Below are 43,766 nucleotides of genomic sequence, written 5' to 3' on the forward strand. Positions count from 1 at the left end.
GTCACCCTCGAACCCCTCCTCGACCGGCCCGACGACCAACTAGCATCCATCCCCGCAGTGACCAACTGAATCAAGCGCACGGGCTTCTACACCACCCGATGGGACTCCATCTCCGTGATCGCGCCTTGGAGGTCGTGGAGTTTGATGATCGACTCTGCGGAGGCGGTTCCGAAGCGACCTCTGAGCGTGACACCGAGGCTCAAGAGCGAGGTCAGCCCAGCATCTGCCGTCGAGATCACGTCGGAGGGGAGTGCAGCCGCCAGTTCATCCCACCGCCCCCCTGCATAGCAGCCGGAGAAGTAGTGCCGGATGTGACGGCCCGCCGCGTCGGATCGAAGGTAGCGAAGCAGGGTGTCGGTGATCATGACGTGAGTTTGTAGACGAGGTGCTGCCGGTCAGCTGCGATGACGGAGTCCGAGTGCTCAATGAGCTTGCCGTGGAACAGGAGCGTTCGCGAGAGAACAAGAACGGGTGCGCCATCGTTGAGCTGCAGCAAGCGGCGCTCATCGCGTCTGGGCATGCGAGCCGTAACGCCTTCCTCAAGATCTGGGTCGGAGGCATCAACGCCCGCCTTCGGCCACCAAAGCACGGACAACGCCAGCGGTCGCCCGTCGGCGAAGCAAAGCACAGTCTCCGTTTCGAGCGCTCCGGACACGTTGAGGCCAGGATTCGAGGGAGTTTGAGGCCGGTTATCGCTGGCCACGTCCCTAATGCTGGGGGTCTGGCCAGCGCGGCGGACCGAGTGCCTAAACGCCTCTCGCAGTCCTAGATGGGGCCCTGTGGGCGTGACGAGGCGGGGGATGGGGGCTTGCTCGACTGAACGAACAAAGGCGCCACGTCCGTGTTCCACCACAACCGACCCCTCGTTGCGGAGGACTCCTATGGCTTCGCGGGCTGTACCGCGTGAGACGCCATGCGTCTCGATGAGCTCGGCCTCGGAGGGAAGCCGCGCTCCAGGGCTCAACCGGCCTTCAGCAATGTCGTCGCGGAGGACGTCAGCGAGCTGCAGGTACAGCGCCCTGTCGGCATGACGGTCGACCTCCATGCCGGTTAGCGTAGCGACGTCCGGTCGTATGGACGAGTAGTCGCGTTACGGCAGTGGAGCGAGATGTCCGGGGCAGGCCATCGCTGCCCGACGACTTGCCGGCCGAGGCGCCGTTGGACGAACCGGGTGAGGGGAACCCCGACGACGTGGTCGAGGGTCCATCCGATTCGGAGACGCCACCCCAGTCGGACGGTCCGCCGGACGCGGTGCCAGGAGAGGCTGAGCCCAAGGATCCGGCGCCAGCGGGTGAGGGTGGGTCGTCCCTGCCGGAGGAGGCCCCGGACGACGAGGGCACCCCTACGGACGACGTCGTTGGTCCTGACACGGTCGCTGGTGAGGAGGAGGTCGCGCCGCCGCTGAATGGCGAGGACGGATCCGGTCCGGCCGTGGAGGGGGGAGCGGTCGGGGATCCTGCCCCGCTCCCCGCCGATCTGGGTGAGGTTGTCGACGCGATCGCGGACCCTGTTGAGGAGGCGGTCGGGGGCCCAACGGTGGTGATCGCCGACATCGTGGCGATGCCTGATGAGGAGCCAGAGGCCGAGGACGTCGTCCCGGAGGATGTTGAGGCAGTGGTGGACGACGTGGTCGGGCCCGTCATCGACGTGGTCGCGCCGCCAACGGACGGCGGGGCACCGCCAGCACCCCAGCCACCCGTTCCTGCTCCACCGCCTGCGGCCCCGGCGCCGACCGCACCCATCCCCACTGCCCCGACACCGCCACGGCCGAGTCCGGCGCCGCTGCCCGTGACGACGGCGCCCTCAGCCCCGCCAGCCGTGGCCGAGGCGGATCCCTGGCCAATCGAGTCCACGGCGACCCCGATCGACCCGGTTCCCGAGCTCGTCACGGTGCTGGACTCGTTGGATCCTTGTGCGCCAAGTTGCGAACATGTTCGAAATTCACGCGCCAAAGCGCTAGTCGGCGGGCCGAGCACCCGGGCGTGGATACCCTCGTTTATTGCCCTACTGCTCAGGCCCCCTAGGCGAAGTCCAGTACGGAACCCAAGTTCATGCCGGTTACCCGCCCGTGCAACAGCAACGCATCCCGCTCGGTCAGGCGAGATACAGCATCACAGGCTATGCGCGCGGCAGACGCTAGTGTGATCTGCTGTTGTCCCAATAGTTCCTCTGCCTCCTCGCGGGCGCCCATAGGCAGAAGTGAGCGACGTTTGTCGTCCATGACGGCATCACGCAACTCCTTGTACAGAGTCGCCACTACTCGCCTCTGTCCAGCCTGTTGACTGCCAAGCCCTGGTCTGTCGATGACGTACCGCCACGTCAACTCCTTCAACACGTCGAGCTCAAACGTGGTCTCCGGTGGCTCGCTAAGGAGGCCGTCCTCCTCCAACTGAGCCGTCTCTACGTACTTGCCAACAAGAGTGCTCGTGAAGTAGCGGAGCGCGGCGCGAGCCAATCGACTGCCATCATAGGGACGGTCCGACCCGTAGTAGATGAGTGTCGCGTCGAACACGTCGTTGATCTGCTGTTCCGTCGCACCAGGGTGTGGCCGGCCGTTACGGACCCACTTATCTCGGATCCAGGTGACCAAGTCCTGACGCTCCTGACCGTCATCCGGATCACGGAGGCGGTGAAGAGGGACCAACCCCGCCCGTACGAAGTCCTCGATGTCATGGACCGCGTATGTGATGTCGTCGGCCAGATCCATCACTTGTGCCTCGACACTTCGCAGAGCTCCGTCCGGCCCTGGAATATGGTGCGTCGGATCCAGTGAGCGGGCGAACCGAAAGTCGGTTTCCTCGGAGGCATAGGCGCCCCACTTTCTGGAAGCCTTGGGGCTGTCAGGGTCGTGAAGCCACGGGTATTTGAGGACGCCATCGAGCACCAGGCGAGAGAGGTTCAGGCCCGCGTATTTACTGCTGTGCACGCTCAGCTTCGTGAGGATGCGGAAGCTCTGAGCGTTGCCCTCAAAGCCTTCTGCCCCATCCTCTGCTGCAAGGTGGTTCAGTACCTCTTCCCCCACATGTCCGAACGGTGGGTGCCCGAGGTCGTGTGCCAATGCAGCAGCCTCGACGGCCTCTGGGTTCGGACGTGGTAGGCCGTCGGCAGCCCCCGCCTGTAGGCGCTCCGCCAAGCGTCGGGCGACTTGACCGACCTTCAGCGAGTGGGTGAGGCGGTTGTGATAGACCTCGCCTTCATCCGCGGAGACGACCTGAGAAACCCCACCGAGTCTGCGAAACGCTGATGAGTACAGGATGCGGTCGCGGTCCCGTGCCGCTACTAGACGAGAGTCCACGTCTGGCGTGGGCCCATGCCTGCGCTCATGGACCGTCAAGCCGGCGAATTCTCAGCACTGCGGAGGTACAACCGATTCTTGCGGGTAACGCGAAGCGGGCCATGACTCGCCAGATATGAGACGGCAAGAGAGGCTTCGGCGCTGCGGCGACCACCGCGGGTGAGCGTACGGACGGCCTCCACGGGCGATAGGCCATCCGGTGCGCCCTCGAGTGCCTCCCTGAGTTCCTCCAGGGCACCCTCAAATTCGTCAGCCATGCAGCACGCTCCTTCAACTGGTCCCAGCACGTCTACAGGGTGGTTATACCGCCGCGGTGCGACAACGGTCGGGAGTCGACCCGGCCGCATGGCCGCAAGTTCCGCGAGGGGCACTACGACAGTGAAGCCTTGGCCGCGGGGCGTTGCCGATGCCGGAACGCAAGAAGCCGGGCCACGCTCGGGTCCTTCCGGTGGCGGCCTACGGCAGGCCCGGGGTGCCGGGTGCTCGTCGGGCAAAGCGCCCCCACGATGACAGCCGTCCAACCTTGTTGCACGCTGCAGCGGACGCCCCGATGTAAGGGCTGTCCGCACTTGGGTGGTCGGCCCGGCCGAGAGGTCCCCCGGGGGCCGCAGTCGGGAATGCAAGTCTGTGTGCTGTCGTTGTGGATCGAGTCGCTGCTGCTTGAGCTTCGGCTGGACGGGACGAGGCAGGCCAACTGAACCGAGGCAGGTTCACCGAGGACGTCGGTGTGTGTGCCGGCTCCTGTCCGGGAGTCGGTGCCTACAGCGTAGGGATCGTCACCGTACTCCGCGGGTGGGATGTCGCCGATGAGCCCGGATCCGGCCAACGTGCCGCACTGTGGTCAGGCCGGGTCGTGGCTGTCCATACTTGCCCGCGGACCGCGCCGGCTAAGCCCACCCGGCGCACCAGCCGCTGGACGCGGGCAGTGTCTGATTGGAGGATCCCCTCCACGATGCAGCTGCTTCCAAACCTTCGGGGCGCCGTGACGCCGCGGCGGCCTGCCAAGAACGCCGGACATGGCCGCGCATAACCACGCCGGTGTGCTCCCGGAGAGGTCGCGGCGCCGCCCGGCTCGGGCCTCGGATTCCCCCGGCTCGCTTCAAGGACGATGAGCCGGACATGCCGAGCATCACGACGCCGGCGCCACTACGCTGCGACACGGGTCCTCTTTGATGGTCTTGGCTCGTCCTTGATGCCGCAAACATCAGGGGCTATCCCCATTCATCTTGGACCATCCGCCGGACCCCTCCATGAAGGAGACGCAGCAAATGGGACGGAATAGCGCCAGCGTCGATCAAACTGCCTCAGGAGGGGCGAGCCTGGCATGGCTTCTTCACCCGGTCGATACGGGGATCTTTCTGCGTGAGTACTGGGATCAGAGGCCCCTGTTCATTGATAGGGGCAATTCGCGGTACCACGACTCGTTGCCAGGATTGGCAGAAGTGGATGGACTGCTAAGCACCGGCGTGTATAGCGCAGATCGGCTGGATGGTCGTCTGATGCAGACCGGCCCGGACGGCGCTGTTTCGCGGCGCGCCTTTAGTATCACTGCTGAGGGGCGTCTGGATCTTCACGATGTCTACGAGGCCTACGACAGCGGCTACACCGTCATCCTAAACCGAATCGAGTCGCGGTCCGCGGTCCTCGGCGCACTCTGCCGTAGGTTGGAGGAGGACCTTAACCACAGAGTGGGTGCGAACCTCTATTTGACCCCCGCGGGTACCCAAGGTGCTAACCCCCACATAGACAGTCACGACGTCCTCTTGGTTCAGATTCACGGTTCTAAGACATGGAGGGTGTCTGCGGAGAGCATCAAGCGGAATCGAGCGGGCGCCGATCCTGGTCAGCGGATCGAACTCGGCGAACATGACGAGTGGACCCTCGTCGAAGGTGATGCCCTCTACATCCCGCACGGCTTCGTCCATGCGGGAGTCACGCACGATACGTCATCGTTGCACATCACCTTTGGTTTCAACGTATTGACGTGGGCGGACCTGCTAACCGAGACGCTGGACCGGATCGCTTCTTCCAGCGAAGAACTGCAGCGACCGTTGCCGCTAGGTCACCTCGGTAAGCCGATAGATGAGAACACCGTCACCATGTTGCAGAACCAACTCATCAGCGCACTCACAAAGGAGGAGTTGCGTGCAGCGCAGCTCTCCCTCGGTTCAAAGTTGCTGGCTCGACACACGTCCTCAACAGGGCACTTTCCTTCGCTGGACGCCGTCGCCGCGTTGGACTTGGAGACACGGGTTGGCCGGGGGTTTGAAGGTCCCCATCGCTTCAGAGTCGCGGAAGAGCGTCTGACTTGCGAGTTTCCTGGGAACTTCGTGACCGTCCCCGCTTCCCTAGCGCCAGCGCTCCGGTATGCTCTCTCACGACCGACCTTCCGGGTAGGTGAGCTGCCAGGCGGCCTCTCTGAACGGCAAAGGATCGACTTCATCGCCAGGCTGATTCGTGACGGCCTGCTGGCGGTATTCGAGAGCGAAAGGGGTTAGTGATATGAGTATCGAAACCAAGACAGAGGCCGAATTCGACGACGCGATCGCAGCGATCGAATCGCGGGTTGACCGGGCGCAGTCCGATCGTGTTGACTTCCCCCGTGCTGGGCTGGAACCATCGTTCGTACTGCAGCGTTCCAAGAACGTTGAGGATTGGGACGGCGACAACAGCGTTACCAAGGTTTAGGCGGAAGTGCCCAACATGCCCTGGTCATTCCGGCCGGAACATGGCAGGGCCGTGCAACTGAGAAGCGGACTGGAACAGGAGTTGTACTCCAGTTTCATCAACCTCCTGGAGCGAGTTGAACTAGCTTTCCAGTTGCCGAGACATTCGTTGGCGCAGGTGGCTCCACTATCTTGTCGCGATTCTGCCATCCGACCGAGCTTATTTACGAGCCATTGGATAATTGGAACCGCAGTCGAGTGTAATAGAACTGATGATTTGCTCCCAGCACTAAGAGAACTTCGGGGCGAGTCTTGCGTACCACTCGAGTTGGTGGTTTCAACGCGCTCAGACGACATGATTGATGCTGCAGCCCAAGAGTACATCGCGAGCGATGAGGGTCAGCGCAAGGCGCACTACGACAGCACTGGACTCCAACCTCTACCTGTGCATAGAGGCCTGACTGATTCCAACTTGACTGCTCTGCCACGGTTGGAGATCGATAACCTACGGGAACGGACTGCGGAGGCTCTCCACATCCTATCAGGTCTAGACCCTTCCCTGGTAGATGAAGTCCATCAGTACGTTCGACAGATCCGCTTCATCGGCAGTGACCGAATCGGTGGAATGAGCAGCGTCCGATTCTTCGGCGTCGTTTATCTGCGTAGACCCAGTGCGATGCCGGGGACCTTCGAGGAACTCGTGGAGATCGTCAACGGCATCGTTCACGAGACTTCTCATCTACATCTGCACGCTTTGATGGCGGCTGATCCACTCGTCCTCAACGTCAGCGACCGCTTCCCGTCGCCGCTAAGGAGAGATCACCGCCCGATGCTGGGCATCTTCCACGCGACATTTGTGCTGGCGAGGCTGATGCATATTCTTGGCCTTTGGGTGGCGGCAGAACCAAACCGAGAAGACTTGGTTGCGGCTAGGTTGGATGCCGAAACACGGCTGAGGAACGGGTTGACGACCGTCAGCGAGAACGGGGTCCTAACGCCACGGGGCGAGGAGGTCTTAGCAAGCATGGAGCAAGCGCTCCTTGCCTAGTATCTCGCAAGGCGTGGGCGCAGCTAGACAGGGCACGGGACCGCTAGAGTGCGAGCGGAAACGGGGACTGCCGCACGTTGTGGTACCGCGAGAGCGCTCGGCCTAGGCACCCGCCGCCGGTTCGCTTCGGCTATAGATGAGGACGGGAGCGCCTGCCCGTAACCCCCACCGCCAAGGGGATGACGACTGTTGCTGGGTGGGCTTCATCCGGCCGCCCGTAGTCTGTCGATCTCCCCGGATAATCACAGAGAGTTCTCGGCGCGGCCGCCCCCTTCTGGCAGAGACCTCCCCTCCCTGCTTGTGGCTGAGTACCCCGCATGTACGTCGCGCGTTCCTAGCTAGCGAGAAGGAAAGTATGTGCCCGCGAGCGCGAGATTCTGGGATCGGTCTCGCGCCAGTGCCGCCGCGATGTCGATGACCCTGTCCGTTGACCGAGCCCCCGGGTGGTTGGCGTCTGGATCATATGGCTCAGCGTGTGCTGTCCGATGCACGCGAACTGCTCGGTGATGCCGGGAGAGCATGACGTAGACGAACTGGCGGTAGGCCGTGTCGTCGACGAGCACGTGGGAGGTGTCGACGGTCCTGCCCTGGGCCTTTGGACGGTCGTGGCGTAGGCGTGGGCAAGGCCCCCGTTCTCCATGTAGTCGACCGGTAGCACGATGGCCTGGCCGTGGGCGTCGGTGGCGTGCACCTCGTCCGGGGTGATGGCGTCGATGGTGGCGATGGTGCCGTTGAGTACCCCAAGCAGGCGGTTGTTGCGCAGGCACAGGATCTGGTCGCCGACGCGGTACCCGGTGCCGCCGATGATCGTTTCTGGGCCGTACAGCGCTCCGGCCTCGTCCAGTCGTTCACGGGCGTGGGCGTTGAGGCGGTCGACTTGGTCTTGGCGGCCGGCGAGCATGGTTGTGGATAGGCCGACCCTGCGGTCATTCCACCAGCCTTGGACGACTGCGGCGACGGCCTGATCCGACGTGTCGTGGACGGTGTACCGCTCTGGCTGGGTGAAGTGGGCGAGGGCGACCGCGTCGTTGTGGTCGCGGATGGCGTTGACGGCGGCTCGTTCGGCGGGGTCCTGCTGCCGCCGGTTCGTGACGAGCTCCACGGTGTGGGAGTGGCGAGTGAGTGCGCGGAAAAAGCCGCCGGCGTCGATTTCGGGGAGCTGATGGTGGTCGCCGACCAGGATCAGGCGGGCGCCGACGGCGGCGGTGTGATCGATGAGGCGGGCGAGCTTGCGGGTTCCGATCATGGCGGCTTCGTCGATGACGATGACGTCGTTGTGCCGCAGAGGGTTGGTGTCAAGCTCGGCGAGGAGCCCGTCGACCGAGGCTGCGGCCATCCCCGTTTCCTCACCCAACTGCTGGGCCGTTCGTGCGGCCAAGGCGGCTCCCATGACAGTGCACCCTGCGGCTCGCCAGAGCGGGACTGCGGCGGCGAGGGCGGTGGTCTTGCCGGCGCCGGCGCGACCGACCACGACCTGCACACCCTCAGTGCCCGTGGTGATCTGGCGCACCATCCGGGCCTGTTCCTCAGCGAGGAACTGCTGGGCTGTGAGGACGCGATCGACGTGGGTGGGCTCGCAGCTCACCGTGGCCACGGCGGTCGACGCCTGCTCCAGGGCCCGTCGTTCGGTCTCCAGCAGATCGTGGGTCGAGTAGACGGTCTCGGTGCTCCCTGCCTCTCGGTGAGGACGGAGACCGGCCGGGGCGCCCGCCACGGTGAGGTCGGATCGGACCTCCAACTGTCGGGCCCGTCGGCGGGCCCTCCAGGTCAGCACGCCGACGGGGTCGCGGACTCCGTCCAAGGACTCGGCCAGCAGCTCGTTGGCGAGCTCGTCGGGGCGCGTCTCCGTGTTGGTGAGGATGCGCGACACGATGCCCCGCAGGGGCTGGCTCTCGTCGGCCGGGACTCCGGCCGCTGCCGCCAGGCGGGCCAGGGCCCGGTCGACGTCGGAGGAGACCGGGGAGGTGGGGGCGGGTTGGGAGAGCATGACGGCGACCCCCGCTTCGCTGTCGAGCGTTGCGTCGGTGAGACGCTCCAGCGTCTCAAGCGGGGCGCCTCGGGGCAGCCGGTCGCACCAGGCGCGGACGACGTCACGGCGGCGGAAGGTCGAGGTGCGTTCCGTCAATCCGTTGGGACCGCCCAGCGCCAGCATGACTTGGTCGGCGTCGATGTCATCGAGCTCCCGGCGATGGTCTTGGAACAGCAGCCGCCCCACGCGATCAGGACCGAAGTCGATGGCTTCCGCGCGGCTGGTCCAGCGATCGTTCAGCGTCGCGGCGCTGACGCCGTACTCCTTGCGTTGCCGCGTTGCCGCGTGGCCAGGGTGGCGACCTGGGCGGCCTTCGCGGAGGAGTGCCCGGTCGCGTCGAGTGCGGCGAGGATGTCGGCGCGACGGCGGGAGAAGTGCTCAATGACCTCTCGCGGAACGCCCTGTAGGTCGGCGGCGCCGTTGACCACTGGCTGCCATGCCACCCCGAGGGCGGACGTGAGCTCGTGGCGGAGCACCGCTTGGTAGACGAAGCCGGCGGTCTTGGAGTGGGTGTAGAGCAGCCGGCCGTTGAGGGTGCGCCAGCGGTCGTCGTCGGGGGTGTGGGCGAGGTTGGCGACCAGCACGTGGCTGTGCAGCAGCGGGTCGCCGGCGCGGGAGGTGCGGTGGCGGAACACCGCGGCGACGGCGCCGTCGGCCTCGACGTGATCGACCCCGTTGGTGCCGCGGCGGGTGCCGATCGCGTGTCGCTCGAGGAACTCCAACGCGGTGGCGACCGCCCGGTCGTGACACGCCCGCACCTCCTCGGCCACGTCGGGCGTGCTCAGCGCCCACAGCAGCGACACCGACTTGGGGGCTCGGAAGGTCAGGTCGAAGCCTGGGAGCCGCGGCCCCCCGAACCCGCGGAGGAGCTTGTCGCCAGTTCGGGGATGGACGCCGGCCAGGACGGCCTCCAGGTCCGACGCGGTGACCCGACCCGACACGCCGAGCCGCGACGCGGCGTTGCCCGTCCACCAGCCGGGCGCCTCGCCCGCGCCGAGGTAGTAGTCCTCGACCCCGGAGGCGACGACCTCGAGGTAGTACTCCCCGCCGTTGACGGCGAGCTTGCCGATGTTCAGCACCGCGCACCCCTCCCCTGCTCACGAAGGCTCGCGAGCCCGGTCACCGGGTCGCCTCCAGCCCCGCACCCCTCGACCGTTCATCGCGGTCGAGCTCGACCTCGACGGGCCCTGCATCGGCGATCCGGACCGCGTCGGCGAGGCGCGACTTCCAGTCCGATGAGACCTCGACCGCGGGCAGCTCGATCATGGACAGCGACGGGTCGTACGGGACCGGCCCGGCGTCGGGCAGCGCGTCGGCGAGCGCGTCGCGCAGCGACCCGCCTCGGGAGGCCCCGAACGCCTTCGCGGCCCACCCGCCCAGCTCCCCGATCACCGCCGGCGCCGAGCGGCGACCCAGGCCAGCGACCGGCGTGGTCACCTTGCCGACGGCATCGGCCAGGGCGCCGTCGTCCAGCACCGTGACGGCAAACGCGGCCCACGCCTGGTGCGCCAGCCCGTCCGGCTCCACCGACGGCGGCTGGTAGTCGGGCACTCGCGGGGTGGGTTCCTGCTCGCGCTGGCGGCGCTGCTGGGCCTCGACCGCCCATCCGTCGCGCACCGCTTTGACGAGCCAGCCTGCGGGGTTGCGGACCCGTTCCCACGGCAGCGCGTCCAGGGCCGCCTCGATGAGGTCCTCACCGTGGTCGTCGATCAGCGCCTCCGCCGCCGACTGGTCCAGACCGTACCGGATCAGCTGCGAGACCAGCACGCCCGACGGCGGCTCGTGCGCGTGTTGTTGTTCTTCTTTAGCAACAGCAGGTCTTGTGTTTTGTCCCACGTCACGGTGTCCCGTGACATGGGACACGGGGCCTGATTCGGCCGTGTCCCAGGACATGGGACGCGGGTCCTCCGCCTCCGCGTCCCCATTCGTGGGACACGGGTCAGTCTCGACCCTCGGGGTCGTGGTGAACCGCTCGATGCAGGCCGACGGGTCCAGCACGTACCAGGACGCCGCGTAGCGTCCCGAGTCGGTCTGCCGCTGCTCCTCGTGCAGCACGAACCCGAAGACCCGCAGCCGGCCCAGGTGCTTGGCGACGGCGTTCTTGGACAGGCCGAGGTTGTCGGCGATCCGGCGGACGTTGGTGTGGGCGACCAGCCGTCCGCGGTCGTCCAGTCGGGCGTCCAGGGCGATGTCCTCGAGCACCGCCCACGCGGTCACCCCGACGGCCCGCTTCACCTCACGGGAGGACGGGAAGACCTTGGCGTACGGCTCGGCCCGACCGATGATCCGACCGTCGGACAGCACCCGGCCGATCTCTTGGCCGAACGCGACGACGTCCCTCGCGACACGCGCACCCGTTGGGACCCCTCCACCGGGCCCGCTCAGGACGGGAACCTCGCGGCCCCGCACGACGCCTCGTCGGCGGCGAGCGCCAGGTTCGCGGCCAGCGCCAACGCCTCGGACGGCAGCAGCGACACGACACCGTCGCGACGGGTGTCGAGGACCACCTCGCCGCGCTCTCCGACGACCACCGACGGCACCTCACGGGCACCCCCGAGGGCAGCGCCGACGAACCCCTCCATGCCCCTCATGAGACACCCCCGAAAGAGGGCCATTCGCTCCCAGCTCGCTCCCAGAAAACCTGGCAGCGACCGTCAGAGGGGGTCAGCGGCCGACACGCCGAAACCGCGAAACCGCAGGTCAGGTGGCATTTGGTGGCACCACGGGCAGGGCGCGTCAGGGGCCGAAAAGGCCTCCAACGCCTTCCCAAGCTGAATACGGGGGTTCGATTCCCCTCACCCGCTCCATCCATCCATCCATGCAGCTGGCCCCTCGGTGGAGGCCGTCGACCCACGTGACTGCGAGGCGGTGGCAGCGGTTCCCCTGGCCACGAGGTGCCCCGGGCCCGGTCAGGGCAGGATGAGCGCATGACCGCCCAACGCCCCTCCATCCCCCGCTTCCACCTCGCCGTCCCCGTGGACGACCTCGACGCCGCCCGGACGTTCTACGCCGACCTGCTGGGGCTGGAGCAGGGTCGCAGCGACGACCGCTGGATCGACTGGAACATGTTCGGCCACCAGTTCGTCACCCACCTCGTCGACGCTGACGACGACCCACGGGGAGAGCGGGCCCACAACCCGGTGGACGGTCACGACGTCCCGGTCCCACACTTCGGTGTCCTGCTGGACCCGGACACGTTCACGGCGCTGGCCGAGCGCCTGCGCGCCGCCGAGGTCCGCTGGGTCATCGAGCCGTACCTGCGCTTCGAGGGCCTGCCCGGTGAGCAGTGGACGATGTTCCTGCTGGACCCCGCCGGCAACGCCCTGGAGTTCAAGGCCTTCGCCGACGACGCGCAGGTCTTCGCCATCTGACGTCGCGTGCACCGTCGACGATGCCGCCGACCTGCCCGCACTGCGGGGGGCCCGAGTGCGAGACGCGGTTCCACGCCTGCCTGGAACAGGACTACAGCGACCCTGGCTACGGGGCGGTCCACCACTTGGTCGTCGGCGCCTACATGCTGCAGCACGACGCCTACGCCGACGACGTGCGCGCGGCGATGGCCGAGTTCGTGCTCGCCCACCTCGACCGACCACCGACCGCATACACCATGCGCCGCATCCGCGCCCACACCGATGGGCCCGCCCGGGTCCGTCGACGTCCCGACGACCCCCCTCCTGCACGGGCGCCCGCCGATGAGGCGCACGGTCCGCGGGTGACGGTCGCCGACGTCGACACGACGTCCGCCGCGGCCTACCGCCGTACCGTCCGGCGCTGGGCCGAGGCGGTCGCCCGCGACGTTGCGCAGGACCGCTGACTCACCTCGCGCGCCAGGTTCGCGGCCAGCGCCAACGCCTCGGACGGCAGCAGCGCGACGACGCCCTCGCGGCGGGTGTCGAGGACCACCTCGCCACGCGGTTCGCCCGGGCGCCCCGTCGGCGGGCGTCCTACTCCGGTATCCGGTCGATGACGGTCACGGTACGGGCGAACCAGACGGCGCCTTCGGCTCCGGGGGCGCAGTGTGAGTGGTCCACCTGGTAGTGGCCCCCGCCCATCTTCAGGATGTCGCCTTCACGGGCGACGACCTCGCCATCGGGCCCCAGCAGCTCGAGCCCGGACTCCGCGCTCCGGGCGGAGAACCCGTGCGGCCACACGACGCTCCGCCCCCTTGCCGGGTCGCCGCCCGAGATCCACACACAACCTTGTCCATCGAAGGTCAGGACCCCGTACACGAGTGCCTCCTCACCGCAGAACTCGTCTTCCTCACACGTCGGGATCGCCAGCACCGAGCCGGAGGCCGCCTCAGGGGAGGACGTTCCCGCGGCGCCCTGTGTCGCAGGGGCCGAACCTCCGCCGGTGCAGCCCGGGAGCGCAACCGAGAGCGCGACGAGCAACAGCAGGAGGCGGAGGGGCATGCCGCGTTGGACGTCCTGCGATGGTCCCGGGTTGCGTCGATGGGACGCTCCTCGCCGAAGCAGGATCCGGGGTTGCCGGGCCCCCTGCGATCCACACAGACCTCCCCACAGGGCAAGTCGGGGGCCGTCCACGATCCAGCTGATGGGTCTGGTGTTTGGACCGCCCGGGAGTGGTGTCCGCGTGCAGTCATTGGGACGTCACGGCGGGCCGGATCGGCTCCTTCGTCGGGTACCCGGTCCTGCTCACCCCGACCGACCACCTCAACGCCGAGACGGAGCAGGCACTGCTCGACCCGGCACCCAGCCGGGTCCTCGTCCCGGGAGGAACGGCGTCGGTGGACGACGCGACCTTCGCCACGATCGAGGCGGTCCTTCCCGAGGCGGAGGTACGCCGTGTCGCCGGCCCCACCCGGATCGAAACCGGCGCCGAGCTGACGCGACTCGCGCTGGACGAGCTCTACCCCGAATCGGAGGAGTCCCCGCAGTACGCCGTCGTCGTCGGCCTCCTCCCGTGCGGTCGTGGCAGCCGTGGCCGGCGAGGGCTGCGGGGCGTAGCGGCTCGTGGACCCGGCGACCGGTCGTGGATGACCGGTCGCCGTACTGGGGCGCTACCCGACGCTCGTCAGCGCGTCAGAAGCTGAAGTCGATGCTGACGGTGTCCCCTTCGCTGATGGTCTCGCCGCCCGACTCGACCAGCGAACCGTCGACGAAGATGTCGTAGCCGAAGCTCGATGCCACCAGGTTGCAGGCGGAGAACAGCGTCACCTCGAGGGTGTAGACCCCGTCGCTGCCGATCGTGCCGACCGACTCCTCCGCAGGGAAGAAGTTGACGCAGTCCCCCGTCGTGTCGTTGTCCGCGCCGATCACGTCGCCGTTCGGCGTGATCAGGCGAGCATCGAAGTCGGACCCGTCATCCCAGAAGACCTGGGCTCGCACGTCGTAGTCCTCCTGTCCCGCCTCCACCTGCGGGGGTGCTGCCGGAGCCGGCGGGGGTGGCGGTGCCGGGGCCGGAGCAGGCGCTGGTGGGGGAGGTGGTGCGGGCGCGGGTGCCGGTGCCGGTGCTGGCGCTGGCGCAGGAGCCGCTGGGGGCGTGGTGGCCGCAGGCGGCTGCGTGGGGGCCGCGGCGGGCGTCGACGCCGACGCCGGCTGGGTGGGCGTCTCGAGCGCGACGTCTCCGTCGCCGTCATCGCCCTGGGACGTGAACAGCACGAAGCCGCCGACCGCCAGCGCGATGACCAACGCGGCGATACCGAAGTACAAGGGCTTGCGGTCGGGAGGGGGTGGTGGCCCGTAGCCCCCGCCCGGTGGGCCGTACCCCTGCCCCGGTGGGCCGTAGCCCCCGCCGGGCGGGCCGTAACCCCCGCCGGGCGGGCCGTAGCCCTGACCACCCTGTGGCGGATGAGGTGCGGACATGGGTTCCTCCTTGCGCATGGCGCGGTCAGGCGTCGAGAGGCGTTCTGCACCCTCCCCCCGTCTGGGCGTGGCTGGTCGAAAAGCGGAGCGGCTCCGCTGCGGACGCTACTGCACGGGCCGTGGACGAGTGGGTCGAGGAACGACAAATGCCTCGAAGTGACTACGTCTCGTCCCGGGAAGACGAAACTCGCTGCCCGGGGGCCCGACCTCCCTCGGGCGCGCAGTGCCCAGTTCCGCGGGCGACCGGCCCAGTACCGTCGGGGTGATGGACGGGACGACCCTGATCGACGACGCCGCCGACCCGCGGGTCGAGGACTTCCGGCAGATCAACGACCAGCCGGCGCGTCGCCGGATGGAGCGTGACGAGTTCTTCCTGTCGGAGGGATGGATGTCGATCGAGCGGCTGATCGACTCCGGGCACGGGTTCCGGTCGGTGCTGCTCTCCCCCTCTCGCGTGAGGCGGTTCCTGCCGTACATGGAGCGCCCGGAGCTCGAGGGGGTGCCGGTGTACGTGGCCGAGCGAGAGGTGATGCGCGACCTCGTCGGGTTCGACATGCCGCGAGCCGTCCTGGTCTCGGCGTGTCGCCAACCGCTGGCCTCCGTCGACCACCTCGCCGCGACATCCCGCCGGCTCGTCGTGCTCGAGGCCCTGAACGACGACGAGAACGTCGGCGCCATCGCCCGGGCGGCACGGGCGTTCGGCATCGACGGCATGCTGCTGAACCCCACGTGCAACGACCCCTACCACCGGCGCACCGTGCGGGTGAGCATGGGTGAGATCCTCCACATGCGGGTGGCTCGCGCGACCCGCGACACCTGGCCGGGCGCCCTCGACACCCTGCACGCTGCGGGGTTCGAGACGTGGGCGATGACCCCCGACGCCGCCGCGGTCGACCTGTGGCACGCGTCGGTCCCCGATCGGCTGGCGATCCTGCTGGGCGCGGAGGGGCCCGGGCTGACGCCGGAGGTGCTCGACCGTGCGACGACGCGGGTGCGGATCCCGATCAGTCCGGCGGTCGACTCGCTGAACGTCGGACACGCCGCCGCGATCACGTTCGCTGCCGTCAGCAGATCGACCCCCGACACCCGGCCAACCGACCCCACCCGGGCGCGCGGCGGCGTCTGAGGCGACCACTACCCTCGTCGTCATGGCGCCCGTGGACCCCACCCCTCGCGACGACGTCCGTCAGCATCTCCTCGACGCGACGGCGGTGCTGCGAGAGGTCGTCGCTGCCCCCGACATGCTCGACGCGCTCGACGCCGACGAGCGGGCCGCGTTCCGCAACGCCGCGGGCGACGTGTTCTGCCCCGACCCGGAGATCCGCCGGCGCCGCACCAAGGTGCTCCAGCTGCAGCGCCGCCGTGCGCGCACCTCCCACGACGAGGACATCCTGAACGAGACCGGCATCCGCACCCTGCGCAGCCGGCCGGTCTTCGCCACCCCCGACGTCTTCCCGCCGACGGCGTTCGAGCAGCACGACGTCGCCGACGATCCCGACGCCCCCCCGTTCCGCGAGACCCTCGAGCCGCAGCACTGCTACATCTGCAAGGCCAGCTACCACGACGTCCACCACTTCTACGACCAGCTCTGCGGCCCCTGCGCGACGCTCAACTTCGCCAAGCGGGGCGAGCTCGCCGACATGCGCGGCATGGTCGTGCTCCTCACCGGCGGCCGCGTGAAGATCGGCTACCAGGCGGGCATCAAGCTGCTGCGCAGCGGCGCCGAGCTCATCGTGGCGACCCGGTTCCCCCGCGACGCCGCCAAGCGCTACGCCGCCGAGGCCGACTTCGACGACTGGGGTGACCGGCTGGAGGTGTTCGGCCTGGACCTCCGCCACACGCCGAGCGTCGAGGCGTTCTGCGCCCACGTCCTCGCCACCCGCACCCGCCTGGACGCCATCATCAACAACGCCTGCCAGACCGTTCGTCGCCCACCGGGCTTCTACGAGCACATGCTCGAGGACGAACGCGCGTCGCTGGCCACCCTCCCACCGGAGGTCCTGCGGCTCGTCGGGTCCTACGAGGCGCAGTGGCGCAGCGCCACCGCCATCGGCGACGGGACCGATCAGGCGGCGCTGGCCCCCACCAACGGGGTCGACCCCGGCGAGCTGCCCGGGCTGTCGCATGCCGCGGAGCTGTCGCAGGCGGTGCTGATCCCCGAGGACCTGCCGACGACCGACACGATGTTCCCCGAGGGGCAGCTCGACCAGGACCTGCAGCAGGTGGACCTGCGCGGACGCAACTCCTGGCGCCTGCAGCTGCACGAGGTCTCCACGGTCGAGCTGCTGGAGACCCACCTGGTCAACGCCGTCGCCCCGTTCGTGCTGAACGCCCGGCTCAAGCCCCTCATGGAGGCCACCCCGGGCGACCACAAGCACATCGTCAACGTGTCGGCGGTCGAGGGGCAGTTCTACCGGCCACGCAAGACCACCAAGCACCCGCACACCAACATGGCCAAGGCGGCGCTGAACATGATGACCCGGACCTCGGCGACGGACTACCACCAGTCGGGGATCAACATGAACAGCGTCGACACCGGCTGGGTCAGCGACGAGGATCCTGTGGCGATCGCCGAGGCCAAGACGGCCGAGCACCGGTTCCATCCGCCGCTGGACATCGTGGACGGTGCCGCGCGGATCGTCGACCCGATCATCGACGGCCTGAACACGGGGACCCACGTGTGGGGACAGTTCCTCAAGGACTACGTGCCCACCGACTGGTGAGCACGTGTGCGCCCTCGACGCCCGTCAGCAACGCCGGCTGATCAGCCGACGTTGAAGGGGGTCTCGTTGAGCGTGATCACCGGCGCGGGGACGGTGAACGTCGAGCTGTTGTGCTGGCGCAAGCGGTTGGTCTGGAAGCCGCCGGCGTCGAACTCGGTACGGGGGCTGTCCAGCAGCGGCAGCTCGGCGAACGCCTCGATGACTGCGACGGGCGACTGGGTCGGCTGGTGGACCCACCACTCGGCGTTGGATCCGCTGATCAGCACGCCGATCCGGTGGCCCTCGGCGAACACCCAGTCCTGTCCGTACATCTGCAGGCGATGGCGCATCAGGCCGGGCAGGCGGATCATGTCCGCGCCGCGGCTGACAAGGGTGGCGGTGCCGTCGGGGGCGATGTCGTAGACGTTGCCGACCACGTTGGTGCGGGGGGCGGTGACCGCCAGGTCCAGGTCGAGGACCGGCTCGCCTGCCAGGTGCCGGTCGCCGGGCAGCGGCTGGGAGAACGACCAGATCCCGTCACCGGTCACCGGCGCGGTGCCGAGCGAGACGAGCGCCCCCGTCGGCGATCCGAAGTTCAACCCGTTGTCGGTGTAGACCCCGCCGTTGATGGTGCTGGTCCGCACGACCGCGTCGGCAGGCGGCCACGAGTCCTCGCCCCGGTAGCGTCCCAGGTTGTCCTGCACCTCGACCTGCGGGAGGTCCAGCCAGGCCTGCTCGGCCGCCGCGTCATCCTTCAGGTACGCGTCGAGGAAGATCATCATCTGCTCGGCCCAGTCGGCACGGCCGACGGCGTGACCCGACTCGGAGTTCTCGGCGTCGGTGCCCCGGACGTGGTCGAACTGGCCGAACCACGCGCGCTTGGGTCCCCCGATGCCCTCCCAGTACGCGAAGGCGCCGTCGGGCTTGGTGTTGCGCTCGAGGAAACCCTGCATCAGGAACAGCGGGACGTCGCTGCCCCTGGAGGCGTTGATGAGCTCGCGCTGCTGCCAGAAGGCCGAGTCGGCCCGGTCGTCCTGCTGCGCGGTGTAGTACTCCACGGCGCACGTCGGCGGGCTGAGGGTCATGAAGCTGGTCGGGGTGACCAGGGAGTTGGCGAAGCGGATGCCGTCGTCGTACAGGTAGCGGTAGCCGTCGAAGACGGGTTCCTGGCTGATGACCGCGGCGAGCCCGTCGGGCTGGTTGGCCATGCCCATCAGGCCGGTCCAGCCGTCGTAGGACTTGCCCAGCAGCGCGACGTTGCCGTTGGACCACTCCTGGCTGGCAGCCCACTCGACGGCGGCGACGACGTCCATCTGCTCGCCCGGGCCGCCCCAGTCGCTGCAGCCCTCGGACTGACCGAAGCCGCGCATCGTGGCGATGGCGTAGGTGTAGCCCTGCTCCAGCGCGCCGGTGGCCTCGAAGAAGTCGTCGAAGCGCGTGGACGGGCCACCGTTCTCCGGCAGCGTGTAGGGGCTGACGACCAGGATGACCGGCTGGGGCTCGTCCTCGGGTGTGCCGTCGGCGCGGATCACGTCGATGTCGAGGATGGTGCCGTCCAGCGACGGCACGTCGAACTCCCAGTGGGTGGTGTCCTCGGGCTGGGCGCCGGCGGGCGTCGCCACTGGCAGCAGGACGGCGACCATCGCGACCAGCGCGAGGGCCATGGCCACGAACGAGGGACGGGTGGCGTTGCGGTGCATCGGGTTCTCCACGAGAGGGGGCTCACATCCTGTTCGCCGTGAGCGCGCCGATCTCCTCCCCGTCCTCGATCCATCGGGCCTCGTGCGCCGCAGTCGCTAGCGTGTGACTGGCTTCTCCCCCGTCCCCCTGTCTGCCGTCGAGTCGACCCTCATGACTACCGCGTACCTTGCCGCCCCCAACCACGAAGACGAGCTCGACGAGGAGCTCGCGCGCGGTGGCGTCGCCGTGACCGCCACCCACGGGCGCCTCCGGATCGCCGAGGGCGCCCGTGTCCATGCAGCCTGGGCGGCCAACACCTGGTGGGATGCCGAGCGGATCCCGGTCACCTCGATCGGGCACGCCGCCAAGGAGCTGAAGGCTCGTCAGCGGAACTGGGCGCTCTACGCGCCCGAGCACCGGGGACGGGCCGAGCTGATCGCCGAGAAGCTGCCGCACGTGTCGTCCAGGCCGCTGGAGATCGGCGAGGTCGCACCCGACGCGCCGCTGGGCTCGTGGACCCTGCTGGACCGCAACACGGTGCTGGCCGCGACGACGTGCGACAGCCCGTTCCCCAACGGGGAGCCCAGCTTCGTGGAGGACCGCGAGGGCCCCCCGAGCCGGGCCTACCTCAAGCTGTGGGAGGTGTTCGCCCGCTTCCGTCGCCAGCCCGGACCGGGAGACCGGTGCCTGGACCTCGGGGCCGCACCCGGCGGGTGGACATGGCTGCTCGCGCGGAGCGGCGCGCATGTGACGGCTGTCGACAAGGCGCCGCTGGCCGAGGACGTCGCCCGGATGCCGAACGTGACCTGGCGGGAGGGCTCGGCGTTCGCGATGGATCCGGCTGACCACGAGCCGGTCGACTGGTGGTGCAGCGACATCATCGCCTACCCCGATCGGCTGCGGGGGCTGGCCGAGCGATGGCTGGCCGCCGGGAAGGTCCGCAACCTCGTCTGCACGGTGAAGCTTCAGGGCGCCACCGACCACGAGGCCGTCGCGAGGTGGCGCGCCCTCCCCGGAGCCCAGGTCGTCCACCTCGACCACAACAAGCACGAGCTCACCTGCGTGGTCCTCGACGCGGACCCGCGGGGACGAGCAACGGCGCCGTAGGCGCCAGCTGGATCGGCGGCAGAACCCCCGGGTGCCGCCTCAGGCGCGCAGGGCCCGGCGCGCCCGCACGACCGTCACCATCGGGACCCGGAGGCGCCGCCGACGTTGCGGACGAGGACGAGGGGTGGCCAGGCGGCTCGGCATCTGCCGGGCCATGCGGTGGGACGCGATCGTGGGGTACGGACCTTCGGCTGAGTGGCGCATGGGGTTCTCCCTCGGAGTGGTGATCGGACGCGCACCCCATGGGCGCGAGAACCGCCATCCGGCTCGTGAGATCGCCTCTCTCGTGCGACGTCTGCGTTGCTCAGCTGGTCGACACGTCCCACTCCACGTGGTCGCCCGGGTCGTAGACACACCGGACGCCGAGCCTGACGTGGTCACGAAGGTGCGCGCCGAGCGCCGGGTGGCACTCCTCCAGTCGCGCCAGCGTGTAGCGGATCCGTGCGCCCACGGCCTGACGGGCCCGCTCCTCCCCGTCGGCGCTCCTCCGTGTCCTCCCGGCCAACCCGGCGGCCGCGCGCAGCTGGTCCACGATCCATTCCCGCCGCTCGGAGGCCTCGGCCGCCCGGCCATCGTCACCCGCCGCCTCGGCGTCGGCGATCTCCTCCTCCAGGGCCACGGCCTCGTGGGCGTAGCGCCGCTTCGCGACCTCGTCGAGGACGGGGAGCTGCTGCGCGATCACCCCTCCCCCGGTCAGGTCGAACACGTGGACCTCCCGTCCGGCGTTGGCCAGCAGCGTGGCCAGGTCCCGGACCCCCTTGGCGTCCGCCAGCACCGTCTCGTGTCCCTCGAAGGCCACCGTCCAGCCCGCACCCGTTCGGCGCCAGACCCCCGCCCCGGCCACGTCCCGCCGATCCTCCTCGGGCGGACCCTCGTGGACCGGTGCGACAGGTGACGAGGCGACCGGTCCGCCCCCGATGGCCGCAACGCCCCACCGGGTGGCCAGGTTGCCGGCGCGTTCGGCGAGCAGGCCGGCGCCGATCGACTCGGCCCGCCGAGCCGCCTCGGCCAGCAGCTCCTGACCCCGCCTGCGGTCCCCGCCCTCGACGGCCAGCTGCGCCAGGGCCAGCTGGCAGCGGATGATCCGCTCGGGCATCGGCAGGGACTCGTAGACCTCGAGGGCACGTCGCCACGCTGCCTCGACCTCCTCCGGCGGACGCCCCCGCAGCTGGGCGTCGATCGCCTCCAGCCGCAGCCGCTCACCAGCGTGGATCCGGGTCTCACCGTCGGCCGCCGCGCGGCGAACCAACGCGATCACCTCCCCCAGGTCCTCCCCACCCCCCGCGGCGCGTACCACGTCGGCGACCAACGCCCCGACCTCCCCCGCCCAGAACCGCGAGCCGTCCGGGTTGGTCACGGCCTCCAACGCCTCCCCCACCCTGACCCGCGCCGTCTCCACGTCACCCTCGGCCAGCGCCAGCTCGGCGGCCAGCTGTCCCCAGAAGGCCACGAACCATGTCTGCTGCGACCCGCCCATGGCGGCCTTGGCGTCCTCCATCAGCCGACGGGCGAGGGGGAGGTCGCCGGACCGCACCGCGGCCATGCCCGTCTGGGTCATCAGGCCGGCACGCGTCGAGCCCGCCGGAGCGACGGGGATCGCCTGCATCCCGATCGCCAGCGCCTCGGCGAACCGGCCGCTGTCGACCAGCGGGCCCAGCAGGTTGACGCGCAGGTCCATGCCCCAGGTCCGGTCGAGGCCGTGGTCCACGGCGATGGCGATCGCCCGGTTGCACTCTTCGATGGCATCGTCGAACGCCCCCTGGTTGGCGAGGATCCCCGAACGGTTCACGGCGCCGCGCATCTGCTGGTGGACCGACCCGCATGCAGCAGCCACGGCCTGGCCGTCGGCGAACAAGGCGGCGGCCTCCTCGGCCATGCCCTGCTGTCCTCGCACCGTGGCCAGGGAGATGATGGCTTCGGCCTCCGCTGCGCACGGGCCGACCCGACGTGCGACCTCGATGGCCTCCTCGGCCATCGCCACGGCCTCACCGAACCGACCCTCCATCGTCAGGCGGCTGCAGAAGGCCGCGGTGATCGTCGCCCGGGCCGGGCTGTCCCCGTCCGGCAGGGCGGCCAGCGCCTGCTGGAAGGCCGCGAGGGCACGTGGCCAGTCCAGCTCCAGTCCCCGGGCGATCGTCTTGTGGGCCAGCGCCACCCGCGTCGGGTCCACGTCGGGCGGGAAGCTGGCGAGCGCCAGCTCGGCGTACCTCACGGCGTTGGTGGGGTCGATGTCGGCCTCGGCGCACGCGGCGGCGAGCTCGTACACACCGGCCAGGTCGGTACCGGTCCGGGCGCTGCTGTCGGCCACCGTGGGCCAGAGCTCCGCGACCCGTTCCAGGCCGGCGACGGCGTCGCGATAGCCGAACGCGTCACGCGCACGCAGGGCTGCGGCGTGGGCGGCGGACAGCTCCTCCGCCCGTCGTCCGGTGATCCGCAGGTGGCGGGCCAGGCGGGTTGCGTACGGGCCCTCCGGGCCACCCTCGGACAGCAGCAGGTCGGCGATGGCCCCGTGCAGGCGCTGCCGCTCGTGGGGGAGGGTGGCCTCGTCGACCGCGTCGGCGATGAGCGCGTGGCGGAAGCGGTACCCGTCGTCGGTGGCGACGAGCAGGCCCGCGGAGACGGCGTCGCGGAGCGCCAGGTCCAGGGCCGGTCCGTCCAGGCCGGCCATCGCCTCGACCAGGCGATGGGTCACCTGCTCCCCTCCTGCGGCAGCCACGATCTCCAGCACACGCCGGGTGGACGATGGGCAGCGGTCGACCCGGTCGAGCAGCAGGTCCGCCAGCGTGTCGGTGACCTCACCGTGACCGGCGGCCAGCTGCAGCGCGTGCAGCGGGTTGCCGCCGCAACGGTCGAGGACCCTCGGCAGGTCGTCGCGGTCCAGCAGTGCGTCGGCGACCAGCTCGGCCACCGACGCGTCGTCCAGCGGCCCGAGCTCGACGAGCCGGGCGCGGCCGGAGCGACGGACGCCCGTGAGCAGTGGGTGCACCGGGTGGGTCCGGTCGATCTCGTCCGCGCGGCCGGTGAGCACGGTGAGGACAGGGCTGTCGGTGAGGTTCCCGACCAGGAACGTCAGCAGGTCGGCCGTCGCCGGATCGCACCAGTGCACGTCCTCGACGAGGAGGAGCAGCAGGCCACTGTGGGCGGCGGCCTGCTCGACCACGCGGAGGAGGTGCTCGTACAGCTGGGTGTGGCCGAGGTCGGCGTCCCCTGCGTCGGACGCCTCGAGCGGGGCGGCGACCTCCGGCACCAGTCGGCCCAGCACCCGCCTCGCCGGGGTGCCGAGCGTCAGCCCCCACGCGTCCGGGTGCCGGAGGCTCGCGCGCACGGCCTGGACGATCGGGGCGTAGGGCAGGCGGGCCGACGCGATGTCCAGGCACTCCCCGCGCATGACCGCGGCGTCCGGCAGGGCCGAGGCCAGCGCATCCAGCATCGTGGTCTTGCCCATGCCGGCGTCGCCGGTCACGACGGCCACACGTGCCTCGGCAGTCCGCTGGGCCTGCTCGGCGAGGGTCAGCACCATCTCGAGCTCGGCGCGCCGGCCCGCAGGATGGCGCGCAGGGGCCCGGGCCGTCGATCTCGCCGGCCCGTCCACCGTCCCCCCGCCCGACATCCAAGGCTGGGTCGTGCTGCTCCTCCCCAACGTCGAGAAAACTAGTCTTCGAACCGCGACCGGGAAAGTGCCGGATGACTGTCGAGACTGTCGTCCGTGGTTCACTCGCCGGGCTGGTTGGGTCGAGCCGACGGCGGGAGGATGCGGCATGCACATGCGCGCCGTCCATGTCGACCCCGTCGGGCGGTTCTCCCTCGAGGTCGACGACGACACCGGTCTGACCTACCTCGGCATCCCCGTGCGCAACAGCATGGTCGAGTACACCGAGTGGTACCGGGTCGACCGCGAGCTGTTCACGGCGTTCGTCGTGGATCCGTCCTCGGCGCGACCGATGGTCGAACGAGCCCGGCGGCGGGAGATCGACCACCTCCTCCTGTTGCCGCCGGGGCGGGACCGAGGCGTGGCCGACCCCAATTGATGAGAGGTGAATCACCTGTCATCTATGAGGTAGCGTGGCGCCACCCGCCGGAGGAAGGACGTCACCGTGTACAGCCAGCCAGACCTGACGGGCCGCACGGCCCTCGTGACCGGAGGTGCGAGCGGCATCGGGGAGGCGTGTGCCCGGCGCCTGGCCGCCGCTGGTGCCCGGGTCGTCGTGCTGGACCGATCCGCCGATGACGCCGCCGCGGTCGCCGCCGATGTCGGCGGCCACTCCCTCGTGGTCGACCTGTCCGACCCCGACGCGATCGACACGGCGCTGGACGGCCTCGACATGCCCATCGACATCCTCGTCAACAACGCCGGCCTGCAGCACGTCGCGCCGATCGGGGAGTTCCCGACCGAACGCTGGGACACCATCATCGCGGTCATGCTCACCGCCCCCTTCCGGCTGGCCCGCCGGCTGGTCCCGGGCATGGCCGACCGCGGCTGGGGACGGATCATCAACATCTCCAGCGCCCACGGCCACCGGGCCTCGCCGTTCAAGTCCGCGTACGTGTCTGCCAAGCACGGTCTGGAGGGGTTGAGCAAGGTCATCGCACTCGAGGGCGGCGCCCGCGGCGTCACCTCCAACTGCATCGCCCCGGCGTACGTGCGGACAGCCCTGGTCGAGGCGCAGATCGCCGACCAGGCCCGCGTCCACGGGATCAGCGAGGACGAGGTGGTCGAGACGATCATGCTGGCCGGGACCGCCGTCAAGCGGCTCATCGAACCCGCCGAGGTCGCCGACCTGGCCGCCTTCCTCTGCAGCGACGCCGCCGGCACGGTCACCGGATCGTCCTGGACGATGGACGCCGGTTGGACCGCCCGCTGACGGAGACGATTCCGACCGTGGGTGGAGGCGATTCCATCCGTGGGCGGGGGTGTTGCCCCCAGGACGACGGGCGGACGTACCGTTGACGGTCCTGCCGCGCCGTCGTCCCGGAGTGACCCGTGCCCCGCCTGTCCACCCCAGACCTGCAGCATCGACTCGACCGGATGGTCGCGGAGGGGGACATGCCTGGGGCGCAGCTCGCCGTGCTGGACGGGGGCGAGGTCACGACGGTCGCCAGCGGGGTCCTCAACGCCAACACCGGGCAGCCGGCAACCACCACGTCGCTGTTCCAGATCGGCTCGATCGGCAAGCTGTGGACCGCCACCGCCGCCATGCAGCTGGTGCGGGACGGCGTGCTCGACCTCGACGAGCCGATCGGCACCCACCTGCCGGGCCTGTCGGTCGGTGACGAGGACACCTCGGCGAAGGTGACGATGCGCCACCTGCTGACGCACACGTCGGGGATCGAGGGCGACGTCTTCGACGACACCGGCAGCAACGACGACGCCCTCGAGCGCTACGTCGACCTGCTGGGCACCCTCCGCCCGGTCCACGCGCTCGGCGAGACCTGGTCGTACTGCAACGCCGGCTTTGGCATCGCGGGGCTGCTGATCGCTCGGCATGCGGGGACGACGTTCGAGCAGGCGATCCGTGACCGGGTCGTGGCGCCGCTCGGCATCGAGCGGTTCGCGTGGAACGCCGACGAGGCGATCCTCCTGGGGGCGGCGGTCGGCCACGTCCCCGGACCCGAGGGCACCCCCGTGGTCACCCCCACCTACAGCTTCCCGCGCAACGCCGCGCCCGCGGGACTCGTCACGACGACCGCCGCCGACCTGCTGGCGTTCGCCGCCGCACACCTCGACGACGGCGGCCCGCTGCTGTCCCGCGAGCTGGCCGTCGAGATGCGCACCCCGCAGGTCGACTGCCCGTCCCACATCGCCGACCGGTGGGGCCTCGGATGGATGATCCACGACTGGGACGGCACCACCGTGGTCGGCCACAGCGGTGCAACGATCGGCCAGGCCGCGGAGCTCCTCGTGGTCCCCGAGCAGGGGACCGCCGTCGCGCTGCTCGTCAACGGCCCGCGCGGACGGTCCGATCACGAGCTGCTGTCCGGCGTGCTGGCCGACCTGTCCGGCGTCGAGCTGCCGCCAATCCCGACCCCGACGACCGGCCCGGTGACGGACCCCGAGCGGTACGTCGGCCACTACGCACGGCTGGGCGTCGACCTCGTCGTGGCCCGCGACGGCGACGACCTGACCCTCACCACCGACCTCAGCGGACCGCTCGCCGACATCCCCGGTGAGCAGTCCACCACGACACGGCTGTACCCCACCGACGTCGCCGGACGGCTGCTCGCGCGGCTGCCCGGTCGAGACGACCTCTACACCCCGGTGATCCTCCACGGCGAGGACCCCGAGCGGCCGTCCTTCCTCCACATGGGGGCCCGGGCCCACGTGCGAGCGGACCCCGGGGCCTAGCCCGCCCGGACGGGCCGCCCGGGCCGCGCGTCGAGGTCGAGCACACCGTCGCGGATCACGGCCCGGCCGTTGACGAGCAGGTGGCGCACGCCCTCGCTGGGACGGGTGCCGTCGAGGTAGGTCGCCCGGTCCCGCAGCGCGGTCGGATCGAACACGACGATGTCGGCATCGGCCCCCGGACGCACACGGCCCTTGTCGGCCATCGCCGGCACGGCTGACTCCAGGGTCCGGGCCGGCAGCAACGAACACCGCGCGAGGGCGTCGGCCCACGACTCCCGGACCTCGTCGACGAGCAGGCGCAACGACCGGGTGAACGTGCCTGCGGTGCGTGGGTGGGTGGTCCATCCCGGTGGGATCGGCCACTCCTCCGGGGCGTGGCCGGCCACCTCGTCGGGGCCGACGAGCGGCATGGCGTCGGACGCCACGACGGTGCCGGGAAACGACAGGGCGCGCCGCAGGATCGCCCGGTGGGCGTCGTTGCCGTCGTCGAGGAACTCCACCAGCACCGCCGCGCCGGGGTCGGCGGCCCGCAGCTCGACCAGCCGCTCGACGCTGTCGATGCGTTCGCCGCTGCCGACCATCACCAGCGACTGGGGCCGCAACCCCCGCAGCCCGAGCTGGTCGGGCGCCAGGAACCGGGCGTTGATCGCCGTCGAGCCGGCCCCGTACGGGTAGGCCTCGACCGTCACCGTGCCGCCCTCGGCCGTCGCGTCCGCGATCAGCCCGAGCACCCGGTCGACGTGGTGCGTCGAGGTCGACGTGACGTGGCAGTAGTGCATGTGGGCGCCGGTCTCGGCGGCGGTCCGGACGATCTCCTCCGCCCCGTCGCGCAGCACATCGGGACGCACCTCGACCAGGTCGCGGGCGTGGGTCCAGGTCGGTCGGCCCGCGGTCGCCGCGAGGCGGGCGACCTCGGTGTACTCCTCCGGGTCGGTCTCCTGGGCGTATCCCATCAGGATGCCGACCCCCAGGCCGCCCGCGGCGAGGTCCTCCTCGAGCAGCGCACGCAGCCGCACGCGTTCGGCGGCCGAGGCGGACCGCTGCCAGGCGGGGAGGCCGAGGCCGGCGAACGTCCCGTGCAGCCCGTTGCGTGGGTGGCCGGCCAGGACCTCCATGCGGATCGCCGCCCACGAGGCGGAGAAGCCGTAGTTGAGCGGACGTCCCTCGGCCGCCACCCGGGCGTAGGCCGACGCGATCGGAGACTCGCCGCTCTCCAGCTCCAGCGTCGTCGTCACGCCGTCGAAGGCCTGCAGCCGGTGGCCGGGCACCGTCTGGGCGTGGCTGTGGAGGTCGATGAAGCCGGCCGTGACGATGCAGCCGGCGGCGTCGATCACCGCAGCCGCCTCGGTGGGAGCATCGCCGACGGCGACGACGCGCCCGCCGGCGACGGCGACGTCGGTGACCTCGTCCAGGCCGGACTCGGGGTCGATGACGCGGCCGCCGCGGATGATCAGGTCGGCGCTCGTGGGCAGGTGCTCGGTCACACCGCGCGCTCCCCGCGAGCGGCCTTCTCCACGATGGTGCCGATCCGCTTGTCTCGGGTGGCGTCCCTGACGGCGCTGATCACCCACCAGAGCATCTGCTTGCGGGCGCTCGGCGGGAAGTCGTCCCAGGCCGAGCGGGCTGCCGGGTCGGCGTCCAGCGCCCGGGCGAGCGCCTCGGGTTCGATCAGGTCCTCCACCGGGTCCAGGATCGTCCAGTACCCGTTGGCCTTCGCCACCTCGACCGCACGGCGTCCCGCATCGGTCATCAGTCCCGCCGCCTCCATGTCGGCGACCCGCTGCCGGTTGAGGCGGGTCCACGTGCTCTTCGGCCGGCGGGGCGTGAAGAGCTGCAGGTTGCGGTCCTCGTCGAGGATGGTGATCGTCGAGTCGATCCAGCCGACGCAGATCGCCTCCTCGACGGCGTCCGGATACGGACACCGCGGCCGGCCCGTGGGCGTGCGCCACGAACACAGCCAGAGGCCCCGCGACGTCTCGTGGTTCACCGACAACCACGCACGGAGCTGGGCGCGGGTCTCGGCGTGGAAGACGGGGTAGTCGAACGTCCACGTCTCCGGATGGGACGATGCCGACGGCGGGACGGACGTCATGCGCTCGGGCGACCGCCCGACATCACGACAGCACCTCGATGTCGCGATGCTCGGCCTCGGCCTGCAGCACCTCCGACAGCGCGGTGGAGAGGAACGTCAGCAGCCCGAGCGCGCCCCGCATCTCCACGTCGACCCCACGACGGTCGATCCGGACCAGGGCACGGCCACCTGCGTCGCGGAGGTGCTCCATCTCCTCGTCGGGGACCAGGTGCTCCAGCGCGCCGACGACCTTCCGGACCAGCCACCGCAACCCGGGAACGGGGACGCGGACCGCCCGGACGACGTCGTCGGCGAACCCCTCCAGCACGTGGTCGCGGAGCATCCGGTACCGCTCGGCGAACTCCAACGCGTGCACTCGCTCCCACGGGACACGACGACGGCGCAGCAGGCCGCGGACCGTGATCCCGTCGGGATCGACCACGATCGCCACCCGACCACCGATGAGCCGAAGGACCCGGCCGACACGGGGATCACCGAAGAAGCCATCCTGATCGGCGACGTCGGCCCAGGCCAGGAGCAGCTCGGCGATGGACACGGTGAAGGGTTCGGTGAGGGGCAACTCCGGCGCCCGCTGCAGGCCGAGGAGGACGTCGGTCAGCCGGTCGAGCTGCAGGCCCTGCGCGTCCTCCACGACGTCGGCGTCGTCGAGCGCCTCGAGCTCGGGGTCCACGACCTCCGGCGGGCCGGCCCCCTCCGCTGGGGGTCGCGACGACTTCAGCCGGGCGGCGACCGACGCGGGCCCCCACCGCCGTGTCGGGCTGGGCTGACCGTCGTGCTCCATCCCACGTCCTGACGTCCGACTGCTCGTGGCCGACGGCGGTCGCCGCGGTCGGACATGTCATAGCACCATTCGACCGCGGGCACGCCTGCTCGGTTCGTCGACCGACCGCCCTCCCGGGCAGGGTTGGGACATGACCACGGCCTACCCCAACCTGCTGCAGCCCCTCGACCTGGGCGTCACGATCCTCCGCAACCGGGTGCTGATGGGGTCGATGCACGTGGGGCTGGAGGACGACCGGCACGACCTCGGCAAGCTCGCGGCCTTCTACGCCGAACGGGCAGAGGGTGGTGTCGGGCTGATCGTCACGGGCGGCTTCGGCATCAACCGGACCGGCTGGCTGCTGCCGCTGGCCGGCAAGATGACCTCCGCCGCAGAGGTCCGCCGGCACGAACCCGTCACGAGGGCCGCCCACGACGGCGGCGCGAGGATCGCCCTCCAGCTGCTGCACGCCGGCCGCTACAGCTACCACCCGCTGGCCGTCAGCGCCTCCTGGGGCAAGTCGCCGATCTCACCGTTCCCCGCCCGCGCGATGACCGGACGGGAGATCCGCGGGACCATCGACGACTACGCCCGATCGGCGTCGCTGGCCCGCGAGGCCGGCTACGACGGGGTGGAGGTCATGGGCTCCGAGGGCTACCTGATCAACCAGTTCCTGGCCCCCCGCACCAACCGGCGCACCGACCGCTGGGGCGGCAGCCCCGAGAACCGCCGGCGCCTCGCGACGGAGGTCGTCGCCGCCGTCCGCGACGCCATGGGCCCCGACGGCATCCTGATCTACCGCCTGTCGATGCTGGACCTCGTCCGCGGCGGGCAGAGCTGGGAGGAGGTCGTCGCCCTCGCCGAGGAGGTCGAGCAGGCCGGCGCCACGATCATCAACACCGGCATCGGCTGGCACGAGGCCCGCATCCCCACGATCGTGACGTCGGTGCCGCGTGGGGCGTTCAGCTGGGTGACGGCCAAGCTGCGGCCCCACGTCGGGGTGCCGGTCGTGGCCAGCAACCGCATCAACATGCCCGCGGTCGCCGAGGAGATCCTGGCGCGGGGCGACGCCGACCTGGTGTCGATGGCCCGGCCGTTCCTGGCCGACGCCGACTGGGTCCGCAAGGCCGAGGCAGGCGCACCCGAGGACATCAACACCTGCATCGCCTGCAACCAGGCGTGCCTCGACCACGTCTTCCAGCGCACGCGGGCGACCTGCCTGGTCAACCCGCGGGCCGGCCACGAGACCGAGCTGGTCATCGAGCCGGCCGGGACCGGTCGCCGGGTCGCCGTCGTCGGCGCCGGTCCCGCCGGACTGTCCGCCGCCATCACCGCCGCCGACCGGGGCCACGACGTCGTGCTGTTCGAGGCCGGGGACGACATCGGCGGGCAGTTCCGGCTGGCCCAGCGCATCCCCGGCAAGGAGGAGTTCGCCGAGACGCTGCGCTACTACCGGCGGCAGGTCGAACGCACCGGCGTGGACCTGCGGCTGGACACCCCCGTGACCGCCGAGGAGCTGATCGCGGAGGGCTTCGACGAGGTCGTCGTCGCGACGGGCGTCCGGCCACGGATCCCCGACATCCCCGGCATCGACCGGCCCGAGGTGGTGCGCTACGACCAGGTCGTCAGCGGCGAGGTCGAGGTCGGCGACCACGTCGCCGTGATCGGTGCCGGCGGGATCGGCTTCGACGTCTGCGATTTGCTGACCCACCCCGGCATCCCCGGCGAACCCCCGGACCTGGATGAGTGGATGGCCGAGTGGGGCGTGACCGATCCCGACCGGGCCCGCGGCGGCGTCGCCGACCCGCAGCCCGTGGCGTCCGTGCGGACGGTCCACCTGCTGCAGCGCCGCACGACACGCCACGGCACGGACCTGGGCAAGACCACCGGGTGGGTGCACCGGGCCACCCTCAGGGCACGTGGCGTGACCATGCTCGGCGGGGTCCGGTACGACCGCATCGACGACGAGGGGCTCCACGTCTCCCTCGGCAAGGACCACGACGAGCAGCGTGTCCTCCCCGTGGACCACGTCGTCATCTGCGCCGGACAGGAGTCGGTGTCGGGCCTGCACGAGGCGCTGCGTGCCGCCGGTGTGGCCTCCCACCTGATCGGCGGGGCCGAGCAGGCACGGGAGGTGGACGCCAAGCGGGCGATCGAGCAGGGCGTACGCGTCGCGGCGGCGCTCTGACCGCCCGGACGTGTCGCGGGCTCCCCGGCAGCCCTCGGGCCATCGGGTGACGGGCGTATGCTCCCGACGTGCACAGGATCTTCACGACCAGCTTCGCGTCGGTCTATCCCCACTACGTCAACAAGGTCGAGCGGAAAGGCCGGACGAAGGCCGAGCTGGACCGGGTGATCGAGTGGCTGACCGGCTACGACGATGCGGCGCTGCAGCATCACCTCGACGCCGGGACCACGTTCGAGGGGTTCTTCGCCGACGCCGAGCTGAACCCCAACGTCGCGCTCGTCACCGGGGTGGTGTGCGGGGTCAGGGTCGAGGACATCGAGGACCCCCTGATGCAGAAGATCCGGTACCTGGACAAGCTCGTCGACGAGCTGGCCCGGGGCAAGGCGATGGAGAAGGTCCTCCGGGCCTGATGCTGCGCTCATCGGGGCTCGCACTGGATCCGCCACCGAGGAGGGGATGAGCCGTGGCCTACGACATCGCGCTGGTGGCAGCGGCGCTGACCTGCAGCCTCGTCACCGGCTTGCTGCTCGGATTCGCGGTCGTCGCCATGCCGGGAATCGGCACCCTCGACGACCGCACGTTCGTGCGGACGTTCCAGGCCATGGACCGGGTGATCCAGGACCGGCAGCCGGTCTTCGTGCTGCTCTGGGTGGGATCGGTCATCGCCGTCCTGGTCGTGCTGGCGCTCGGGTGGTCGCAGGAAACCGGTGGTGAGCGCCTGCTGCTCGTCGGGGCGACGGCGCTGTGGATCGGCGGCCTCCAGGTGCCCACGGCAGCGATCAACATCCCGCTCAACAACACGCTTCAGGCGGTCGATGTCGCCGCGGAGGACGACGACTCGGTCAGCCGTGCCCGCAGCGCCTTCGAGCGACGATGGAACACCTGGAACCGGGTCCGCACCGTCGCCGGGGTCCTGGCATCGACGGGGTTGGTGGTGCTTCTCGCCGCTCGGTGACGCCTTCAGGCGAGGCGCTTGATCAGGCCGTTGACCTCGTCGGCGAGCAGGTCGCACACGCCCGGCGGGAGGTCGTGGCCCATGCCGCGGACCAGCCGGAAGTGGGCACCGGGGATCGCGTCGGCGATGGAGCGGCCGGCACGATGGTTGACCAGCGGGTCGTCGGCGCCGTGCACGACCAGGGTCGGGACCTCGACCCGCTGCAGCTCGGGCACCCGGCTGCCGTCGGCGGCGATGGCGTGCAGGTGGCGGACGAACCCTGCGGGGTTGAGGCCCCGATCGAACGCGCGGCCGATCGCCGTACGCAGGTGGTCGGGGTCCGGCTCGAAGCCGGGGCTGGCGATGGCGCCCCGCATCCCTGCGATCGCGTCGATGTAGGCGTCACGGTCATGGGTGGGGATGGTCATGAAGAATGTCCTGGCCGCACGGGGCTTGGCGGGCGGCACCAGCCGTGTCCCGCTGGAGGACATCACCGGGACCAGCGATGCCAGGCGCTGCGGGTGGTGGATCGCCATGCGCTGGGCGATCATCCCGCCCATCGACACGCCGACGACGTGGGCGCGTGCCAGGCCGAGGTGGTCCATCAGGCCGACGGCGTCGTCGGCCATGTCCCGCAGGGTGTAGGGCGGAGGCGGAACCGGGACCCCGAACGTGCCGGCCAGCACACGCAGCATTGGCGAGGTGGGCGCGTCGACCTTGGTGGACAGCCCGACGTCCCGGTTGTCGAACCAGACGACACGATGGTCCTTCGACAGGTCGTCGATCAACCGCTGCGGCCAGTACACCATCTGCGTGCCCAGGCCCATGACCAGCAGGATGGTCTCCCCGTCGGTCGGTCCCGTCGCCTCGTAGTGGAGGCTGATCTGGCCGAGGTCGGCGGTGGGCATGGGTGCTCCTCTGTGGGGGATGGGTCAGCGTCTGCCGTGGCGTCCGACGATAGTCGCCCTGCCCGGACCCGGACCGGTCAGCCGTTGCCGTCGGTGCGCGTGCGCACGAACCGCAGCGGCGCCTGCACGAGCCCACGGAGCAGCGCGACGGCGAGATCGACGTGGTCGAACCGGTCGCGCCACACGGTGATCAGGCCGTCGCGCACCTCGAAGGTGCCGCAGACCCAGAAGGCAACGCGGACGGGGCCGTTGGTCAGCGCGTCGACCCGCTCGGTGAGTACGACGTCCCCATCGCTGGCGATGTGATGCATCTCCACCTCGAACCCGGTGGCCGCAACCAGGAAGAGCCTGAGCACCCGGATGGTGGCCTCGGGGCCGCGGACAGGCGGGTAGGGCACGTTCTGGTAGACGATGTCGGGCGCCATCAGCGCCCGGGCGGCCTCGACGTCGAGGGCCCGAAGGGCGTCGAGGAACGCCTCGACGGTCGCGGTGGCCGTGCGCGGTGGGGCCGTGCGGGTGTCGGGCCTCGAAGTGGGGTCAGGCGTTGCGATCGTGGAAGCTCCTCGTGGGATCTCCACGGTACGCCCGGTGGGGGCGGTCGGACTGGTGCCACCTCAGCGGGTGGGGTCCTCTCGGGTCCCGGAAGCCCGGCGAGTCGAACGGTTGGCGCCCCACACGACGATCCCGAGCGTCATCAACGCGCCGGCCCGCAGCCAGGTGGCGCCCTCGTTCTGGGTGACGAGCGCCAGGCACACCACCGCGCCGAGGACCGGCGCCAGCGTCGGCGCCCGGAAGTGGTCGTGGTCCACCTCGTCGCGCCGCAGCACCAGCACCGAGACGTTGACGACGACGAAGACGATCAGCAGCAGCAGGACGGTGGTGTCGGCGAGGCCGCCGAGGTCGCCGGTCGCCGCCAGCACGAGGGCCAGCGCGGTGGTGAAGGCGATGGCGGTGGCTGGCGTGCCCCGTCCCGGGACGACCCTCCCCAGCGAGGACGGCACGATCCCCTCCCGGGCCATCCCGTAGACCAGCCGCGACGCCATGATCAGGTTGATCAGCGCACCGTTGGCGAGGGCGAACAACGCGATACCGCTGAACATCGTCTCCGGGACGCCGCCCGGACCACGTCGGATGACCTCGAGCAACGGGCCGTCGCTGGCAGCCAGCTCGTCGGTCGGGACCACCGCCGACGCCACGACCGTGACGGCCAGGTACACGAGGGCAGCCACGCCCAGCGCGGCGAACAGGGCCCGGGGGAAGACACGCGAGGGGTCCCTGACCTCCTCCGCCATGTTGACGGAGTCCTCGAACCCGATCAGGGCGTAGAAGGCCAGCGCCGCACCCGAGAGCACGACGAGGAGCGGTGGGCCGTCCCCGCTGAGCTCGAGGTTCCGTGACAGGTCGGCGCTGCCGTCCCCGATCGCCATCGTCCCGACGACGAGGATGATCAGGAGGCCGATGACCTCGATGACGGTGCAGGCGGCGTTGAACCGGACCGACTCCCTGATGCCCCACAGGTTGATGGCAGCGAGCACGACGATCAGCCCGAGTGCCCCCACCTGCACCGGCGCGTCCACGAACGTGACCAGGTAGTCCCCCGCGAACCCGCGGGCGAGGGCGGCGGCCGAGGTGATCCCCGAGCACATGACCGCGAAGGCCACGAGGAAGGTGAGGAACGGCCGCCGGAAGGCCCTGTTGACGTACAGGGCCGCACCGGCCGCCCGCGGGTACTTGGTGACCAGTTCGACGTAGGCGAAGGCCGTCAACGAGGCCAGCACGAACGCGGCCAGGAACGGCATCCAGATCGCCCCGCCCACGCTCGCGCCGACCTCGCCGACCAGCGCGTAGATGCCACCGCCGAGCATGTCGCCGAGGACGAAGAAGAACAGCAGCCACGGGCCGATGGTCCGGTGGAGGCCCCCGGACCGCTCGTCTGCAGCGGCGCCGGTGTCCACCTCGATGCGAAGGTCCTCCGTCCGCTGGGGGGCGTCACCGACCGACATGCCAAGGCCCTTCTGTCACGCGTGGTTCGGATGCACGTTCGGCTGACGTGTGTCCTCCTGCACGTGCGGGGACGTTGTCCCCCGTTCCCCCACGGACGTAACCGAACCCCCGGTGTCGGGCACGGAATCGCCGTCACCGACCCGGTGTTGCATGGTCGGTGTTGCATGGTGCAGCGCCACAGCCGACGAACCGAGGAGCCATGATGTCCGACCCCACAGCCACCCCGCCCGTCACCGTCTACTGGAGGCCGGGATGTGGATTCTGTGCCGGCCTGCTCCGTGGCCTGGAGCGGACGGGGCTGGCCCACGAGCGGGTCAACATCTGGGAGGACGAGGCGGCCGCGGCCCACGTCCGGAGCGTCGCCAACGGCAACGAGACCGTCCCGACCGTCATCATCGGCGACACGTCGATGGTGAACCCGTCGGTGGACGAGGTCATGGCCACCGTCGCCGAGCAGCACCCCGAGCACCTGCCCGAGGGGTGGACACCACCCGAACCCGGCCGCATGTCCCGGGCGGTCAACAAGCTCCTTGGGGGGTAGCCGCGGGGTACCGTCCGACCCCCCTCGAGCGCAGGACCATCGCCATGCCCGACATCCCCTCCCCCGTCCTCGTCACCGGTGCATCGACCGGCATCGGACGCGCGACCGTCCGCGCCCTCGTGGGGCGTGGGGTCGACACGGTCGCCTCGGTCCGCAGCGACGCCGACGCGCAGGGGCTCCTCGACGAGCTCGGCGATCAGCACCTCAACGTCCTGCAGTTCGACATCACCGACTCCGACGCCGTCACCGAGCGGATCTCCTCCCTCGATGCCCTCGGGGCCATCGTCAACAACGCCGGGACCGCCGTGCCGGGCCCGCTTGAGTACCTGGACCCCGCTGACCTGCGCTGGCAGCTGGAGGTCAACACCGTCGGCCACGTCGTCGCCACCCAGGCCGCCCTGCCGTTGCTGCGCGAGCACGGCGAAGGGGCGCGGATCGTCAACATCGGGTCGATGGCGGGTCGGGTGTCGGGACGGATGGTCGGTGCCTACTCGATGTCGAAGTTCGCCATGGCCGCCTTCTCCGACGCGCTCGCCCAGGAGCTCGAGCCCTTCGGGATCGGCGTCGCCCTCATCGAACCCGGGGCGATCGACACCGAGATCTGGGAGACCAGCACCGCCCGCAGCCGCGACATGCTGGCCGCCATGCCCGAGGAGGCACGGGAGCGGTACGCCGACATGGTCGAGGACACGCTGAAGGTCGGCGAACGTTCGGCCCGCCTGGCGATCTCCCCCGACCGGGTGGTCAAGGTCATCATCGACGTGCTGACCGCACGCCACCCACGCCCTCGCAACCTGGTCGGCATCGACGCCAAGGCCGCCGGGCTGGTCGCCCGCCTGCCCACCGAGCTGCGCACCCCGATCCTCAAGCAGGTCCTCTGACCCGCGGGATCACGTGCTGGCGAGCAGTCCCGCTGCGGTGTCGTGGTCCGCAGCGGCGACGAACCTGATCAACCCCTCGGTGTCGGGCAGCAGCGCCAACGGCTGTCCGCCCGGGTCGAGGACGATCCCGCCCGCCGCCACGAGGACCGCCAGCGCCCCGGCGACGTCGTGCACGTGGGTGCCGTCCCGGTCCAGGTCGTGCCACGCCCCTGCTGAGCCGTCCGCGACCAGGCACAGGTCGACGGCCGTGCACCCGGTGATCCGCAGCCGGCGGAACCCCTCGGGCACCTCGACGGTCCCGCCGGGCGGTGGCGTCGGGACCATCAGCGTGGCGCCGGCTGCCGTGGTGACCGGCATCCCGTCCCGGAACGCTCCCACACCGACCGTGCCCCACCAGCGACGGCCCGACGAGAGGTCCATCACGTACCCCGCCACCGGACGGCCGCCGGCGACCAGCCCGGCGGCGAACGCCCACGGCGGCATCCCGGCGCGGTAGTTGCCGGTCCCGTCGATGGGATCCACGACCAGCCACGGACCGGAGGGATCCTCCACCCCGATGTCGGCGCGTTCCTCGCTGAGCATCGGTACGCCGAGCTCGCCCAGGATGCGCTGGGACGCGCGGTCCGCCTCGGCATCCGCGGCAGCCGAGGGGCTGCCGTCGTCCTTGGTCGTCGTCGTGCCCACCCCGGTGGTCCGGTTCGCCGCCAGGAGCGCCGCGTTGGCAGCCACCGCCGCCAGCGCGACGAACCGGTCGGAGATGGTTCCCCGAACCCGTGCCAGCTCGTGGATCGTGCCGTCGGGATGCTCCAGTGCCGTCGCCCCCATGGTCCGAGCATGCCAACCGGCCTCCTCGAGCAGCGCGTCGTGGTCGGCCCCGAGCAGGTGGCGGACCCGCAGGGTCCCCTGGCCGTTCGGTCCCTCCGTGACGACCACGAGGCCGTCCGGAGTGCCGCCGTCCGGATGGGTGATCACCACACGAGCCGAGGGGTGACCCATCGCCCACACAATCCCGTCACCCGCGTCGGGCACCCAGTGGTCCTCCAGGAGCGCCTCGATGGCAGGCAGGTCGAGCGCCGTGGCCAGCCGCGTGTGCCGACCGTCGGTCATCGGGATGGGCGCAGTGGCGGTGCTGGTGGCATGGCGCGCACTCTAGGACCGCGCGGGCAGCTGGGGCGGGCAGTTCGCGTTCCGGCCGTCATCGCCGACGGGACCGTCATAGGGTGACCGGCAACGGGGACCGCCGGACCCGAATCAAGGAGCCTGACAATGGGGTACGAACTCGCGACGCTGCTCGACGGAGGGCACTTCTACGAGGGGCCGCGATGGCACGACGGCACGTGGTGGGTCAGCGACTTCTACGCCCACACCGTGCAGCGGGTCACCGCCGACGGCCATGCGGAGGTCGTCATGACCGTCGACGCGCAGCCCTCGGGGCTGGGCTGGATGCCGGACGGCTCGATGCTGGTCGTGTCGATGCGGGACCATCGGCTGCTGCGCCGGGCCGCCGACGGGACGGTGACGGTCCATGCCGACCTCTCCGAGCACTGTGGTGGCAAGGCCAACGACATGGTGGTGGACGCGCAGGGGCGGGCGTTCGTCGGCAACTTCGGCTTCGACCTGATGGGTGGCGCCGACCCCTCCCCGGCCACCCTCGTCAGGGTCGATCCGGACGGTTCGGTGTCGGTGGCGGCCGAGGACATGTGGTTCCCCAACGGCAGCGTCATCCTGCCCGACGAGGCGACGCTGGTCGTCGGAGAGACCATGGGCGCCCGCTACACCGCCTTCACCATCGCCGAGGACGGGTCGTTGACCGACCGGCGGACGTGGGCGGAGCTCGCGCCGGCCCCGACCCTCGGGACGCTGGAGGAGACCCTCGCCGGGCTGGCGATCGGTCCCGATGGCTGCACCCTGGACGTCGAGGGGCACATCTGGGCGGCCGACGCCATGGGGGCGCGGGTGCTGCGTGTCGCCCCCGGTGGCGAGGTCGTCGACCAGGTCACGATGCCCGAGGGGCTGGGCGCCTTCGCCTGCCAGCTCGGCGGCGAGGACGGCCGGACCTTGCTGATCTGCGCGGCACCGGACTTCCTCGAGCACATGCGCATGGACGCCACCGAGGCGGTCCTGTTGACGACCACCGTTGAGGTCGGGCACGCCGGCAGACCCTGACCGGACCTGACACGTCGTCAGCGCCCCGTCAGAGGCGGACCCGTTCGAGGTGCCGTGGGACCACCGCGTGCCAGTCCAGCTCGGCTTCGATGGCATCACGGAGCGCCTCGGCGCCGTCCTGCTCGCCGTGGACGAGGTGGACCAGCTCCGGGGCGGGCCGTGCGGAGCGGAGCCAACCCATCAGCTCGTCGTGGTCGGCGTGCACCGAGAACGACCGGAGGTTGGCGACCTCGGCCCGGACCCGGACGTAGGTGCCCATCATCTTCAGCTGGGCGGGCCAGTCGGCGAGACGGCGTCCCCGCGTGCCCTCTGCCTGGAAGCCGACCAGGACCACGGCGTTGCGCGGGTCGGGCAGCAGCCTGGCGAGGTGGTGCAGGACCCGACCCCCGGTGGCCATGCCGGAGGCGGAGATGATGATCGACGGGCCGGTCAGCTGGGCGAGCGCCTTGGACCCCTCGACGTCACGGACCTCGTGGAGGTGCCCGGTGTCGAAGGGGTCGGCCTGCCCGCGCAGCTCGGGACGGATGTCGGCCGCACCCTCCTCGATGGCGGTGCGGTAGACGTCGAGGGCCCGCAGCGCCATCGGGCTGTCGGCGTGGACGGGGAGCGTCGGTAGGCGGCCCGATGACATCAGCTCGCGGAGGCGCAGCAGCACGACCTCGGTGCGGTCGACCGCGAACGCGGGGATGAGGACGGTGCCGCCGCGGGCGGCCGTCCGGTCGATGATCCGGGCGAGCTGGTCGATGGCGTCGGTGTCGTCGTGCTGGCGGCCGCCGTAGGTCGACTCGAGGACGATGACATCGGCGTCGGTCGGTGGGGTGGGCGGCACGAGCAGGGGGTGCCGTGGCCGACCGAGGTCGCCGCTGAACAGCACCCGTCGTCCGCTGTCGGCCAGGTCGAGCGCGACGGTCGACGAGCCGAGGATGTGCCCGGCCGGCTGGAGCGTGACGGTCACGTCGTCGGTGATCGGCGTCGGGTGGCCGAACGGGACGGTCTGCAGGCTGGGGAGCACCGCCCGGGCGTCCTTCTCGGTGTACAGGGGCAACGCGGGTTCGTGCTTGGAGTACCCCATCCGGTTGGCGAAGCGCGCCTCCTCCTCCTGGAGGTGGCCGCTGTCGGGCAGGACGATGCGGACGAGGTCGGCGGTGCCGTCCGTGCAGAACACCGGCCCGCGGAACCCCTCGTTGCGCAGCCGCGGCAGGTAGCCGCTGTGGTCGACATGGGCATGGGTCAGCACGACGGCGTCGATGGCTGCGGCGTTGGCGGGGAAGGGCGCCCAGTTCCGGCGTCGCACCTTGCCGTGCCCCTGGAACAGGCCGCAGTCGACGAGCACCGTCGACCGTGCGGTCCGGAGGAGGAACCGGCTGCCCGTGACCGTCCCGGCAGCTCCGAGGAAGCCAAGGATCGGGACGGCAGGACGTCGGGCAGCAGCAGTCATCGAGGTCACCGTAGGCCCGTGTCGGGAACCTCGGCAGGGCCCAAGGTCCCGGCGTCGTCGGGAGTCGGCGGATGGGGAACGGGGCACCCTGCCTCCCGTGCGCTGCGTCGTCGTCGGAGGAGGACTGGCCGGCCTCGCGTCGGCGGTCTGGCTGGCCGAGGCAGGTCACGAGGTGGTCGTGCTGGAACGTCGCGGCGCGCTCGGCGGGCGGACGGTCGCCATGCCGCAGGACCAGGTCGACGACGTCCCCGACAACGGACAGCACGTGCTGGCCAGCGGATACACGCACCTGCCACGGTTCCTCCGCAGCATCGGGACGGCTGACCGGCTGGCGTTCCCCGGTCACCTGACGATCCGGATGCCCGACGGCACGGCGCGGCGGATCGGGTCGGGACCGCTCGGCGTCCTCAAGGTCGTGGTCGGTGACGTGCCCGGCGTCCGCGGGTGGGATCGGTTCCGGACGGCCGTGGCGCAGGCCAGGTTGATCGGCCAGGCCGTGCGGCAGCCGCGAGACCTCGACGCGATCACGGCGGAGGAGTGGTTCGACCGCGTGGGCCTGCCCGAGACGGCACGCGTCGGGTTGTGGAACACGGTGGTCATCGGCCTGACCGGCGACAAGCCGTCGATCTCGTCGGCGAAGGTGCCGGCGGACCTGCTGGTCACGGGGTTGCGGCAGGCCGTGCGCACCCGGCGTGCCATCTCGATCGGCTATCCCACCGTCGACCTCGACAGCTTGATCGTCCGACCGGCGTCGGCGGCGTTCGATCGGTTGGGGGTGTCGGTGCGGACCCGGGCGGTCGTGCGCGGGCTCGAGGTGGAGGCGGATCCCGCGGGTCGTCGGGTCGTGCGTGGGGTCCGGCTGTCCGACGGCGACGTGGTGGCGGCCGACGCGGTCGTCTGTGCGGTGCCGATCTGGGACATGGCCGACCTGCTGGAGGGCCTGCCGGAGGCGCAGCTCGTCGACCGGGTCGTCGCCGAGCTGACCCCGGTGCCGATCGTCAGCGTCAACCTCTACCTCGACCGTGACATCGGGATGGCCGACTGGGGCGAGGTCATCCACGGCGGGGAGGGCGTGCTGGAGCAGGTGTGGGACCGGCAGCGGATGCACGGGCGGACGCCCCGGTCGAGCTGGCTGTTCTCCACGACCGTGTCGGCGGCGTACGAGCTGGTCGGCATGCGCAACGACGAGATCGTCGCGGCGCAGATGGCGGTGCTGGCCGATCGGTATCCAGCGGCCGCAGGGGCCACGGTGGTCCATGCCCACGTCGTGCGGATGCCTCGGTCGACGTTCGCCCAACGGCCGGGCACCGCCGGCCTGCGTCCCCCGCAGGCGACCTCGGTGGATGGGTTGGTGCTGGCCGGTGACTGGACTCGCACGGACTGGACGACCACGATGGAGGGTGCCTGCCAGAGCGCTGCCCGGGCCGTCGCGGTCCTCGTGGGTTCGGCGACGCGCCGCCGTCCTCGGGTCCTCGGGCGGTAGGGTCGCCGGCGCACCATGGCAGCGGATGCGCGGGGAGGGCTCGTGGACGGATCGGGGTGGGGACGTGGGAGGGGGCTTCTCGTCCTGCTCGGGACCTGGGTCCTCGCGCTGGCCGCGATGGCGGCGCTGTCGTCGGTGACCATCCCGAAGGTGGTGGTCACCCTCGTCGTCAGCAGCCTCGTCGCCTACGCCGTCACCGAATCGCCGACCGGTCCCGGGGAGCGGCCCGCCCGGTCGTGGCCGCAGGACGAGAGCGGCGCCGGCGGGTGAGGCCGGAACCGCTCGCCCGTGGCGCGGTGACGGGTGCGCTGGTCGGCCTCGTGGTCGGACTGGCAGGTGAGCTGGCGACCTGGGTCGTGGCACGGGTGTTCCCGACCGATGTGGGAATCGTGGGCCTCGCGACGATCTGGGCCGTGCCGTCGGGGGCCCTCCTGGGCGTGCTCACCGAGTGGCGCGGCCGGCCCCGCGGTCGGGGTCGACGGCTGCTGCTGGTGGCCCCCCGGCGATCCTCGCGGGCATCACGTCCGCAGTCTTCCAGTGGTTGGCGGCGTGACCTGCTGACGCGGGCCGGAAGGAGAAGAACTTCGAGAACATCAGCAGCATTCGCCGGGTGTCGACGTCGACCGGCAGCATCGGGATGGTGAAGAACCCCTGGGAGGTGTCGTCCGGATCGGTGAACACGAACACGAACCGGTCGGGCCCGACCACCGCCGGCAGCATCGCTGCGCGGAGGGGGAGGGGCGTGGCCGGGGAAGGTGGGTGTTGGCCTGCCTCAGCACTTCTTGAGGATGCGCGACAGCGTCGGGAACGTCCGCGACGTCAGGTCCTTGCCGAAGGTCTTCTGCAGCCAGCCCATGGCCGACGGTGTGCCCTTGCCGACCGAGGTGTCGTTGACCGTGAAGAGCTCCGTGGCTGTGGCATGGACGACCCGCAGGCCCAGGGACTCGACCTCGTGGGGTACGGCGAAGTCGAGCGTGATCGGGCGGTCGAAGAACGTGACGAGCTGGTAGGCAGCGGGGCCGTGCTCCTGTCCGGCGTAGGGCTGCAGGTCGACGAGCGCCTGCAGCTCCTCGGGGGTCCGCACGATGGTCCTGGACGTGAACCCCAGGCGGTCGGTCCACGTGCGGTCCAGGCGACGGGTGACCTCGTCGCGGTCGTCTGTGTCGGCGTCGAAGACGAGGTTGCCGCTGGACTGGATCGAGGCGACCCGCGTGAACCCCGCGGCTTCACAGGCGCCTCGCAGGTCCGCACTCTTCTGGTTCTCGTGCATCGGGGCGATTCCCCGTAGCAGCGCCACCCATCGGGTCGTCACCGTCATGCCTCCAAATCGGGGTGGGGTCCGGGTTTGGGTCGAGCCGGGTCGAAGTGAAGCCCGAACCCTAGCGCTGCTCCGTCATCCACAGGTGTCCGGATCGGGACACATCGTCGCGTGTGTCGGGTTGTTGCCCACTCCAGACCGCCGTGGATGACAGTGTCCAACAGCAGCCACGAAGCGGAGACGATCACCACTGACGAACCGTCAGAAATGCCGTTTGAGCTGGGGAAACACCCGATCCAAGACCGTCCGAGGCGGTATACTCGAACACACGATCGAGACAGGTGAGAGGTGGGGTTCGGGGTATGGGGTCAGGGGTGGTGGAGGCGGGTGAGGTGACCGAGCTGGTCACCCACCTCCA

The 43,766-nt window shown here is 70.4% G+C and carries 41 protein-coding genes; 20 read left to right on the forward strand and 21 right to left on the reverse strand.

All coding sequences use genetic code 11. The features are described 5' to 3' along the window. Positions 1–86: 86 nt before the first annotated feature. The 3 genes from CUC05_RS23445 to CUC05_RS23455 all read right to left on the reverse strand — a co-directional run bounded on the left by CUC05_RS23445 (position 87) and on the right by CUC05_RS23455 (position 3,334). A complete protein-coding gene (locus CUC05_RS23445) occupies positions 87–365 on the reverse strand; it encodes a hypothetical protein (RefSeq protein ID WP_108668580.1) in 279 nt (92 codons plus the stop codon). Next, on the reverse strand, positions 362–1,045 hold the full coding sequence (locus CUC05_RS23450; protein ID WP_108668581.1) for a GntR family transcriptional regulator: 684 nt from the start codon (positions 1,043–1,045) through the stop codon (positions 362–364). The genes CUC05_RS23445 and CUC05_RS23450 overlap by 4 nt, the downstream gene beginning before the upstream one ends. A gap of 975 nt (positions 1,046–2,020) precedes the next feature. Then, positions 2,021–3,334, reverse strand: a complete 1,314-nt coding sequence (locus CUC05_RS23455; RefSeq protein ID WP_108668582.1) for a deoxyguanosinetriphosphate triphosphohydrolase family protein — start codon at positions 3,332–3,334, stop codon at positions 2,021–2,023. 1,211 nt (positions 3,335–4,545) lie between these two features. On the opposite strand from CUC05_RS23455, the gene CUC05_RS23460 reads away from it, so the two are divergent. The 3 genes from CUC05_RS23460 to CUC05_RS23465 all read left to right on the forward strand — a co-directional run bounded on the left by CUC05_RS23460 (position 4,546) and on the right by CUC05_RS23465 (position 7,009). Continuing rightward, positions 4,546–5,793: a cupin domain-containing protein gene (locus tag CUC05_RS23460; RefSeq protein ID WP_108668583.1), complete on the forward strand. Its 1,248-nt coding sequence runs from the start codon at positions 4,546–4,548 to the stop codon at positions 5,791–5,793. Positions 5,794–5,797: 4 nt separating this feature from the next. After that, a complete protein-coding gene (locus tag CUC05_RS25030; RefSeq protein WP_157965941.1) occupies positions 5,798–5,983 on the forward strand; it encodes a hypothetical protein in 186 nt (61 codons plus the stop codon). Positions 5,984–6,316: 333 nt separating this feature from the next. Next, on the forward strand, positions 6,317–7,009 hold the full coding sequence (locus CUC05_RS23465) for an aKG-HExxH-type peptide beta-hydroxylase (protein WP_157965942.1): 693 nt from the start codon (positions 6,317–6,319) through the stop codon (positions 7,007–7,009). 334 nt (positions 7,010–7,343) lie between these two features. Here the strand turns inward: CUC05_RS23465 and CUC05_RS23470 are convergent, their stop codons facing one another. From CUC05_RS23470 to CUC05_RS23485, 4 genes are all read right to left on the reverse strand, one after another. Then, positions 7,344–9,224 carry an AAA family ATPase gene (locus CUC05_RS23470; RefSeq protein WP_108668585.1) on the reverse strand — a complete coding sequence of 627 codons (1,881 nt, stop codon included), beginning with the start codon at positions 9,222–9,224 and terminating at the stop codon, positions 7,344–7,346. 50 nt (positions 9,225–9,274) lie between these two features. Beyond that, a complete protein-coding gene (gene mobF / locus CUC05_RS23475) occupies positions 9,275–10,117 on the reverse strand; it encodes a MobF family relaxase (protein WP_108668586.1) in 843 nt (280 codons plus the stop codon). Between the two features lie 40 nt (positions 10,118–10,157). Beyond that, positions 10,158–11,342 carry a hypothetical protein gene (locus CUC05_RS23480; RefSeq protein WP_157965943.1) on the reverse strand — a complete coding sequence of 395 codons (1,185 nt, stop codon included), beginning with the start codon at positions 11,340–11,342 and terminating at the stop codon, positions 10,158–10,160. 77 nt (positions 11,343–11,419) lie between these two features. Continuing rightward, entirely contained in the window at positions 11,420–11,620 is a 201-nt protein-coding gene (locus CUC05_RS23485; RefSeq protein WP_108668588.1) for a hypothetical protein, read from the reverse strand. 345 nt (positions 11,621–11,965) lie between these two features. On the opposite strand from CUC05_RS23485, the gene CUC05_RS23490 reads away from it, so the two are divergent. After that, positions 11,966–12,409: a VOC family protein gene (locus CUC05_RS23490; RefSeq protein WP_108668589.1), complete on the forward strand. Its 444-nt coding sequence runs from the start codon at positions 11,966–11,968 to the stop codon at positions 12,407–12,409. 20 nt (positions 12,410–12,429) lie between these two features. Beyond that, positions 12,430–12,852: a DUF5946 family protein gene (locus tag CUC05_RS23495; protein ID WP_108668590.1), complete on the forward strand. Its 423-nt coding sequence runs from the start codon at positions 12,430–12,432 to the stop codon at positions 12,850–12,852. 130 nt (positions 12,853–12,982) lie between these two features. Here the strand turns inward: CUC05_RS23495 and CUC05_RS23500 are convergent, their stop codons facing one another. Further along, positions 12,983–13,450 (reverse strand): hypothetical protein, encoded by a 468-nt coding sequence (locus tag CUC05_RS23500; protein WP_108668591.1) that lies wholly within the window; start codon positions 13,448–13,450, stop codon positions 12,983–12,985. 173 nt (positions 13,451–13,623) lie between these two features. Between CUC05_RS23500 and CUC05_RS23505 the strand changes: the two genes are divergently transcribed. Further along, positions 13,624–14,091: a hypothetical protein gene (locus CUC05_RS23505; RefSeq protein WP_157965944.1), complete on the forward strand. Its 468-nt coding sequence runs from the start codon at positions 13,624–13,626 to the stop codon at positions 14,089–14,091. Here CUC05_RS23505 and CUC05_RS23510 read toward each other — a convergent pair. Next, positions 14,081–14,863, reverse strand: a complete 783-nt coding sequence (locus tag CUC05_RS23510) for a hypothetical protein (RefSeq protein ID WP_157965945.1) — start codon at positions 14,861–14,863, stop codon at positions 14,081–14,083. The genes CUC05_RS23505 and CUC05_RS23510 overlap by 11 nt on opposite strands. A gap of 265 nt (positions 14,864–15,128) precedes the next feature. Between CUC05_RS23510 and CUC05_RS23515 the strand changes: the two genes are divergently transcribed. Beyond that, positions 15,129–15,989, forward strand: coding sequence for a TrmH family RNA methyltransferase (locus CUC05_RS23515; RefSeq protein WP_108668594.1), 861 nt, complete (start codon positions 15,129–15,131; stop codon positions 15,987–15,989). 22 nt (positions 15,990–16,011) lie between these two features. Then, positions 16,012–17,586, forward strand: coding sequence for an SDR family NAD(P)-dependent oxidoreductase (locus tag CUC05_RS23520; RefSeq protein WP_108668595.1), 1,575 nt, complete (start codon positions 16,012–16,014; stop codon positions 17,584–17,586). Positions 17,587–17,627: 41 nt separating this feature from the next. Here the strand turns inward: CUC05_RS23520 and CUC05_RS23525 are convergent, their stop codons facing one another. Next, complete coding sequence (locus CUC05_RS23525; RefSeq protein ID WP_157965946.1) at positions 17,628–19,265, reverse strand: CocE/NonD family hydrolase; 1,638 nt, start codon at positions 19,263–19,265, stop codon at positions 17,628–17,630. 151 nt (positions 19,266–19,416) lie between these two features. Between CUC05_RS23525 and CUC05_RS23530 the strand changes: the two genes are divergently transcribed. Continuing rightward, entirely contained in the window at positions 19,417–20,352 is a 936-nt protein-coding gene (locus tag CUC05_RS23530) for an SAM-dependent methyltransferase (RefSeq protein ID WP_108668614.1), read from the forward strand. A gap of 304 nt (positions 20,353–20,656) precedes the next feature. On the opposite strand, the gene CUC05_RS23535 is transcribed toward CUC05_RS23530, so the two are convergent. Continuing rightward, complete coding sequence (locus CUC05_RS23535; protein WP_108668597.1) at positions 20,657–24,118, reverse strand: AAA family ATPase; 3,462 nt, start codon at positions 24,116–24,118, stop codon at positions 20,657–20,659. Here CUC05_RS23535 and CUC05_RS23540 point away from each other — a divergent pair. The 3 genes from CUC05_RS23540 (at position 24,117) to CUC05_RS23550 (ending at position 26,695) form a co-directional block, all read left to right on the forward strand. Beyond that, positions 24,117–24,380: a hypothetical protein gene (locus CUC05_RS23540; RefSeq protein ID WP_108668598.1), complete on the forward strand. Its 264-nt coding sequence runs from the start codon at positions 24,117–24,119 to the stop codon at positions 24,378–24,380. The two genes, CUC05_RS23535 and CUC05_RS23540, sit on opposite strands and share 2 nt — an antisense overlap. Positions 24,381–24,446: 66 nt before the next feature. After that, positions 24,447–25,214: a 3-hydroxybutyrate dehydrogenase gene (locus tag CUC05_RS23545; protein ID WP_108668599.1), complete on the forward strand. Its 768-nt coding sequence runs from the start codon at positions 24,447–24,449 to the stop codon at positions 25,212–25,214. A 119-nt stretch (positions 25,215–25,333) separates the two neighbouring features. Next, complete coding sequence (locus CUC05_RS23550; protein WP_157965947.1) at positions 25,334–26,695, forward strand: serine hydrolase domain-containing protein; 1,362 nt, start codon at positions 25,334–25,336, stop codon at positions 26,693–26,695. On the opposite strand, the gene CUC05_RS23555 is transcribed toward CUC05_RS23550, so the two are convergent. Genes CUC05_RS23555 through CUC05_RS23565 form a run of 3 tightly spaced genes read right to left on the reverse strand, consistent with a single transcriptional unit; the run spans position 26,692 to position 29,568 of the window. Continuing rightward, positions 26,692–28,179, reverse strand: a complete 1,488-nt coding sequence (locus tag CUC05_RS23555) for an amidohydrolase family protein (RefSeq protein WP_205712512.1) — start codon at positions 28,177–28,179, stop codon at positions 26,692–26,694. The genes CUC05_RS23550 and CUC05_RS23555 overlap by 4 nt on opposite strands. Next, a complete protein-coding gene (locus CUC05_RS23560; RefSeq protein ID WP_108668601.1) occupies positions 28,176–28,787 on the reverse strand; it encodes a YdeI/OmpD-associated family protein in 612 nt (203 codons plus the stop codon). The genes CUC05_RS23555 and CUC05_RS23560 overlap by 4 nt, the downstream gene beginning before the upstream one ends. A gap of 22 nt (positions 28,788–28,809) precedes the next feature. Next, complete coding sequence (locus CUC05_RS23565) at positions 28,810–29,568, reverse strand: PH domain-containing protein (RefSeq protein ID WP_108668602.1); 759 nt, start codon at positions 29,566–29,568, stop codon at positions 28,810–28,812. A gap of 130 nt (positions 29,569–29,698) precedes the next feature. Between CUC05_RS23565 and CUC05_RS23570 the strand changes: the two genes are divergently transcribed. The 3 genes from CUC05_RS23570 to CUC05_RS23580 all read left to right on the forward strand — a co-directional run bounded on the left by CUC05_RS23570 (position 29,699) and on the right by CUC05_RS23580 (position 32,690). After that, complete coding sequence (locus CUC05_RS23570) at positions 29,699–31,735, forward strand: NADPH-dependent 2,4-dienoyl-CoA reductase (RefSeq protein ID WP_108668603.1); 2,037 nt, start codon at positions 29,699–29,701, stop codon at positions 31,733–31,735. 68 nt (positions 31,736–31,803) lie between these two features. Beyond that, positions 31,804–32,145, forward strand: coding sequence for a DUF2200 domain-containing protein (locus CUC05_RS23575; protein WP_108668604.1), 342 nt, complete (start codon positions 31,804–31,806; stop codon positions 32,143–32,145). Between the two features lie 53 nt (positions 32,146–32,198). Further along, positions 32,199–32,690: an anthrone oxygenase family protein gene (locus tag CUC05_RS23580; RefSeq protein ID WP_205712513.1), complete on the forward strand. Its 492-nt coding sequence runs from the start codon at positions 32,199–32,201 to the stop codon at positions 32,688–32,690. Positions 32,691–32,695: 5 nt separating this feature from the next. Here CUC05_RS23580 and CUC05_RS23585 read toward each other — a convergent pair whose 3' ends face one another. The 3 genes from CUC05_RS23585 to CUC05_RS23595 all read right to left on the reverse strand — a co-directional run bounded on the left by CUC05_RS23585 (position 32,696) and on the right by CUC05_RS23595 (position 35,580). Continuing rightward, complete coding sequence (locus tag CUC05_RS23585; protein WP_108668605.1) at positions 32,696–33,577, reverse strand: alpha/beta fold hydrolase; 882 nt, start codon at positions 33,575–33,577, stop codon at positions 32,696–32,698. A gap of 77 nt (positions 33,578–33,654) precedes the next feature. Then, a complete protein-coding gene (locus CUC05_RS23590; protein WP_240606318.1) occupies positions 33,655–34,155 on the reverse strand; it encodes a limonene-1,2-epoxide hydrolase family protein in 501 nt (166 codons plus the stop codon). A 36-nt stretch (positions 34,156–34,191) separates the two neighbouring features. Next, positions 34,192–35,580: an APC family permease gene (locus CUC05_RS23595; protein ID WP_108668606.1), complete on the reverse strand. Its 1,389-nt coding sequence runs from the start codon at positions 35,578–35,580 to the stop codon at positions 34,192–34,194. Positions 35,581–35,780: 200 nt separating this feature from the next. Here CUC05_RS23595 and CUC05_RS23600 point away from each other — a divergent pair, with 200 nt between their 5' ends. Continuing rightward, the gene (locus CUC05_RS23600; RefSeq protein ID WP_420810913.1) at positions 35,781–36,122 is read left to right on the forward strand and encodes a mycoredoxin; all 342 of its coding nucleotides are present in this window, start codon (positions 35,781–35,783) and stop codon (positions 36,120–36,122) included. 44 nt (positions 36,123–36,166) lie between these two features. Beyond that, positions 36,167–37,003 (forward strand): SDR family NAD(P)-dependent oxidoreductase, encoded by an 837-nt coding sequence (locus CUC05_RS23605; protein WP_108668607.1) that lies wholly within the window; start codon positions 36,167–36,169, stop codon positions 37,001–37,003. Between the two features lie 9 nt (positions 37,004–37,012). Here the strand turns inward: CUC05_RS23605 and CUC05_RS23610 are convergent, their stop codons facing one another. Continuing rightward, complete coding sequence (locus CUC05_RS23610) at positions 37,013–38,110, reverse strand: inositol monophosphatase family protein (protein WP_108668608.1); 1,098 nt, start codon at positions 38,108–38,110, stop codon at positions 37,013–37,015. A 159-nt stretch (positions 38,111–38,269) separates the two neighbouring features. Here CUC05_RS23610 and CUC05_RS23615 point away from each other — a divergent pair, with 159 nt between their 5' ends. Continuing rightward, positions 38,270–39,169: an SMP-30/gluconolactonase/LRE family protein gene (locus tag CUC05_RS23615; RefSeq protein ID WP_108668609.1), complete on the forward strand. Its 900-nt coding sequence runs from the start codon at positions 38,270–38,272 to the stop codon at positions 39,167–39,169. A gap of 28 nt (positions 39,170–39,197) precedes the next feature. Here CUC05_RS23615 and CUC05_RS23620 read toward each other — a convergent pair whose 3' ends face one another. Next, on the reverse strand, positions 39,198–40,607 hold the full coding sequence (locus tag CUC05_RS23620) for an MBL fold metallo-hydrolase RNA specificity domain-containing protein (RefSeq protein ID WP_108668619.1): 1,410 nt from the start codon (positions 40,605–40,607) through the stop codon (positions 39,198–39,200). A gap of 97 nt (positions 40,608–40,704) precedes the next feature. Here CUC05_RS23620 and CUC05_RS23625 point away from each other — a divergent pair, with 97 nt between their 5' ends. Together CUC05_RS23625 and CUC05_RS23630 are read left to right on the forward strand one after the other, a co-directional pair. Further along, a complete protein-coding gene (locus CUC05_RS23625; protein ID WP_108668610.1) occupies positions 40,705–42,090 on the forward strand; it encodes a hydroxysqualene dehydroxylase in 1,386 nt (461 codons plus the stop codon). A 15-nt stretch (positions 42,091–42,105) separates the two neighbouring features. Beyond that, the gene (locus CUC05_RS23630; RefSeq protein ID WP_157965948.1) at positions 42,106–42,360 is read left to right on the forward strand and encodes a hypothetical protein; all 255 of its coding nucleotides are present in this window, start codon (positions 42,106–42,108) and stop codon (positions 42,358–42,360) included. 171 nt (positions 42,361–42,531) lie between these two features. Here CUC05_RS23630 and CUC05_RS23635 read toward each other — a convergent pair whose 3' ends face one another. Next, positions 42,532–42,798, reverse strand: a complete 267-nt coding sequence (locus CUC05_RS23635; protein ID WP_108668612.1) for a hypothetical protein — start codon at positions 42,796–42,798, stop codon at positions 42,532–42,534. A 64-nt stretch (positions 42,799–42,862) separates the two neighbouring features. Further along, positions 42,863–43,402, reverse strand: coding sequence for a DUF1697 domain-containing protein (locus CUC05_RS23640; protein WP_157965949.1), 540 nt, complete (start codon positions 43,400–43,402; stop codon positions 42,863–42,865). Positions 43,403–43,766 lie beyond the last annotated feature (364 nt).

The sequence above is a fragment of the Euzebya rosea genome (assembly GCF_003073135.1).
Classification (GTDB): Bacteria; Actinomycetota; Nitriliruptoria; order Euzebyales; family Euzebyaceae; genus Euzebya; species Euzebya rosea.

Excerpts from the sequence above, each read along its gene's own strand:
- CUC05_RS23610 (WP_108668608.1), bottom strand. The coding sequence starts at position 38,110 with ATGACCGACGGTCGGCACACGCGGCTGGCCACGGCGCTCGACCTGCCT.
- CUC05_RS23530 (WP_108668614.1), top strand. The coding sequence starts at position 19,417 with ATGACTACCGCGTACCTTGCCGCCCCCAACCACGAAGACGAGCTCGAC.
- CUC05_RS23540 (WP_108668598.1), top strand. The coding sequence starts at position 24,117 with ATGCGCGCCGTCCATGTCGACCCCGTCGGGCGGTTCTCCCTCGAGGTC.
- CUC05_RS23565 (WP_108668602.1), bottom strand. The coding sequence starts at position 29,568 with ATGGAGCACGACGGTCAGCCCAGCCCGACACGGCGGTGGGGGCCCGCG.
- CUC05_RS23485 (WP_108668588.1), bottom strand. The coding sequence starts at position 11,620 with ATGGAGGGGTTCGTCGGCGCTGCCCTCGGGGGTGCCCGTGAGGTGCCG.
- CUC05_RS23445 (WP_108668580.1), bottom strand. The coding sequence starts at position 365 with ATGATCACCGACACCCTGCTTCGCTACCTTCGATCCGACGCGGCGGGC.
- CUC05_RS23605 (WP_108668607.1), top strand. The coding sequence starts at position 36,167 with ATGCCCGACATCCCCTCCCCCGTCCTCGTCACCGGTGCATCGACCGGC.
- CUC05_RS23585 (WP_108668605.1), bottom strand. The coding sequence starts at position 33,577 with ATGCCCACCGCCGACCTCGGCCAGATCAGCCTCCACTACGAGGCGACG.
- CUC05_RS25030 (WP_157965941.1), top strand. The coding sequence starts at position 5,798 with ATGAGTATCGAAACCAAGACAGAGGCCGAATTCGACGACGCGATCGCA.
- CUC05_RS23515 (WP_108668594.1), top strand. The coding sequence starts at position 15,129 with ATGGACGGGACGACCCTGATCGACGACGCCGCCGACCCGCGGGTCGAG.
- CUC05_RS23595 (WP_108668606.1), bottom strand. The coding sequence starts at position 35,580 with ATGTCGGTCGGTGACGCCCCCCAGCGGACGGAGGACCTTCGCATCGAG.
- CUC05_RS23600 (WP_420810913.1), top strand. The coding sequence starts at position 35,781 with ATGATGTCCGACCCCACAGCCACCCCGCCCGTCACCGTCTACTGGAGG.
- CUC05_RS23510 (WP_157965945.1), bottom strand. The coding sequence starts at position 14,863 with ATGTCCGCACCTCATCCGCCACAGGGTGGTCAGGGCTACGGCCCGCCC.
- CUC05_RS23560 (WP_108668601.1), bottom strand. The coding sequence starts at position 28,787 with ATGACGTCCGTCCCGCCGTCGGCATCGTCCCATCCGGAGACGTGGACG.
- CUC05_RS23520 (WP_108668595.1), top strand. The coding sequence starts at position 16,012 with ATGGCGCCCGTGGACCCCACCCCTCGCGACGACGTCCGTCAGCATCTC.
- CUC05_RS23620 (WP_108668619.1), bottom strand. The coding sequence starts at position 40,607 with ATGACTGCTGCTGCCCGACGTCCTGCCGTCCCGATCCTTGGCTTCCTC.
- CUC05_RS23535 (WP_108668597.1), bottom strand. The coding sequence starts at position 24,118 with ATGTGCATGCCGCATCCTCCCGCCGTCGGCTCGACCCAACCAGCCCGG.
- CUC05_RS23450 (WP_108668581.1), bottom strand. The coding sequence starts at position 1,045 with ATGGAGGTCGACCGTCATGCCGACAGGGCGCTGTACCTGCAGCTCGCT.
- CUC05_RS23500 (WP_108668591.1), bottom strand. The coding sequence starts at position 13,450 with ATGCCCCTCCGCCTCCTGCTGTTGCTCGTCGCGCTCTCGGTTGCGCTC.
- CUC05_RS23570 (WP_108668603.1), top strand. The coding sequence starts at position 29,699 with ATGACCACGGCCTACCCCAACCTGCTGCAGCCCCTCGACCTGGGCGTC.
- CUC05_RS23615 (WP_108668609.1), top strand. The coding sequence starts at position 38,270 with ATGGGGTACGAACTCGCGACGCTGCTCGACGGAGGGCACTTCTACGAG.
- CUC05_RS23490 (WP_108668589.1), top strand. The coding sequence starts at position 11,966 with ATGACCGCCCAACGCCCCTCCATCCCCCGCTTCCACCTCGCCGTCCCC.
- CUC05_RS23465 (WP_157965942.1), top strand. The coding sequence starts at position 6,317 with ATGATTGATGCTGCAGCCCAAGAGTACATCGCGAGCGATGAGGGTCAG.
- CUC05_RS23525 (WP_157965946.1), bottom strand. The coding sequence starts at position 19,265 with ATGCACCGCAACGCCACCCGTCCCTCGTTCGTGGCCATGGCCCTCGCG.
- CUC05_RS23460 (WP_108668583.1), top strand. The coding sequence starts at position 4,546 with ATGAAGGAGACGCAGCAAATGGGACGGAATAGCGCCAGCGTCGATCAA.
- CUC05_RS23495 (WP_108668590.1), top strand. The coding sequence starts at position 12,430 with ATGCCGCCGACCTGCCCGCACTGCGGGGGGCCCGAGTGCGAGACGCGG.
- CUC05_RS23630 (WP_157965948.1), top strand. The coding sequence starts at position 42,106 with ATGGCAGCGGATGCGCGGGGAGGGCTCGTGGACGGATCGGGGTGGGGA.